The 57,671-nt window shown below is 72.2% G+C and carries 51 protein-coding genes, 1 tRNA gene and 1 riboswitch (2 of these 53 cut by a window edge); of the genes, 28 read left to right on the forward strand and 24 right to left on the reverse strand.

All coding sequences use genetic code 11. The features are described 5' to 3' along the window. The 4 genes from IC607_RS15040 to purU form a co-directional block, all read right to left on the reverse strand. On the reverse strand, positions 1-874 hold the 5' portion of the coding sequence (locus IC607_RS15040) for a PHB depolymerase family esterase (RefSeq protein WP_191788228.1). It extends 518 nt beyond the left edge of the window; only the first 874 of its 1,392 coding nucleotides appear in the window; the start codon lies at positions 872-874; its stop codon lies off the left edge, out of view. A gap of 261 nt (positions 875-1,135) precedes the next feature. Beyond that, entirely contained in the window at positions 1,136-1,606 is a 471-nt protein-coding gene (locus IC607_RS15045; protein ID WP_191788229.1) for an SRPBCC family protein, read from the reverse strand. Continuing rightward, complete coding sequence (locus IC607_RS15050) at positions 1,603-1,965, reverse strand: metalloregulator ArsR/SmtB family transcription factor (RefSeq protein WP_191788230.1); 363 nt, start codon at positions 1,963-1,965, stop codon at positions 1,603-1,605. The genes IC607_RS15045 and IC607_RS15050 overlap by 4 nt, the downstream gene beginning before the upstream one ends. A 104-nt stretch (positions 1,966-2,069) precedes the next feature. After that, positions 2,070-2,945 (reverse strand): formyltetrahydrofolate deformylase, encoded by an 876-nt coding sequence (gene purU, locus IC607_RS15055; protein WP_191788231.1) that lies wholly within the window; start codon positions 2,943-2,945, stop codon positions 2,070-2,072. Between the two features lie 48 nt (positions 2,946-2,993). Here purU and IC607_RS15060 point away from each other — a divergent pair, with 48 nt between their 5' ends. After that, entirely contained in the window at positions 2,994-3,485 is a 492-nt protein-coding gene (locus IC607_RS15060) for a GNAT family N-acetyltransferase (protein ID WP_191788232.1), read from the forward strand. Between the two features lie 110 nt (positions 3,486-3,595). Then, positions 3,596-4,315, forward strand: coding sequence for a phosphotransferase (locus tag IC607_RS15065; protein WP_370526297.1), 720 nt, complete (start codon positions 3,596-3,598; stop codon positions 4,313-4,315). 22 nt (positions 4,316-4,337) lie between these two features. Here the strand turns inward: IC607_RS15065 and IC607_RS15070 are convergent, their stop codons facing one another. Then, positions 4,338-5,267: a hypothetical protein gene (locus tag IC607_RS15070; RefSeq protein WP_191788233.1), complete on the reverse strand. Its 930-nt coding sequence runs from the start codon at positions 5,265-5,267 to the stop codon at positions 4,338-4,340. A gap of 83 nt (positions 5,268-5,350) precedes the next feature. Further along, positions 5,351-5,439: riboswitch (ZMP/ZTP riboswitch) on the forward strand. 74 nt (positions 5,440-5,513) lie between these two features. On the opposite strand from IC607_RS15070, the gene glyA reads away from it, so the two are divergent. The 4 genes from glyA to IC607_RS15090 all read left to right on the forward strand — a co-directional run bounded on the left by glyA (position 5,514) and on the right by IC607_RS15090 (position 9,130). Continuing rightward, positions 5,514-6,806 (forward strand): serine hydroxymethyltransferase, encoded by a 1,293-nt coding sequence (gene glyA / locus IC607_RS15075; RefSeq protein ID WP_370526298.1) that lies wholly within the window; start codon positions 5,514-5,516, stop codon positions 6,804-6,806. A 1-nt stretch (position 6,807) separates the two neighbouring features. Beyond that, complete coding sequence (locus tag IC607_RS15080; protein WP_191788234.1) at positions 6,808-7,695, forward strand: bifunctional methylenetetrahydrofolate dehydrogenase/methenyltetrahydrofolate cyclohydrolase; 888 nt, start codon at positions 6,808-6,810, stop codon at positions 7,693-7,695. 99 nt (positions 7,696-7,794) lie between these two features. Further along, a complete protein-coding gene (locus IC607_RS15085; protein ID WP_191788235.1) occupies positions 7,795-8,280 on the forward strand; it encodes a VOC family protein in 486 nt (161 codons plus the stop codon). A gap of 37 nt (positions 8,281-8,317) precedes the next feature. Further along, positions 8,318-9,130 carry an exodeoxyribonuclease III gene (locus tag IC607_RS15090; RefSeq protein ID WP_191788236.1) on the forward strand — a complete coding sequence of 271 codons (813 nt, stop codon included), beginning with the start codon at positions 8,318-8,320 and terminating at the stop codon, positions 9,128-9,130. Between the two features lie 54 nt (positions 9,131-9,184). On the opposite strand, the gene IC607_RS15095 is transcribed toward IC607_RS15090, so the two are convergent. From IC607_RS15095 to IC607_RS15105, 3 genes are all read right to left on the reverse strand, one after another. Continuing rightward, entirely contained in the window at positions 9,185-10,345 is a 1,161-nt protein-coding gene (locus IC607_RS15095; protein ID WP_191788237.1) for an Mrp/NBP35 family ATP-binding protein, read from the reverse strand. A gap of 72 nt (positions 10,346-10,417) precedes the next feature. Continuing rightward, the gene (locus IC607_RS15100; protein WP_191788238.1) at positions 10,418-10,927 is read right to left on the reverse strand and encodes a DUF1003 domain-containing protein; all 510 of its coding nucleotides are present in this window, start codon (positions 10,925-10,927) and stop codon (positions 10,418-10,420) included. Continuing rightward, positions 10,920-12,218 carry a magnesium transporter MgtE N-terminal domain-containing protein gene (locus tag IC607_RS15105; protein ID WP_191788239.1) on the reverse strand — a complete coding sequence of 433 codons (1,299 nt, stop codon included), beginning with the start codon at positions 12,216-12,218 and terminating at the stop codon, positions 10,920-10,922. Before IC607_RS15105 ends, IC607_RS15100 begins: the two co-directional genes overlap by 8 nt. A gap of 78 nt (positions 12,219-12,296) precedes the next feature. On the opposite strand from IC607_RS15105, the gene IC607_RS15110 reads away from it, so the two are divergent. Further along, positions 12,297-13,061, forward strand: coding sequence for a general stress protein (locus tag IC607_RS15110; RefSeq protein WP_191788240.1), 765 nt, complete (start codon positions 12,297-12,299; stop codon positions 13,059-13,061). A 283-nt stretch (positions 13,062-13,344) separates the two neighbouring features. On the opposite strand, the gene IC607_RS15115 is transcribed toward IC607_RS15110, so the two are convergent. Next, positions 13,345-14,898: an aminopeptidase P family protein gene (locus IC607_RS15115; RefSeq protein ID WP_191788241.1), complete on the reverse strand. Its 1,554-nt coding sequence runs from the start codon at positions 14,896-14,898 to the stop codon at positions 13,345-13,347. Between the two features lie 68 nt (positions 14,899-14,966). On the opposite strand from IC607_RS15115, the gene IC607_RS15120 reads away from it, so the two are divergent. Next, entirely contained in the window at positions 14,967-15,809 is an 843-nt protein-coding gene (locus IC607_RS15120) for a PHP domain-containing protein (protein WP_191788242.1), read from the forward strand. Beyond that, positions 15,806-16,429, forward strand: a complete 624-nt coding sequence (locus tag IC607_RS15125) for a MarC family protein (protein ID WP_191788243.1) — start codon at positions 15,806-15,808, stop codon at positions 16,427-16,429. The genes IC607_RS15120 and IC607_RS15125 overlap by 4 nt, the downstream gene beginning before the upstream one ends. 67 nt (positions 16,430-16,496) lie before the next feature. On the opposite strand, the gene IC607_RS15130 is transcribed toward IC607_RS15125, so the two are convergent. Next, positions 16,497-18,131, reverse strand: coding sequence for a DEAD/DEAH box helicase (locus IC607_RS15130; RefSeq protein WP_191788405.1), 1,635 nt, complete (start codon positions 18,129-18,131; stop codon positions 16,497-16,499). A gap of 396 nt (positions 18,132-18,527) precedes the next feature. Between IC607_RS15130 and IC607_RS15135 the strand changes: the two genes are divergently transcribed. Beyond that, positions 18,528-19,352, forward strand: coding sequence for a ferritin-like fold-containing protein (locus IC607_RS15135; RefSeq protein ID WP_191788244.1), 825 nt, complete (start codon positions 18,528-18,530; stop codon positions 19,350-19,352). Positions 19,353-19,458: 106 nt separating this feature from the next. On the opposite strand, the gene IC607_RS15140 is transcribed toward IC607_RS15135, so the two are convergent. After that, positions 19,459-19,683 carry a DUF3107 domain-containing protein gene (locus IC607_RS15140; RefSeq protein WP_191788245.1) on the reverse strand — a complete coding sequence of 75 codons (225 nt, stop codon included), beginning with the start codon at positions 19,681-19,683 and terminating at the stop codon, positions 19,459-19,461. A gap of 125 nt (positions 19,684-19,808) precedes the next feature. Beyond that, positions 19,809-20,486, reverse strand: a complete 678-nt coding sequence (locus IC607_RS15145) for a TetR/AcrR family transcriptional regulator (protein WP_191788246.1) — start codon at positions 20,484-20,486, stop codon at positions 19,809-19,811. A 143-nt stretch (positions 20,487-20,629) separates the two neighbouring features. Between IC607_RS15145 and IC607_RS15150 the strand changes: the two genes are divergently transcribed. The 3 genes from IC607_RS15150 to IC607_RS15160 all read left to right on the forward strand — a co-directional run bounded on the left by IC607_RS15150 (position 20,630) and on the right by IC607_RS15160 (position 28,170). Continuing rightward, positions 20,630-21,445, forward strand: a complete 816-nt coding sequence (locus IC607_RS15150; RefSeq protein WP_191788247.1) for a DUF3152 domain-containing protein — start codon at positions 20,630-20,632, stop codon at positions 21,443-21,445. A gap of 96 nt (positions 21,446-21,541) precedes the next feature. Next, complete coding sequence (locus tag IC607_RS15155; protein ID WP_191788248.1) at positions 21,542-24,766, forward strand: UrvD/REP family ATP-dependent DNA helicase; 3,225 nt, start codon at positions 21,542-21,544, stop codon at positions 24,764-24,766. Next, positions 24,763-28,170, forward strand: a complete 3,408-nt coding sequence (locus IC607_RS15160; RefSeq protein ID WP_191788249.1) for an ATP-dependent DNA helicase — start codon at positions 24,763-24,765, stop codon at positions 28,168-28,170. The genes IC607_RS15155 and IC607_RS15160 overlap by 4 nt, the downstream gene beginning before the upstream one ends. Before the next feature lie 10 nt (positions 28,171-28,180). On the opposite strand, the gene IC607_RS15165 is transcribed toward IC607_RS15160, so the two are convergent. Next, the gene (locus IC607_RS15165; RefSeq protein WP_191788250.1) at positions 28,181-28,588 is read right to left on the reverse strand and encodes a helix-turn-helix domain-containing protein; all 408 of its coding nucleotides are present in this window, start codon (positions 28,586-28,588) and stop codon (positions 28,181-28,183) included. 113 nt (positions 28,589-28,701) lie between these two features. Here IC607_RS15165 and IC607_RS15170 point away from each other — a divergent pair, with 113 nt between their 5' ends. After that, positions 28,702-29,067, forward strand: coding sequence for a DoxX family protein (locus IC607_RS15170; protein ID WP_191788251.1), 366 nt, complete (start codon positions 28,702-28,704; stop codon positions 29,065-29,067). A gap of 67 nt (positions 29,068-29,134) precedes the next feature. On the opposite strand, the gene IC607_RS15175 is transcribed toward IC607_RS15170, so the two are convergent. Both IC607_RS15175 and IC607_RS15180 read right to left on the reverse strand, forming a co-directional pair. Then, positions 29,135-29,791: a dihydrofolate reductase family protein gene (locus IC607_RS15175; protein WP_191788252.1), complete on the reverse strand. Its 657-nt coding sequence runs from the start codon at positions 29,789-29,791 to the stop codon at positions 29,135-29,137. Positions 29,792-29,836: 45 nt separating this feature from the next. Beyond that, positions 29,837-30,784, reverse strand: coding sequence for a phosphotransferase (locus tag IC607_RS15180; RefSeq protein WP_191788253.1), 948 nt, complete (start codon positions 30,782-30,784; stop codon positions 29,837-29,839). Positions 30,785-30,939: 155 nt separating this feature from the next. Between IC607_RS15180 and nudC the strand changes: the two genes are divergently transcribed. Then, entirely contained in the window at positions 30,940-31,890 is a 951-nt protein-coding gene (gene nudC, locus IC607_RS15185; RefSeq protein WP_370526299.1) for an NAD(+) diphosphatase, read from the forward strand. Between the two features lie 18 nt (positions 31,891-31,908). On the opposite strand, the gene IC607_RS15190 is transcribed toward nudC, so the two are convergent. Further along, a complete protein-coding gene (locus tag IC607_RS15190; protein WP_191788255.1) occupies positions 31,909-32,196 on the reverse strand; it encodes a mycoredoxin in 288 nt (95 codons plus the stop codon). Positions 32,197-32,359: 163 nt separating this feature from the next. Here IC607_RS15190 and IC607_RS15195 point away from each other — a divergent pair, with 163 nt between their 5' ends. From IC607_RS15195 to IC607_RS15205, 3 genes are all read left to right on the forward strand, one after another. Continuing rightward, the gene (locus tag IC607_RS15195) at positions 32,360-34,387 is read left to right on the forward strand and encodes an ATP-dependent helicase (RefSeq protein ID WP_191788256.1); all 2,028 of its coding nucleotides are present in this window, start codon (positions 32,360-32,362) and stop codon (positions 34,385-34,387) included. A 114-nt stretch (positions 34,388-34,501) separates the two neighbouring features. Beyond that, complete coding sequence (locus IC607_RS15200; RefSeq protein WP_191788257.1) at positions 34,502-34,795, forward strand: hypothetical protein; 294 nt, start codon at positions 34,502-34,504, stop codon at positions 34,793-34,795. A 127-nt stretch (positions 34,796-34,922) separates the two neighbouring features. Continuing rightward, entirely contained in the window at positions 34,923-35,270 is a 348-nt protein-coding gene (locus IC607_RS15205; protein ID WP_191788258.1) for a WhiB family transcriptional regulator, read from the forward strand. A 44-nt stretch (positions 35,271-35,314) separates the two neighbouring features. On the opposite strand, the gene IC607_RS15210 is transcribed toward IC607_RS15205, so the two are convergent. Together IC607_RS15210 and IC607_RS15215 are read right to left on the reverse strand one after the other, a co-directional pair. Next, entirely contained in the window at positions 35,315-36,283 is a 969-nt protein-coding gene (locus tag IC607_RS15210; protein ID WP_191788259.1) for a ThiF family adenylyltransferase, read from the reverse strand. Between the two features lie 176 nt (positions 36,284-36,459). Further along, on the reverse strand, positions 36,460-36,618 hold the full coding sequence (locus IC607_RS15215) for a DUF5679 domain-containing protein (protein WP_191788260.1): 159 nt from the start codon (positions 36,616-36,618) through the stop codon (positions 36,460-36,462). Positions 36,619-36,865: 247 nt separating this feature from the next. Here IC607_RS15215 and IC607_RS15220 point away from each other — a divergent pair, with 247 nt between their 5' ends. Then, positions 36,866-37,444 carry a YgjP-like metallopeptidase domain-containing protein gene (locus tag IC607_RS15220; protein ID WP_370526300.1) on the forward strand — a complete coding sequence of 193 codons (579 nt, stop codon included), beginning with the start codon at positions 36,866-36,868 and terminating at the stop codon, positions 37,442-37,444. Positions 37,445-37,622: 178 nt separating this feature from the next. On the opposite strand, the gene IC607_RS15225 is transcribed toward IC607_RS15220, so the two are convergent. Continuing rightward, entirely contained in the window at positions 37,623-38,981 is a 1,359-nt protein-coding gene (locus IC607_RS15225; protein ID WP_191788406.1) for a zinc-dependent metalloprotease, read from the reverse strand. A gap of 129 nt (positions 38,982-39,110) precedes the next feature. On the opposite strand from IC607_RS15225, the gene IC607_RS15230 reads away from it, so the two are divergent. Both IC607_RS15230 and IC607_RS15235 read left to right on the forward strand, forming a co-directional pair. After that, entirely contained in the window at positions 39,111-40,229 is a 1,119-nt protein-coding gene (locus tag IC607_RS15230) for an NAD-dependent epimerase/dehydratase family protein (protein ID WP_370526301.1), read from the forward strand. A gap of 20 nt (positions 40,230-40,249) precedes the next feature. Next, entirely contained in the window at positions 40,250-41,422 is a 1,173-nt protein-coding gene (locus tag IC607_RS15235; RefSeq protein WP_370526302.1) for a PDZ domain-containing protein, read from the forward strand. Positions 41,423-41,426: 4 nt separating this feature from the next. Here the strand turns inward: IC607_RS15235 and IC607_RS15240 are convergent, their stop codons facing one another. Then, positions 41,427-41,987 (reverse strand): PPA1309 family protein, encoded by a 561-nt coding sequence (locus IC607_RS15240; protein WP_191788263.1) that lies wholly within the window; start codon positions 41,985-41,987, stop codon positions 41,427-41,429. 222 nt (positions 41,988-42,209) lie between these two features. Between IC607_RS15240 and IC607_RS15245 the strand changes: the two genes are divergently transcribed. Continuing rightward, positions 42,210-45,212, forward strand: coding sequence for a UPF0182 family protein (locus tag IC607_RS15245; protein WP_370526303.1), 3,003 nt, complete (start codon positions 42,210-42,212; stop codon positions 45,210-45,212). A 62-nt stretch (positions 45,213-45,274) separates the two neighbouring features. Continuing rightward, positions 45,275-45,348: transfer RNA gene (locus IC607_RS15250), tRNA-Met, on the forward strand. A gap of 48 nt (positions 45,349-45,396) precedes the next feature. Here the strand turns inward: IC607_RS15250 and IC607_RS15255 are convergent. Further along, entirely contained in the window at positions 45,397-46,107 is a 711-nt protein-coding gene (locus IC607_RS15255; protein WP_370526304.1) for a DinB family protein, read from the reverse strand. Between the two features lie 318 nt (positions 46,108-46,425). Between IC607_RS15255 and IC607_RS15260 the strand changes: the two genes are divergently transcribed. The 5 genes from IC607_RS15260 (at position 46,426) to IC607_RS15280 (ending at position 54,702) form a co-directional block, all read left to right on the forward strand. Then, positions 46,426-47,553 carry a magnesium and cobalt transport protein CorA gene (locus tag IC607_RS15260; RefSeq protein WP_191788409.1) on the forward strand — a complete coding sequence of 376 codons (1,128 nt, stop codon included), beginning with the start codon at positions 46,426-46,428 and terminating at the stop codon, positions 47,551-47,553. Positions 47,554-47,695: 142 nt separating this feature from the next. Next, entirely contained in the window at positions 47,696-49,264 is a 1,569-nt protein-coding gene (locus IC607_RS15265) for a type I restriction-modification system subunit M (RefSeq protein ID WP_191788265.1), read from the forward strand. Next, on the forward strand, positions 49,261-50,448 hold the full coding sequence (locus tag IC607_RS15270; RefSeq protein ID WP_191788266.1) for a restriction endonuclease subunit S: 1,188 nt from the start codon (positions 49,261-49,263) through the stop codon (positions 50,446-50,448). Before IC607_RS15265 ends, IC607_RS15270 begins: the two co-directional genes overlap by 4 nt. Then, on the forward strand, positions 50,445-53,477 hold the full coding sequence (locus IC607_RS15275) for a type I restriction endonuclease subunit R (protein WP_191788267.1): 3,033 nt from the start codon (positions 50,445-50,447) through the stop codon (positions 53,475-53,477). Before IC607_RS15270 ends, IC607_RS15275 begins: the two co-directional genes overlap by 4 nt. A gap of 106 nt (positions 53,478-53,583) precedes the next feature. Continuing rightward, complete coding sequence (locus IC607_RS15280; protein WP_191788268.1) at positions 53,584-54,702, forward strand: aminotransferase class V-fold PLP-dependent enzyme; 1,119 nt, start codon at positions 53,584-53,586, stop codon at positions 54,700-54,702. Positions 54,703-54,705: 3 nt separating this feature from the next. Here the strand turns inward: IC607_RS15280 and IC607_RS15285 are convergent, their stop codons facing one another. The 3 genes from IC607_RS15285 to IC607_RS15295 form a co-directional block, all read right to left on the reverse strand. After that, on the reverse strand, positions 54,706-55,347 hold the full coding sequence (locus IC607_RS15285; RefSeq protein WP_191788269.1) for a helix-turn-helix domain-containing protein: 642 nt from the start codon (positions 55,345-55,347) through the stop codon (positions 54,706-54,708). 5 nt (positions 55,348-55,352) lie between these two features. Beyond that, complete coding sequence (locus IC607_RS15290; RefSeq protein ID WP_191788270.1) at positions 55,353-55,787, reverse strand: VOC family protein; 435 nt, start codon at positions 55,785-55,787, stop codon at positions 55,353-55,355. A 136-nt stretch (positions 55,788-55,923) separates the two neighbouring features. After that, a protein-coding gene (locus tag IC607_RS15295; RefSeq protein ID WP_370526305.1) for a carbohydrate-binding protein crosses the window boundary here: on the reverse strand, positions 55,924-57,671 show its 3' portion. It continues 328 nt past the right edge of the window; 1,748 of the gene's 2,076 nt are visible here — the last part of the coding sequence; the start codon falls outside the window, past its right edge; it ends in the stop codon at positions 55,924-55,926.

Here is a 57,671-nt window from a genome sequence, read left to right on the forward strand (position 1 = left end):
CCTCGACCGGTGCCTGGTCGCCGGTCGCGCCGTACCTGGTGCGGGTGATGCCGGTCGAGGGTGTGTCGGTCTTCGCGGGGGTCGCGCTGACGCCCAGCACGTCGGTCCACTGCTTGATGGCCTCGCCGAAGTTGACGTAGCTCAGCGTCGTGTCGGCCGTGCCGTGCCACAGCTGCACGCGCGGCCGCGGTCCGGTGTAGCCGGGGTAGGCGGCGCGGGCGAGGTCGCCCCACTCCTTGCCGGTGCGGACGAGCTGCCCCTGGGAGCACTGGCTGTTCCACGGTGCCTGCGACGTGGTCCCCGGCGGCGGTGAGGTCGTCGAGAAGCACGTGGCCGGGACGCCCGCGAAGGCCGAGCCGGCGGCGAAGACGTCGGGGTAGGTGGCCAGCAGGACCTCGGTCATCATGGCGCCCGACGAGACGCCGGTGACGAACACGCGACTCGTGTCGGTGGTGTAGTGCTGCTGCACGTACCGGACCATCGAGACGATGCTCGCGGGGTCGCTCGCGCCGCCGTGCGTGAGCGCCTGCGCCGAGCTGACGTCGAAGCAGCTGCCGGAGCGGTTGGCCTGCGGGTAGATGACGATGTAGCCGTACCTCGTCGCGAGCTCGTCGAACTGCGAGCCGTCGTACATGGCCTGCGCCGAGCCGGTGCAGTAGTGGACGGCCACCAGGACCGCAGGCTTGGCAGGCAGGGAGGCAGGGACGAACAGGCTCATGCCCAGACCGCCCGGGTTCGAGCCGAAGCTCGAGACGGGCACCAGCGACGCCGCTTGCGCCGGCGATGCCGCAACCAGCCCGGCCAGCCCACCTGCGGCTAGTGCGACCGTTGTCGCGAGCGTCGTCACACGACGCCAGGAACGGGAAGCCTTCATCGGAGCCCTCCTTCGGGACCTACCCGAACGCGACGGTGCGCCGGGCGCGAGTCGATATCGTTATCGACCCCTCAGGATGGCGCGCCTCGGCGCCGAGCATGACCGTCCCAATCGTTTCAGCCCTGCTTCTCCACGCCCCGACCGAGCCCTGTACCCATCTCCCGCTGCGCCGAGCGCGCCCCTTCCGTGCCGAGCGCACCCGCTGGATGGGGTGCGCTCGGCGCCGAAGGGGCGCGCTCGCGGTGCGGCGGGGTCCCGGTGTCAGGACAGGAGGGCATCCAGGCGCTGGTAGCCGACGTCCATGCCGCCCTCCATGCCGCTGGCCACCATGCCGTCGCGGGACTCGAGAGTGGGGTAGACGGAGTGGATGCGGATCCGCGTCCGGTCGTCGCCCAGGTCCTCGAAGGTGACCGACTCGATCGCCACCACGTCCGGGAAGCCGAGGTACTCGAAGGTCTGGATCGCGAACTCGTCGGCCCGCACGGTGTGGAACATGCCGCGGAACCCGTGCGTCGAACCGTCGGGCGCCGTGCTCACGTAGCTCCAGCGGCCACCGGAGACGAAGTCCCACTCGGAGATGTCCATCTCCAGCTCGCGCGGGCCCATCCACTGCGCCACCAGCTCGGGCTTGGCGTGGGCCTCGAAGACGCGCGAGACGGGTGCGTCGAACTCGCGGGTGATGTCGATGAAGGGGACGCCGGCGGGTGCGTCGACGTGCAGCTCGTTGCTCATGATCGGTCCTTCGGGTCGTCGTGCGGGGTGGTGGGCGCCTCGAGAAGTGCGTCGAGCGAGCGGAACCGCTGCTCGTGGATCAGCCGGTAGCGGTCGATCCAGGCGGTGAGCTCCTCGAGGGCGCCGGGGTTGAGGTGGACGGGACGGCGCTGGGCGTCACGCGTGCGCGTCACGAGCCCGGCGGCCTCCAGGACACCGATGTGCTTCGAGACCGCCTGGAGCGAGATCTCGAAGGGTGCGGCGAGCTCGTTGACCGTCGCCGGGCCGCGGCTGAGCCGCGCCACGATCGTGCGCCTGACCGGGTCGCCCAGGGCGAGGAACGCCCTGTCGAGCCGATCGGTCGACGGGTCACGGGTCACGTCGTCATCAACCTTCCAGTTAATCAACCAAACCATTGAATACGACGGTACGACGAGACCGGCGGTCCGTCAACAGCCCCGCACGTCGACCGCGGGGCCGGCGGTCAGCGGAAGACGATCGTGCGGTGCCCGTCCAGCAGGATGCGGTGCTCCGCGTGCCAGCGCACGGCCCGCGCCAGGGCGCGTCGCTCGACGTCCTGACCGAGCGCCACCAGGTCCTCGACCGAGCGGGAGTGGTCCACGCGCTCGACGTCCTGCTCGATGATCGGCCCCTCGTCCAGGTCGCCCGTGACGTAGTGGGCGGTCGCCCCGATGAGCTTGACGCCGCGGTCGTGCGCCTGCGCGTAGGGGCGGGCGCCCTTGAACGACGGGAGGAACGAGTGGTGGATGTTGATGACGCGCCCGGCCAGCGCGCGGCACAGGTCGTCGGACAGGATCTGCATGTAGCGGGCCAGCACGACGAGCTCGACGTCGAGCTCCTCGACGAGCTCGAGCAGCCGCGCCTCGGCGTCCGCCTTCGTCGCCGCGGTCACCGGGACGTGGTGGAAGCCGATGCCGTAGAAGCCCGCGAGCGGCTCGAGGACGGTGTGGTTGGAGACCACCGCGACGAGGTCGATCGGAAGGTCCTCCGACCGCTGCCGGAACGCCAGGTCGTTGAGGCAGTGCGCGGCCGTCGAGCCCATGACGAGGGTCCGCACCGGCCGCCCGGCGACGTCGAGCGACCACGTGAGGTCGAACTCGGCGGACAGCCGGCCCAGCGCCTGCTCGAGCTCGCCGCGCCCGGCCGGCGACGTCACCTGCACCCGCATGAAGAACAGCCCCGACAACGGGTTGCCGAACTGCTGGGACTCGGTGATGTTGCCGCCGTGGTCGGCAAGCAGCCCGGCCACGGCGTGCACGATGCCGGGGCGGTCGGGGCAGGACAGGGTCAGGACCCAGGGGGTGGGACCATCCGCACGGTGGGACGCAGCAGGGGACACGAGCACCGAGAGTAGTGCGCCCGCGCGCCTGGCTGACACGATGGGGGCATGACGCAGGCCGACCTCGACATCCGCCCCGTCTCTCTCGAGGAGGCGGGTGAGCTCCTGACGCTGCGCCGCGCGGCCTTCGTGACGGAGGCCCAGCAGTACGGCGACCCCCACATCCCGCCGCTCACGCAGACCATCGACGAGCTCGTCGAGGACCTGCAGACGGACGGCGTGATCACGCTCGCGGGCTGGGACGGACACCGCATGGTCGGCTCGATCCGCGTGCTGATCGAGGGCAGCAAAGCCACGCTCGGCCGGTTCGCGGTGGCCCCAGACCTGCAGGGACAGGGCTTCGGCACGCAACTCCTCCTGGCGATCCTGCCGTACCTGCCCGAGGGCATCGAGGAGGTCTGGGTGTTCACCGGGCGGGACTCGGTGCAGAACCTCGCGCTGTACGCCAAGCACGGCTACGAGCACCAGCACGACCAGACCGCCGGCGACCTGACCTACGCGTTCCTGCGCAAGACGCTGGGTGACGGGGTGGAGCAGTAGCCGCGACGAGCGGCGCCGGGCGCTCGGGCCGGAGCGGGACGCCGCCCGTCGACCCGGTCGTCGGCCTGCCGGAGACCGGCCTGTCGGGGCGCCCGACGGAGCCGATCGAGGTGCCCGCCGGCGTCGTCGCGGTGCTGGTCGGCCTGACCGACGGGCCTGTCGATGTGGGCGCGCTCGAGGCGGTGTGGGTCAACGGCGTGGGCGGGCAGACGTTCCGGGCCGACGACCTGTACGTGAAGTGGGCGCCTGCAGGTACCGACCAGGACCTCGAGGCCGAGGCGGTGCGCCTGGCGTGGGCGTCGCGATGGACGCCCGTGCCGGAGGTCGTCGGGCACGGCGCCGACGAGACGGGGCAGTGGCTCGTGACGCGCGCGATGCCGGGCCGCAACGCGGTCGACCCGGTGTGGGTGGCGCGTCCCGCGCAGGCCGCGCGCGAGCTCGGTGTCGCGCTGCGGGCCCTGCACGACGCGCTGCCCGTCGCCGAGTGTCCCTTCGACTGGGGCGTGCCGGCGCGGCTCGCCCGGGCGGGCGTCCCGGCGGAGGCCGGAGCGGCCCTCGTCGGGCCCGTGCCTCGCGTCGCACGTCTGGTCGTCTGCCACGGCGACGCGTGCGCGCCCAACACCCTGCTGGCCGACGACGGCACCTGGACCGGGCACCTGGACCTCGGCGCCCTGGGCGTCGCCGACCTGTGGGCGGACCTGGCGATCATCGCGTGGAGCACCGAGTGGAACTACGGCCCGGGCTTCGAGGACGACGTGTACGCGGGCTACGGGATCGAGCCCGATCCCGAGCGGATCGCCTTCTACCGGCGGCTGTGGAACGCCACCTGACTCCACCCGACTCCTCGGTGCCTCAGCGCCGGAAGGTGTAGACGGCCTTCTGGTACTTCTTGCCGTAGGCCTTCCAGAGCGCCTTGGCCGACGTCGCGCGCTTGCCGGTGCACGACTGCGTGTAGCTGCCGTACTGCTTCTTGTGCGTGATGACGATCGCCATGCAGTCGGCCTGGCGCTCGTTGCCGTCGCCGAACTCGCCCGACTTGCGCTTGAACACCTTCGCGGTCGTGGCATCGGCCTTGTCGCGCCACGCGGTGCCCTTGACCAGGCGGCGGAACTGCACGATGTGCGCGCACTCGTGCAGTGCGACGTGCCGGAGCTGGGAGCCGGTCATGCCGCTCTTCAGGTGGATCTCGTGGTTCCACGTGTAGGTCTTCTTGCTGCTCGCGGACGTCTGCGTCCACACGTAGGTCTCGGTCGCCTGGCCGACGACGTAGGAGTTCACGAGCGGCGTGTTCACGACGATCGGTGTCGTCGGGCAGTACGCCTTCATGTACTTGCGGGCCTTCGCGATGTAGGCCTTGTACTTCTTGCCGTCCGTGGCCCAGCTGGTCCACTTCTCGGTCACGCTCGTCGTGCTCTTCGTCTTGCCGACCAGCAGCCGGAACGACTTCTTGCCCGGCTTGACCTTGTAGGCGACCGTGAACGTCGACTTCGACACCTTCGCGGTGTCGACCGTGACCCACGTCGAGCCGTCCTTGCGCTGCACCGTGACCTTCTGCCCGACGCTGGGGTAGACGGTGCCGGAGAACTTCACCGTCGTCGTCGACAGCGGGTACTCCGGCGGGATCATGCTGAGGAACGGCTTGTACGCAGCGGTCGCGCCCGGCGCGGTCATCAGGCCGATCCCCGCGAGCAGCGCGACGACCAGCGTCGTGGCGAGCAACCGGACCCGACAGCCGGTGCGGCGGCCTGCGGCGCTGCGGGCGCTGTGCGCACTGTGGGCCACGAGAGTCCTCCTCGACGGACGGGCGATCCGGTCGAGGGTAGTCGCGAAACAAGGGTTCGGGTACCCCGGTCCGGTTGCTAGGCTGTCCGCGTCGCGACTGGCGCACAGGGTGGGTCACCACCGGGGAGCGACGAGCAGCAGGACCAACGGGTCGGACGCCTGGGCCCCCGGTCACCACCACACCGGTCCCCACCGAGTGCGCGGTGCCGGACCTCCGGCCACCCGCACGCTGCCGAAGGAGCTTTCGTGAGCGCCGAGAACACCCCGATCCTCGACCAGAACATCTCCGAGCTCGATCCGGAGATCGCCGCGGTCCTCGACGCGGAGCTGGCCCGCCAGCAGTCCACGCTCGAGATGATCGCGTCCGAGAACTTCGTGCCCCGCGCGGTCCTGCAGGCGCAGGGTTCCGTGCTGACCAACAAGTACGCCGAGGGGTACCCGGGCCGCCGCTACTACGGCGGCTGCGAGCAGGTCGACGTCGCGGAGAACATCGCGATCGAGCGGGCCAAGGCCCTGTTCGGCGCCGAGTTCGCCAACGTCCAGCCGCACTCCGGCGCCACGGCCAACGCTGCCGTGCTGCACGCCATCGCCCGCCCCGGCGACACCATCCTGGGCCTCGCGCTCGACCAGGGCGGCCACCTGACGCACGGCATGAAGATCAACTTCTCGGGCCGCCTCTACAACATCGTCGCGTACGGCGTGGATCCGACCACGTCGCTCGTCGACATGGCCGAGGTGCGCCGGCTCGCGGTCGAGCACAAGCCGAAGGTCATCATCGCCGGCTGGTCGGCGTACCCGCGCGAGCTCGACTTCGCGGAGTTCCGTGCCATCGCCGACGAGGTCGGCGCGCTGCTGTGGGTCGACATGGCGCACTTCGCGGGCCTCGTCGCGGCGGGCATCCACCCGTCGCCCGTCCCGCACGCGCACGTCGTCTCGTCGACCGTCCACAAGACGATCGGCGGCCCGCGCTCGGGCTTCATCCTCACCAACGACGCCGACCTGGCCAAGAAGATCAACTCCGCGGTCTTCCCCGGCCAGCAGGGCGGCCCGCTCATGCACGTGATCGCCGCCAAGGCCGTCGCGTTCAAGATCGCCGGCACGCCGGAGTTCCGCGACCGCCAGGAGCGCACCGTCCGTGGCGCGCGGATCGTCGCCGAGCGGCTGACCGCCGGTGACGTCGTGGGTGCGGGCATCTCGGTCCGCTCGGGCGGCACCGACGTGCACCTGGTGCTCGTCGACCTGCGCGACGCCGCGATCGACGGCAAGGAGGCCGAGGACCTCCTGCACGAGGTCGGCATCACCGTGAACCGCAACGCGGTCCCCAACGACCCGCGGCCGCCGATGGTCACGTCGGGCCTTCGCATCGGCACCCCCGCGCTGGCCACGCGCGGCTTCGGCGACGCGGAGTTCACGGAGGTCGCGGACATCATCGCGACGGCCCTCGTCGGCGGCGAGACGCTCGACGTCCCGGCGCTCCGCGCGCGCGTCGCCAAGCTGGCCGACGCGTTCCCGCTGTACCCCGGCCTGGAGCAGTACTGAGATGACGGCACGGGTCCTGGACGGCAAGGCGACCGCCGCGACGATCAAGACCGAGCTGACCGCGCGCGTCGCGGCGCTCGCCGAGCGCGGTGTCACGCCCGGGCTGGGCACGCTGCTGGTCGGCGACGACCCGGGTTCGCAGTGGTACGTGGCCGGCAAGCACAAGGACTGCGCGGAGGTGGGCATCGCCTCGATCCGTGAGGACCTGCCGGCCGACGCGACGCAGGAGGAGATCGAGGCCGCGGTGCGGCGCCTGAACGAGGACCCGGCGTGCACCGGGTTCATCGTGCAGCTGCCGCTGCCGAAGGGCATCGACACCAACGCGGTCCTGGAGCTCGTCGACCCGGACAAGGACGCCGACGGGTTGCACCCGACCAACCTGGGCCGCCTGGTGCTGCGCGTCAACGAGCCGGTCACGAGCCCGCTGCCGTGCACGCCGCGCGGGATCATCGAGCTCATCGAGCGGCACGGGATCGACCTGGCCGGTGCGGACGTGGTCGTCGTCGGCCGCGGCGTCACCGTCGGGCGGTCCATCGGGCTGCTGCTCACGCGGCGTGAGGTCAACGCGACCGTCACGCTCACGCACACGGGCACGGAGGACCTGACGGAGCACACGCGCAACGCCGACGTCATCGTCGCCGCTGCCGGCGTGCAGGGCGTCATCACGGCCGACATCGTCAAGCCGGGTGCCGTCGTCATCGACGTCGGCGTCTCCCGGGCCACCGACCCGGAGACCGGCAAGAGCCGCGTCGTCGGCGACGTCGACCCCGGCGTGCTCGAGGTCGCGTCGTGGGTCTCGCCGAACCCCGGTGGGGTGGGCCCGATGACGCGCGCGATGCTGCTCAGCAACGTCGTCGACTCCGCGGAGCGCGCGGCGGGGATCGCCTAGCTCCAGGACTGGCCTACCGGTCGCGCAACGACGAGGATCGCCCTCGGGACACGTTCCCGGGGGCGATCGTCGTCCCGGATCCGGCCGAGGAGGCAGCTCATGGGCATCATCCACCCCCACCTCTGGTACTCCGACAACGCCTACGAGGCCGCGGAGTTCTACGTCTCGATCTTCCCGAACTCGTCGATCACGAACGTGGTGCGCGCTCCCGCGGACATGCCCGACGTGAAGAAGGGCGATCCGTTCATCGTCCAGTACGTGCTGGACGGGCAGCAGGTGGAGGCCATCTCGGCCGGGCCGTCGCTGCAGCTCAACGCCGCGTTCTCGTTCGTCGTGGACTGCGAGGACCAGGCCGAGGTCGACCGCTACTGGGACGCACTCCTTGCCGGCGGCGGCCAGGAGGTGCAGTGCGGCTGGCTCACCGACCGGTTCGGGCTGTCGTGGCAGGTGGTGCCGCGCCGCGCGATGGAGCTGATGTTGGGACCGGACGCCGACCCGGAAGGCGCGGCACGCGCGACCGCGGTGATGATGACGCAGGTCAAGCTGGACGTCGCGGCCCTGGAGGCGGCGTACCGCGGCGACTGAGGCTCGCCGTGTCGGTGGCGTGGGGTTGGATGGGCACGTGCTCACGATCGCGACCGTCAACGTCAACGGCATCCGTGCCGCCTTCCGTCGGGGGATGGACACCTGGCTCGACCAGCGCAAGCCCGATGTGCTGCTGCTCCAGGAGGTGCGGGCGTCCGACGAGATCCTCGCCGACCACCTCGAGGCCGGCGGGTGGCACCTGGCGCACGAGGCCAGCGAGACGAAGGGCCGCGCCGGCGTGGCCATCGCCTCCCGGCTGCCCATGAGCGCCGTGCGGATCGGCCTCAGGACCGGTGTGACCGGGGACAGCGGGCGGTGGGTCGAGGCCGACCTCGAGCTGGCCGCTCACGAGGGCGCGCCGGCGCGCTCCGTGACTGTCGTGTCCACCTACCTGCACTCGGGCACCGAGGGCACGCCGTCGATGGACGAGAAGTACGCGTTCCTCGACCACGTCACGGCCCGGCTCGCGGACATCGCCGAGGGCGGCGGGTACGCGGTCGTCGCGGGCGACGTGAACATCGCGCACCGCGAGGTGGACATCAAGAACTGGAAGGGCAACCTCAAGAAGGCGGGCTTCCTGCCGCGCGAGCGCGCCTACCTGGACCGCTGGTTCGACGACCTGGGCTGGCGTGACCTGGGGCGCGAGCTCGGCGGCGAGGGACCCGGGCCCTTCACGTGGTGGTCGTGGCGCGGGCAGGCGTTCGACAACGACTCCGGCTGGCGGATCGACTACCAGCTCGCGACGCCCGAGCTCGCCGACGCCGCCGTCAGTGCGACCGTGGACCGGGCGGCGACCTACGCCGAGCGGTTCTCCGACCACGCGCCGCTGGTGGTCGAGTACGACCTGTGAGCCGACTCAGCTGACCGCGGTCGCGCTCGATCGACGACCGACGTCGGTGATCGGTCAGCGGCCGGCGGGCGTCAGGCCGAGCGACATCCCCGCGAGGCCGCGCTTGCGGGCCGTGAGGGCGGTCGCGACCTGACGCATCGCCTGGGCGGCGGGGGAGTCGGGCTCGGCCAGGACCACGGGCGTGCCCCCGTCGCCGGCTTCGCGCAGGCGGACGTCGAGCGGCACCTGGCCCAGCACCTCGACGTCCGTGCCCGTCAGGCGGGTCAGGCTGGCGGCGACGCTCGCGCCGCCACCCTCGCCGAACAGGTGCAGGCGCGAGCCGTCGGGCTGCTCCAGCCAGGACATGTTCTCGACGACGCCGACGACGCGCTGCCGCGTCTGCACGGCCACCGACCCGGCGCGCTCTGCGACCTCCGCGGCCGCGACCTGCGGCGTCGTGACGACGACGATCTGCGAACCCGGCAGCAGCTGCGCCACCGAGATCGCGATGTCGCCCGTGCCGGGGGGCAGGTCCAGGAGCAGGACGTCCAGGTCACCCCAGAACACGTCGGCCAGGAACTGCTGCAGGGCCCGGTGCAGCATCGGGCCGCGCCACACCACGGGCTGGCCCGGCGGGACGAACATGCCGATCGAGACGACCTTCACGCCGTGCGCCTCGGGCGGCAGCAGCATGTCGTCGACCCGCGTCGGCTGCCGGTCGACCCCCAGCATGCGGGGGATCGAGAAGCCGTAGATGTCCGCGTCGACGATGCCGACGCGCAGCCCGTCGGCCGCCATCGCGACAGCCAGGTTGGCGGTGACCGACGACTTGCCGACGCCGCCCTTGCCCGACGCGATCGCGAAGACCTTCGTCAGCGAACCGGGCTGCGCGAACGGGATCACCGGTTCGGCGTCGGTGCCACGCAGCATGGTCCGCAGGGCGGCGCGCTGCTCCGCGTTCATCGCGCCCATCACGACGCGGGCCTCGTCGACCCCGTCCACCGTCATCGCGGCCGCGGTGACCTCGCGGGTCAGCGTCTCCTTGAGCGGGCAGCCGGGCGTCGTGAGGTCGATGCCGACCGTCGCCACGCCGTCCGCGACATCGACCGACCGGACCATCCCGAGCTCCGTGATCGGGCGGTGGATCTCCGGGTCCTGGACGCCGTCGAGCGCCGCGCGGACGGCGGCGACGATCTCGGACTGGTCGGTGGCCAGGTCGGGCTGGTCGGCAGGCATGGTGCCCATCGTAGGTCGCACGACGAGCGGCTCCGTGGGCCGTCCGGCCCCGCCGGGTGCCAGGGGTACGGGTCAGCCGTCGCGTTCGGCGTCGTCGTCGGGCTCGTCGCGGCCCTCGCGCATCTCCTCCATGAGGTTGCGCAGCTCCGAGCGCACGAAGTCGCGGGTCGCGACCTCCGACAGCGCGATGCGCAGCGACGCCATCTCGCGCGCCAGGAACTCCGTGTCGGCGAGGTTGCGCTCGGCGCGCTGGCGATCCTGCTCGTACTGCACGCGGTCGCGGTCGGTCTGCCGGTTCTGCGCGAGCAGGATGAGGGGAGCGGCGTACGACGCCTGCAGGGAGAGCATGAGCGTGAGCGCCGTGAACCCCTGGCTCGCCTTGTCGAAGCGCAGGGCCTCCGGCCCCCAGGAGTTCCACGCGATCCACGCGACGCAGAAGATCGTCAGCCAGATGATGAACGTCGGCGTCCCCAGGAACCGCGCGATCGACTCCGAGAGCCGGCCGGCGGCGTCCTCCTCGCGGCGCGGGCGAGGGATGATCGTGCGCCGCGTCGAGCGCGGCTGGTCCAGGCGGTCAGCCACGCTCCACCCCCGGCACCACGGTCAGGGTGGCGGTGTCGACGCTCTCCTCGTCGGCCTCGCGCCAGTCCTCGGGCAGCAGGTGGTCGAGGACGTCGTCGACCGAGACGGCGCCGAGCAGGCGCTTCTCGGCGTCGACGACGGGAAGAGCCAGCAGGTTGTACGTCGCGAGGCGGCGTGTCACGGCCATCAGGGGGGCGTCGACGAAGATCGGCTCGATGTCCGTGTCGACGTAGGAGCCGATCGACTCGTGAGGGGGCTCGCGCAGCATGCGCTGCAGGTGCACGACGCCGATGAAGCGTCCCGTCGGCGTCTCCAGCGGGGGCCGGGCGACGAAGACCATCGAGGCCAGCGCGGGCGTCAGGTCCTGACGCCGGACGTGGGCGAGCGCGGCGGCGATGGAGGTCTCGGGTCCCAGGATCACGGGCTCGGTGGTCATCAGACCGCCGGCCGTGTTGTCCTCGTACGCGAGCAGACGACGCACGTCCTTGGCCTCGTCGGGCTCCATGAGCTCGAGCAGCTCCGCAGCCTGCTCGTCGGGCAGCTCGCCCAGCAGGTCGGCAGCGTCGTCGGGCTCCATCGCCTCCAGGACGTCGGCCGCGCGGCCCAGGGCGAGGCCCTGCAGGATCGCGACCTGGTCGTCCTCCGGCAGCTCCTCGAGGACGTCCGCCAGGCGGTCGTTGTCGAGCGCGCTCGCGACCTCCAGGCGGCGGGTGCTGCCCAGGTCGTGCAGCACGTCGGCCAGGTCCGCAGGCTTGAGGTCCTCGTACTGCGCGAGCAGCAGCTCGGCGCCCTGCGCGGCCGACGCCTTGGCCAGGCCGGTCACCTCGTTGACGCCCACGAGCGTGGTCTCGCCGCGGCGCCGCAGCAGGCCGCGGTGGCCGGCCGCGCCCTTGCGGACGAACATCTTGGTGACGAGCCAGTCGCCCGTGCGCTGCAGCTCGATCGCCACGTCCTCGACCGTCGCCGGTCCCGACCCGTCGACGAACTCGACCTGGCGGTCCAGCAGCTCGCCGACCACCAGCGTCTCGAACGCGCGCTGCTCGAACCGGCGCATGTTCACCAGGCCCGTCGAGATGACCTGGCCGGCGTCGACCGCCGTGACACGGGTCAGGGGCAGGAACACGCGTCGCTTGCCGGGGACCTCCACGACGAGGCCGACGGCTCGCGGCGCCCCCTTGGGCCGGATGAGCACGACGACGTCGCGCACCCGCCCGACCTGGTCACCCAACGGGTCGAACACGGTGGTCCCGGCGAGGCGCGCGACGAAAACCCTGGTCCCGACGCTGCTCACAGTGGCCAGAGTAGACGCTGCCGCGTGTTTCGGTCGGCCGACGTGGCGCGGCTGCCGACCGCCGGGGAGGATTGGCGCATGTCGTCCAACCGTCCCGCCCGCCCACCGCGCACACCGACGCTGCCGCAGGGGGAGACGGTGGCCGTCTACGGCACCTACCTGGACGCGCAGAAGGCGGTCGAGCTGCTCGCGGAGAAGCAGTTCCCCGTCACGGCGGTGACCATCGTCGGCAGCGACCTGCGGATGGTCGAACGGGTCACCGGCCGGCTCTCGTACCCCCGCGTCGCGTCGGGCGGGTTCCTCATGGGCGCGTGGTTCGGCATGTTCGTCGGGTTGCTGCTCACGCTGTTCGACTCCGGGAGCACGACGAGCCCGTTCGTGCCGTCGATCCTGCTGGGCGGGGCCTTCGGGCTGCTCATGTCCGTGCTGACCTACGCGTTCACGCGTGGCCGGCGTGACTTCACCACCGCGAGCCAGATCGTTGCCGCGTCGTACACCGTGCTGTGCGCGCCCGAGCACGCGCACAAGGCCCGCAACCTGCTGCAGGGCATGGGCGGCGTCCGGCCGGGCTGGCCTCAGTCCGCGCCGTCCGCACCGCAGCCCGTCGCGCCGGTGCAGCCGGTGGTGCCCGACCAGCCGGTGGTGCCCAGCCAGCCGGTCGTGCCGCCGCAGCGCACGGGTTCGAGCGGCGACCCCGACGGATCCCGCGACGCGGGCGTCAGTGCGTCGGACGGAGCACCGGGTCCGGCGGCAGAGCCCGGGCCCTCCACGCCGGGGGCAGACACGCCGGACCACCCGACGTCCGAGCCGCCGACGCAGCCACCGGCGCCGCCTCAGTCCTGACGCGAGCGCGCGCCCGGCGGCGGTCTCGGTGGGACGACGGACCGGTCGCGAAGCGGTCCGCCATGCGGCGGAACCGTCCGGGACCTTCGTCGATGATCGGCGCGCCCGGCCACGCGCTCGTCGAGACGATCGTCGTGGCGCGGACGGACTGCAGCAGTGCCAGAGGTGCGGGATCCATGGCGGACCTCCCGGTCGGGCGGGCCGTGGTGGCCCGTTCACCGGGATGACGCGCGACGACCGCCCGAGTCGACTCGGGCGGCCGTCGTGACGCGGTGCGGCGTGATCAGCGCAGCAGGTCGGCCATCCACGCCTCGACGGCGTCGGGGTCGCGGGGGAGCGCGGCGGACAGGTTCTCGTTGCCGTCGGCCGTCACCAGCACGTCGTCCTCGATCCGCACACCGATGCCGCGGTACTCGGCCGGCACCAGCAGGTCGTCGGACTTGAAGTACAGGCCCGGCTCGATGGTGAAGACCATGCCGGGCTCGAGCACGCCGTCCAGGTAGAGCTCGCCGCGGGCCTGGGCGCAGTCGTGCACGTCGATGCCCAGGTGGTGGCTGGTGCCGTGCACCATCCAGCGGCGGTGGTGCTGGTTCTCCGGGTCGAGCGCCTCCTGCGCGGAGACAGGCAGCAGGCCCCACTCGTCGAGCCGGTGCGCGATGACGTCCATCGCGGCGGCGTGGATGTCGCGGAACTTGGCGCCGGGCACCGCGACGGCGAAGGCCGCGTCGGCCGCGTCGAGCACGGCCTGGTAGACGCGCCGCTGCACCTCGGTGAACGTGCCGTCCACCGGGAGCGTGCGCGTGACGTCCGCGGTGTACAGGGAGTCGATCTCCACACCGGCGTCGATCAGCACCAGCTCGCCGGCACGCACGGCGCCGTCGTTGTCCGTCCAGTGCAGCGTCGTGGCGTGCTCGCCTGCGGCGGCGATCGTCTCGTAGCCCACCTGGTTGCCCTCCTGGCGGGCGTGCCCGACGAAGGTCCCCTCGATGACCCGCTCCCCGCGACGGTGCTCCACCGCCTGGGGAAGGGCGCGGACGACCTTGGCGAACCCGTCGATCGTGACGTCGACGGCCTCGCGCATCTGCTGGATCTCGTGAGCGTCCTTGACCAGCCGCAGCTCGGACAGCGCCTCGGCGAGCTTCTCGTCGCGCTCGCCGGCCTGCTCGGTGGCCCGGATCTCCTCGACGACGGCCTCGATGCTCTCGTCGGCGCCGGGGACCACCAGCACCTGCACGCCGTCCGCGCCGACGTCCTTGGCGAGCGCGTCGCGCAGGTCGTCGATGTGGGCCGTGCGGATGCCCGTCGTCGTCTCGATCTCCTCGAGCGTCGGGCGCGCCCCCACCCAGAACTCGCCGTACCGCGAGTCGGAGAAGAACTCGTCGGTGTCGCGGCCGGCCAGCGGGCGCAGGTACAGGATCGCGGTGTGGCCGCTGCCGTCGTCGCCCGCACCGTCGTCCACGGGGTGCAGCACCAGCACGGCGTCGGGCTCCTGCTCCATGCCCAGGCCCGTCAGGTGCGCGAACGCGGCGTGCGGCCGGAACCGGTAGTCGGTGTCGTTGGACCGCACCTTGTAGGTGCCGGCCGGGACGACGAGGCGCTCGCCGGGGAACCGGGCGGACAGCGCGCTGCGCCGGGCGGCCGTGTGGTCCGCGGCCGGGGCACGGGTGGCCGACGACGCGGGCCGCTCGCCCCAGCCGGAAGTGATGAAGCTGACGAACGTGGCCGATCCCGGACGCAGCGAGCGGTTGGAGCCGCGGTCCTCGAGCGGCTGCTCGGACGACTGCGGGGTGGCCTCGTCGTGGGTGGGGCTGGTCTCGGGCGTCACGTCCTGGCTCATCGGGCCATTGTCCCACCGGTACGGCCCTCGATCCCGCCCGGGCGGACAGGCCCCGATAGCGTGGGCTCGTGCGTATCGACCTCCACACCCACTCCACGGCCTCCGACGGGACGGGCTCGCCGGCCCAGGTCGTCGCCGAGGCCGCCGCCGCAGGGCTGGACGTCGTCGCGCTCACCGACCACGACACGACGGCCGGCTGGGACGAGGCGGCGAGGTCGGCGCGCGAGCACGGCATCGCCCTGGTCCGCGGGACCGAGGTGTCCGCGCGGGCCGGCGGCATCTCCATCCACCTGCTGTGCTACCTGCAGGACCCGACGCACCCGGCGCTGGTCGCCGAGCTGGACCGGACGCGCGACGACCGCGTGAACCGAGCGCGGCGGATGGTCGAGCGGCTGGCCGTCGACTTCCCGATCACCTGGCAGGACGTGCTCGACCAGTCGGCGGACGCCGTCGTCGTCGGGCGACCGCACATCGCCGACGCGCTCGTGGCGCGCGGCGTCGTGCCCGACCGCAGCGCGGCCTTCGTCGACCTGCTGCGCTCCGACGGCCGCTACCACGTGCCCCACTACGCACCCGACGCGGCGGTCGCGGTCGCGGCGATCCGCGCGTCCGGTGGTGTGCCGGTCTTCGCGCACCCCGGCGCGGACGCGCGCGGACGGATCGTGCCCGACGAGGTCTTCGACGAGCTCGTGGACGCGGGTCTGGCCGGCCTGGAGGTGCTCCACCGGGACCACTCGCCGGCCCAGCGCGAGCGCCTGGGTGCCATCGCGGACAGGTTGGGGATCTTCGTCACAGGCTCGTCGGACTACCACGGGACCGGGAAGCCCAACCGGCTGGGGGAGAATCTCACCGAGCCGTCCGTCCTGGCGGCCATCGAGGAGCAGGGAAGCAGTGAGGTGATCCGGGCGTGAGCGACGTCCTGGACCCCCGGTTGTTGGGGTCCGTCTTCATCACGTTGTTCGTGATCATGGACCCGCCGGGGACAGTGCCCATCTTCTTGGGCCTCACCTCGGCGATGACCCGCAAGCAGCGCAACCGGGCCGCCCGCCAGGCGATCCTGGTGGCGTTCGGCGTCATCGTGTCGTTCGCGATCTTCGGCCAGCAGCTGCTCAACTACCTGCACATCTCGCTGGCCGCCCTGCAGGGGTCCGGCGGCCTGCTGCTGCTCCTGATCGCGATGGAGCTGCTGACGGGCAAGGCGGAGGAGCCGCAGCCGTCGGGCAACGCGAAGGTCAACGTCGCGCTCGTCCCACTCGGGACCCCGCTGCTGGCCGGGCCCGGCGCCATCGTCGCCACCATGGTGTTCGTCCAGCAGTCGGACGGGACGTTCGCGGACTGGACGGCCATCACGCTGGGCGTCATCGCCGTGCACATCTGCCTCTACCTGTCGATGCGGTTCGCGAACGTCATCCACCGGATCCTCAAGGACTCCGGCACGTTGCTCGTCACCCGCATCGCCGGTCTGCTGCTGGCCGCGATCGCCGTCCAGCTCATCGCCGACGCGGTCACGGCCTTCGTCAAGGCCGCCTGACGCAGCACGAGCACGAAGGGACCGGCCACGTGGCCGGTCCCTTCGTCGTTGCTCGGTTAGGTGCGGGTCACTCCGCGACGGGCGCGCTGGTGCCGCCCTCGGTGGGGCGTCCGCCGCGCGTGCGACGACGGTTGCGGCTGCGGCGCGCGCGGGGAGCGCCCTCGGTGCCCTCGGTGCTCGGGCCCGACGTCGGCTGGCCGGAGCCCTGAGCGGCATGCTGGCCGCCGCCCTGTCCCGCCTGACCGCCCTGACCGTTGCCGCCGGGCCGACGCGAGTCGCCGCTGCGCCCACCCTGGCCGCCACGCGACCCGGCACCCTGACCGCGACCGCCGTCACGGCCGCCGTCGCGCCCGCCCGCCGGACGACCGCCACCGCGCTTGCCGGTCTCGCCCAGGTCCTCGATCTTCTCGGCGGACAAGCCCTCGCGAGTCTGCTGCGACTTGGGCAGGCGCCCCTTGGTCCCGGCCGGGATGTCCAGGTCCGTGTACAGGTTGGGCGAGCTCGAGTACGTCTCGACAGGCTCGGGGATGCCGAGGCCCAGCGCCTTGTCGATCAGGCCCCAGCGCGGCACGTCGTCCCAGTCGACGAACGTCACGGCGGTGCCCTTGTTGCCCGCGCGGCCGGTGCGGCCGGTGCGGTGCAGGTACGTCTTCTCGTCCTCGGGGCACTGGTAGTTGATGACGTGCGTGACGTCCTCGACGTCGATGCCGCGCGCGGCGACGTCGGTGGCGACGAGCACGTCGACCTTGCCGTGACGGAACGCGCGCAGCGCCTGCTCGCGGGCGCCCTGACCGAGGTCGCCGTGCAGCGCACCGGCGGCGAAGCCGCGCTCGACGAGGTCGTCGGCCACCTTGGCCGCGGTGCGCTTGGTGCGCGCGAAGACGATGGTCAGGCCCCGGCCGTTGGCCTGCAGGATGCGGGCCACCATCTCGACCTTGTCCAGCGCGTGCGCGCGGTAGACGACCTGTTTGATGTTCTTGACGGTCGCGCGGCCGTCGTCGTCGGGGTCCTGCGCCCGGATGTGCGTGGGCTGCGTCATGTAGCGACGCGCCATCGCGACGACCGCACCCGGCATGGTCGCCGAGAAGAGCATGGTGTGGCGTGAGGCCGGCGTCGCGGCCAGCAGCGTCTCCACGTCGGGCAGGAAACCCAGGTCGAGCATCTCGTCGGCCTCGTCGAGCACGACGGTCTTGGCGAACGACAGGTCCATGTGACGCTGCTTGAGCAGGTCGATCATGCGGCCGGGGGTCCCGACGACGACGTCGACGCCCTTGTTCAGGGCATCGATCTGCGGCTCGTAGGCGCGCCCGCCGTAGACCTGCACGACGCGCACGGAGCGCTTGGCCGACGCCGTCGCGAGGTCGCCGGCCACCTGGACCGCGAGCTCGCGGGTGGGGACCACGACGAGCGCCTGCGGCTTGCCGGGAGCGGGCAGCTGGTCGTAGCCGTCCTCGCCCGGGGCGACGACGCGGTTGAGCAGTGGGACGCCGAAGCCGAGCGTCTTGCCGGTACCGGTCTTGGCCTGGCCGATGATGTCGTGGCCGGCCAGCGCGACGGGCAGCGTCATCGCCTGGATGGGGAACGGGTGGGTGATGCCGGCGGCGGCGAGCGCCTCGACGATCTCCGGGCGGACGTCGAAGTCGGAGAACGACGCGTCGACGGCCTGGACGGAGGAGTAGGAGCTCTTCAGGGAGCGGGTCATGGGGGCGGCGAGGGCGGAGGTCTCGCCGGTCTCGATCTCGGGATCGATAGTGGTCACGGTCGACTCTTCACTGCGAGGGGTGGCGCCGGGCGCAGCGTTCGCGCGCGGTCCGGGGCCGACGACTGGCGTCGGGCATCCCGGGCGACAGGGGTCGTCGCCACTCAGGGTGGCCGGCAGCCGATCGTGAAAGTCGTCCCGCGAGCTCGTCCGCACCTGGTGCGCACCGTGCCCCGACCTTCGTCAGGACGCCGTCCGTGCCAGGACCGGGGCTGCGCGGGATGGTCGTCAGACCGGAAAACCGAGACGACCGGGCAACCGTTGTACGCGGGCAGTCTATCCGACGGCCCTGACGTGCGGGGCTGCCGGCTCACCGGAACGACGACTAGCATGCGCCGGATGACGACCACGCGGCCCGACGCCTCGCCCGAGCACGCTGCCGACCCGTCCGTGCCGACGACGGAGCAGGTCGCGGATCTCGACCGCGCCGCGGCTGAGGCCGTCCGGCGGGCAGACTCCGTCGAGCTGCTCGGTCTGGTTGCGCACCTCGAGCAGGTTGCGTTCGTCCGGCTCGCGGCGGACTCGGCGATCGCGCCGACGGTCGAGCAGCGGCTGGCTCTCAGCCGGTTCGCCGCGGCGGCCGTGGAACGGTGCGACCGCGTCCTGGGTCGCATCGTCGAGCTCGGAGGCGACCCGGAGGCCGCGCTGGCTCAGTTCGACGACGTGCTCGTCGACTTCGACGCCCGCACGCAGCCCAGCACCTGGTGGGAACGCCTGCTCAAGGCGTACGTGGGGTACGGCGTCGCCGACGACTTCTGCCGCCTGGCGGCCGACGGCCTCGACGAGGACTCGCGCACCCTGGTGCTGGACGTGCTCGACGACGCGTCCCACGCCGACCTCGCCGTCACGGCGCTCGACGCCGCCGGGTCGGACGACGGCGTCCTCAGCTCGCGGCTGGCGCTGTGGGGGCGCCGGCTGGTCGGCGAGGCGCTCGGCGTGGTGCAGGGCTTGTTGACGCAGCGCCCCGCGCTCGCGCGCCTCGTCGCGACGTCCGACGCGGGCGCCGGGAACCGCGGTTCCGCGACGGACGCGCCCGTCGCGGCCAACGATGCCGGATCGGGCGGCCGGTCCACGGGCTCGGGCGCGAACCCGCCTGCCAAGGTGTTCGGCGAGCTCACCGCGCAGCACACGCGTCGGATGTCCCGTCTGGGCCTGACGCCCTGACTCTCGCCGAGCGCCGAGCGCTGAACGGCCGCGAGCTCGACCTCTGCCGCGATACGCGGTGCGGAACCGCGGCGGAGGTCGAGCTCGGTGGCGTGTCAGGCGCGGGTCAGAGGGTGCCGAAGCCGACGCGCCCCTTGGTCTCGGCGCCGATCTCGACGTAGCCGAGCGTGGCCGTGGGCACGAAGACGCGCCGGCCGCGCGAGTCCGTGAGCTCCAGGACGGGCTTGCCGGCCAGTGCGGCGGCAACGGCGGCGGCGATCTCGTCCGCGCTCTGGTCCGACTCCAGCACGATCTCGCGTGGCAGGTTCTGGACCCCGATCGTGATCTCCACCGTCAGCTCCTTGTCCTGGGTACGTCTCGTCCCCGTGCGTGCGCGGCACTTGCCGCGACGAGTTGATCCTAGGTCGTCTGCGCGCCGCGACCTGCCGCGTCCGCGCTCGGCGAAACTCCGGCGCTTCAGCGCTCCTCGGGGGCCACGTACTCGAAGTCGTCGCGGATCAGGCCCTGGACGCCGGCCCACGCGAGGCGGGTCACCAGCTCGGCGGCGTGCTCGTTGCCGTCCTCGTCGGCCTGGCGGAACCGGTGCGTCGCCGCCCCCTGTGCCAGGGAGATCAGGGACACGGCCAGGATGTCGCAGTCCTGCTCGCCCAGGCCGGTCACCGGGCCCAGGACGCCCGCGATGCGGCCAGCCGTCTGGGACGACGCCCGCTCCACGCGTGAGCGCACGTCGGCGTCGTGCGTGACGTCGGACTCGAACAGCAGCGCCGACGACTCGCCGGCCGTCTGCACGAACGCCATGTACGCGCGCACGATCGCGGCGACCACGGCCCGTCCGTCGCCCGGGCTGACGGGGCCGTTCTCGATGGGCTCGACGGCCTCCTCGACGGCCGCCAGCAGGTCCTCGCCGCGCTGGTCGACGACCGCCAGGTACAGGTCGAGCTTGGACGGGAAGTGCCGGTAGAGGACGGGTTTGGACACCTCGGCGCGGTCGGCGATGTCGTCCATCGAGACGTGGTGGAAGCCCTCGGAGGAGAACAGGTCCTGCGCGATGCGGAGCACCTGGGCGCGCCGCTCGTCGCGCGCCATGCGCGGGCTGCGCGGACGCTGCCCCGACGAGCTCGCGACGACCATCATGGGCAGATGGTAGCCAGGTCATGTGACGGGGATGTCACGATGGCCGGGTGACAAGCCCCCGGTCCCACGCCTCGGACGATGCGCGAGCCCCGCGTTCGCAGCGTCGCCGGCACGGCCGACCCGGGGGTCGAGGGCGTGGTCCGGTGTTCGTCGCCGTGGGGGTCGTCGGGCTGCTGGTGGGTGCCCTGACGGCCGTCGTCGTGCGCCCGGCGGGCACGGACGCCACCGCCGGGCCGTCCGCCGCGGTCGCCGACGTGCCATCGTCGCCCGCCGCCGCGCCGACCGGGGCGTCGCCTGCGTCGTCGCCCGTCGTCACGACGCCCGCACCGACGGTGGCCCCGTCGTCGACGCCCGCGCCCACCCCGGACCCGACGCTGCCTCCCGGGCTCACGCAGGCCGACGTCGACGCGGGGCTGCGCTCGACGAAGATCGCGGCGTCGGCCGGCGGCAGGCTCGTCGTCGTGCCCGGCTCGACGAAGAGCCCCGGGATCGGGACGGTGCACACGGTGCGGGTGGAGGTGGAGAAGGGTCTGCCGGTGGACGGGGAGGCGTTCGCGGCGTTCGTCCTGAAGACGCTGAACGACCCGCGCGGGTGGGGCGCGGACGGTTCGATGTCGTTCCGGCGGACCGACGGCGACGCGGACCTGCGCGTCGTCCTGGCGTCACCGGACAAGGTCGACGAGATGTGCGCGCCGCTGAAGACCGCGGGAGAGGTCTCGTGCGGGCGCGGCGGGCACGCGACGATCAACTTCAAGCGGTGGGTGCGCGCGACACCGGAGTTCGACAGCCTCACGGTCTACCGGCAGTACGTCGTGAGCCACGAGGTCGGTCACCTGCTGGGCCACGCCCACGAGCACTGTCCGGGCGCGGGCAAGCTCGCGCCCGTGATGCAGCAGCAGAGCTACCAGGTGGCCCCGTGCCGGGCGAACGCCTGGCCGCATCCGTCGGCGAAGGACTGATCGCGGCGCGCACCGCGGGCGCGTGGTGGTCGGCGGCACGTCGGCCGTGAGCTGCACGGGTGGGTCGTGTCGGCGGTGTGTGATGGGATCTGGCCCGTGACCGAACCCCAGCCACGCCCCGCCGCGGGCCCGGCGCTGCGTCTGCTGCGGCCGGCGCTGGCCGGGACGGTCGAGCCGCCGACGCTCGATCCGGACCAGGCCGAGGCCGTGCGCCGGGTCGCGGCCGGCGAGCGCGCGCTGCTGGTGCTGGGCGCCCCCGGGACGGGCAAGTCGACGGTCGCGCTCGAGGCCGTCGTCGCCGCGGTCGACGCGGGCGTCGATCCCGACCGGGTCCTGGTCCTCGCGGCGAGCCGACGGTCCGCCGCCGACCTGCGGGACCAGCTCGCGGCGCGGCTGCGTCGCACCGCGGGTCGCGGGCTCGTCCAGACCCCGGCCGCCGCCGCGTTCGCGATCCTGCGTGCCCGCGCCGGCCTCCTCGGGGAACCGGCCCCGACGCTCGTCTCGGGCGCCGAGCAGGACCTGCTGCTCGGTGACCTGCTGGCCGGCCACGCCGCGGGCGAGGGCGTGCCGGTGCAGTGGCCGCCGCACGTCCCGTCGGACGCGCTGGGGGTGCGGGCGTTCCGCGACGAGCTGCGCGACCTACTGATGCGCGCGGCGGAGCGGGGCCTGGCACCGGTGGACCTGGCAGCCCTGGGCGTGCGCGAGCAGCGACCCGACTGGCAGGCGGCCGCGCAGGTCTACGAGGAGTACCTCGACGTCCTGCAGCTGCGCAGCTCCACGCCCGACGCGGGTGTGCGCTACGACCCGGCCGTCGTGGTGGACGAGGCCGCGCAGGCCCTGCTCGCGTGGGACGACGAGGTGCCGCGCGCGCCGCGTCCGCGGTGGGATCTCGTCGTGGTGGACGACCACCAGGAGAGCACGTCGGCGACCGCCCGACTGCTGCGTGTGCTGGCGGATGACGGCGCGCGGCTGCTGCTGCTCGCCGACCCCGACGTCGCCGTGCAGACCTTCCGGGGGGCCGTGCCGGCGCTCGTCGGGCGGGCGGGCGTCGACGGTCGGGGCGAGGGAGAGCTCGGGGCCGCCGAGCTGGTGCTGACGTCCGTGTGGCGGCACGGGCCGGCGATGCGGGACGTGGTGCGGCGGATCACCGAGCGCGTCGGCAGCGTCGGCGTCGTGCGGCACCGTCGGGCGGTACCCGTGGGTGGTGCGACAGCCGCCGCGCGGGCCGGGGACGCGCGGGCGTTCGTGCTGCCGACCGCCGCGCAGGAGGCGGCGTTCGTCGCCCGCCGGCTGCGGTCGGCGCACCTCGAGGACGGGCTCGACTGGGCCGACCTGGCCGTGATAGCGCGCTCGGGCACGCAGGTCACCGCGCTGCGGCGCGCGCTGGCGTCGGCCGGCGTCCCCGTGAGCGTCGTCGGCAGCGACGTCCCGCTGCGTGAGGAGCCGGCCGTTCGTCCGCTCCTGGAGGCCATGGCCGTCGTCGTCGGCCGCACCGAGCTCGACGCGTCGGTCGCCGCTCGGCTCGCGTGCTCGCCGCTGGGTGGCCTCGATGCGGTCGCCCTGCGGCGCGTGCGCCGCGCGCTGCGGGCCGAGGAGCTGGGAGCGGGCGGCGGCCGCAGCAGCGACGCGCTGCTCGTCGAGGCGCTGCCCGACCGCGATCGGGCGGCGACCCTGCCGCCGTCGGTGGCGCGCCCCGTGCACCGGCTCGCGCGCGTCCTCGCGGACGGTCGCGACGCCGTGCAGCGTCCCGGCGCCGACGCGCAGCGCGTCCTGTGGGCACTGTGGGACGCGGCCGGGCTGGCCGAGCCGTGGCGGCGCTCCGCGCTGACCGGCGGTGCCGCGGGCGAGCGCGCGGACCGTGACCTCGACGCGGTGCTCGCGCTGTTCCGGGCCGCCGAGACGTTCGTCGACCGGATGCCGCGCGCCGAGCCCGGCGCTTTCGTGGACTGGTTGCAGGCGCAGGACCTGCCCTCGGACAGCATCGCCGCCCGCGCTCGTCGGGCCGCCGTCCAGGTCCTCACGCCCGCCGGTGCCGCGGGTCGCGAGTGGGAGCTCGTCGTCGTCGCCGGGGTGCAGGAGGGCACGTGGCCGGACCTGCGCCTGCGCGACTCGCTGCTCGGTGCGCAGCAGCTGGCGGACGTCGTCTCGGGCCGTGCGGTCGCAGCCTCGGACGCGGTCGAGCGGGCGGCGCAGGCGCGCGCAGCCGTGCTCGCCGACGAGCTGCGTTCGTTCGCGCAGGCGTGCTCGCGGGCTCGCTCGACCCTGGTCGTCACGGCCGTCGCGGATGCCGACTCCCAGCCGTCGCCCTTCGTCGACCTGGTCGAGGCCGCCGACGACGAGGACAAGGACCCGCGCCGCGTGCAGGTCGACTCGCCACTCGACCTGCGTGGCCTGGTCGCGCGCCTGCGGTCCGCACTGGAGGCGGCCGCGCTCGCCGGTCGGGAGCCGGATCCCGACGTGACCACGACGTTGGCGCTGCTGGCGGACCGGGGGGTCGAGGGGGCGGACCCGGCCAGCTGGCAGGGGCTGGCCGAGCCGTCGAGCGACGAGCCGCTGTGGGCCGCCGGCGAGCTGGTCCCGGTGTCGCCGTCGAGAATCGAGACCGCGCAACGGTGCGCGCTGCGCTGGGCGCTGGAGGCCGCGGGCGGGACCGCCGCCGACAGCGGTCACCAGACGCTCGGGACGCTGGTGCACGCGATCGCGCAGGAGCACCCGCGCGGGACGCGCGACGAGCTGCTGGCCGCGCTCGACGAGAGGTGGCACGAGCTGGGCCTCGGTTCCGGCTGGCCGGCACGCGCGACGCGGGCGAAGGCGGAGGCGATGGTCGGTCGGCTCGCGACGTACCTGGCCGGTGCGGGCGAGGCGCTGCTGGTCGAGGGGGGGTTCCGGTTCGAGACCGAGCGGGCGGTCGTGCGCGGCACGGCGGACCGCGTCGAGGCGGCCGAGCCCGGACGCGTGAGCGTCGTCGACCTGAAGACGGGCAAGACCGTTCCGTCCCAGGACAAGGCCGAGGAGAACCCGCAGCTCGCCGCGTACCAGCTGGCGGTCGACGCGGGCGCGTTCGGGTCGCTGCCGGAGGGGACGACGAGCGCGGGGGCGACGCTCGTCTATCTGGGGACCGGCGCGAAGGCGGCCGTGCGCGCGCAGCCCGCGCTCGAGGTCGAGCCGGACGGGTCGAGCTGGGCACGCACGCTCGTCGACTCGGTCGCCGAGTCCATGGCGGCCTCGACGTTCGTCGCGACCGCGAACGACCAGTGCGACCGGTGCCCGGTGCGGCGCGCGTGCCCCGTGCGGGGCGAGGGCGGCCAGGTGGTCGCATGACGACCGAGGTACGCGACCCGCAGGATGACGTCCTGCCCAGCCCCGTGCGTCTCCTGAGCGCGGGCGACATCGCGACCCTGACCCGCAAGGACACGCCCACCGCCGAGCAGCAGCGGGTCATCGAGTCGCCGCTCGCGCCCGCCCTCGTGGTCGCGGGTGCGGGCTCGGGCAAGACGGAGACGATGGCCGCCCGCGTCGTCTGGCTGCTGGCGAACGGCCTGGTCAGGCCCGAGCAGGTGCTCGGCCTGACGTTCACGCGCAAGGCCGCCGGCGAGCTGGGGGACCGGGTGCGCAACCGGCTGCGGCTGCTCGTGCGCTCCGCCGCGGCGGCCGGGGTCGAGCTGCCCGGCCGCGACTCGCTCGGCGCGGGCGGCGTGCTCGACGGTCTGGCGCGGCCGACGATCTCCACGTACAACTCGTACGCCGCCTCGCTCGTCTCCGACCATGCGCTGCGGATCGGCCTCGACCCGTCGGCCCGGCTGCTCGGTGAGGCCGCGCAGTGGCAGCTCGCGAGCGAGGTGGTCGAGGGCTGGGACGACGACCTCGGGACGGACGCCGCGGTGTCGACCGTGGTCGAGGCCGTGCTGGCACTGTCGGGGGCGCTCGACGAGCACCTGCTCGACCCCGCGCAGGCGCGCGACGGCATCGACTCGATCCTCGCCGCGCTGCGGGCGACCCCGGCGGGCAGCCCGCCGCGCCGGCCGTACGCGGAGGTGCTGAAGCTCGTCGGCTCGTTGGACGAGCGCGTCCGGCTGCTCGACGTCGTCGCGCGGTACCGGGAGCGCAAGCGTGCCGCCGACTCGATCGACTTCGGCGACCAGGTGGCGCTGGCCGCGCGCCTCGCGCGGGACGTGCCCGAGGTGGGAGCCGCCGAGCGGCAGCGCTTCGCCGTCGTCCTACTCGACGAGTACCAGGACACGTCGTACGCCCAGCTCACGCTGTTGTCGGCGCTGTTCGGCGAGGGGCACGCGGTCACGGCCGTGGGCGACCCGAACCAGTCGATCTACGGCTGGCGTGGGGCGAGCGCGGGAGGCCTCGAGGGGTTCCCGACGTCGTTCCCCGTGGTCGGCCCGGGCGGCCGACGACCGGCGGACGTCCACCAGCTCTCGACGTCGTGGCGCAACGACGCCGCGATCCTGGCGGCGGCCAACCACGTCGCGACCCCGTTGCGCAGCGCGACCACCGCGGTGCACGTGCCCGAGCTCGCGGCGCGACCGGGGGCGGGCGACGGGCGCGTGCTCGCGCACGTGGCCGAGACGGTCGAGGACGAGGCGCGTGCGGTCGCCGAGTTCGTCGCCGAACGGTGGCGTCCCGCGACGAGCCCGGGCGGAGCCGTCAGTGCGGCCGTGCTGTGCCGCAAGCGCGCCCAGTTCGAACCGCTGCGGCGCGCGCTGCGCGAGCGGGGGCTTCCCGTGGAGGTCGTCGGACTCGGCGGTCTGCTGGCCGCACCCGAGGTGGTCGACCTGGTGGCGGCCCTGCAGGCGGCGCACGACCCGACGCGGGGCGACGCGCTGATGCGGCTGCTGACCGGTGCGCGCACGCGACTGGGCGCAGCCGACCTGCACGCGTTGGGTGCCTGGGCCGCGGAGCTCGCGGGCCGGGGCGGCCGCGACCGCGGCGCGGGTGTCGAGGCCGACGCGGTGGACGAGCGGAGCATCGTCGACGCGCTCGACGACCTGCCCCGCCCCGGCTGGCGCAGCGTCACCGGCCGCTCGCTGAGCGACGTGGCCCGGACCCGCCTGGCGGAGCTGGCCGGCCTGCTCCGCACGCTCCGCTCGCACGCCTACCTGGCGGTCCCGGAGCTCGTGGCGGAGGCGGAGCGGGTGCTCGGCCTCGACATCGAGGTCGCTTCCCGCGCCGGCAGCCACCCCGGCCGGTCGCGGGCCCAGCTCGACGCGTTCCGGGACGTCGCCGTCGAGTTCGCGCGCACCTCGGACCGGCCCGGGCTCGGGGGGTTCCTGGCCTGGCTGGAAGCGGCGGATGCCCGCGAGAACGGGCTCGAGATGCCCGTCGTCGAACCCGACCCGGACGCGGTGCAGATCATCACCATCCACGCCGCCAAGGGCCTCGAGTGGGACGTCGTCGCCGTCGCCGGCATGGTGGACGGCGGGCTGCCCGCGACCGCGACCCAGGGCAAGGACGGACCCAAGGACTCGGCGTGGCTGGTGGGCCGAGGGAACCTGCCGTACCCGCTGCGCGGCGACCGCGCCCACCTGCCGGCCTTCGCCTACGACGGTGCGGCCGACCCGAAGGAGCTCGAGGAGCGGCGCCGGCTGTTCCTCGAGGCCGCCGGTGAGCACCAGGTGGCCGAGGAGCGGCGCCTCGCCTACGTCGCGCTCACCCGCGCACGCAGGGACCTGCTGCTCACTGCGGCGTGGTGGGGTGATCCGAAGCGGCCGCGACCTGTGTCGGTCTTCCTCACCGAGCTTGCCGACGCCGGGCTCGTCGAGCCGTTGGTCTGGACGCCGCAGCCCGACGCGAGCACCACCAACCCGCGCGCGGGTGTGGTCGTGACGGCGACGTGGCCCGCGGACCCCTTCGCCGGCGAGGAGGGCGGCGCGGGGCGTCGGACCGCCGTCGAGCAGGCTGCTCGATGGGTGCGCGGTGCCCGTGCCGGCGAAGGTGCGGCGGCTCGCCCCGCGGCCGACGGTGCTGCGCCGACGGGTTGGGGGCGTCTCGCAGAGCGCTTGCTCGCCGAACGAGAGCGGGCGCGCGCGGCCACTCGTGACGTGGACCTGCCCGCGCACCTGTCCGCGTCCGCGCTGGTGCGGCTGGGCGCGGACACCGACGAGTTCGCGCGGGCGCTGCGCCGACCGGTGCCGGGGGAGCCGTCCGTCCAGGCGCGCGTGGGCACGCAGTTCCACGCGTGGGTGGAGGGCTACTTCGGGTCCGCGTCGCTGGTGGACGTCGACGCACTGCCGGGGGCGGACGACGTCTTCGACGAGCCCGACGCCTCGGGTCCGCTCGATGAGCAGGTCGCCGAGCTGCGCGACGCGTTCCTGGCGAGCGAGTGGGCGCACCGTGCACCCGTCGCGATCGAGGTCGACGTCGAGATCAGCGTCGCCGGGTACGTCCTGCGCTCCCGCATCGACGCCGTCTTTCCCGACCCCCGTCCCACTCCCGACGAGCCCTCGCTCGACGAGCCCGCGCCACGTAGACGCGTCGTCGTCGTCGACTGGAAGACCGGCGCGCCTCCCACGGACCCACAGACGCGCGCGGCGCGGGAGATCCAGCTCGCCGTCTACCGGCTCGCCTGGTCGCGCTGGTCGGGCCTGCCGCTCGAGTACGTCGGCGCCGCCTTCCACTACGTCGGTGCCAACCGGACCGTCCACCCGGAGCGCCTGCTCGGGGAGGCCGAGATCGTCGCGCTGCTCGGGTCCGCGACCGGCGAGGACGAGGGCTGAGAGCGCCGGGTCAGGGTGTGCGGGCGTCGTAGGCCGCCCGGCTCATCTCGATGTCGGTGTTGTTCTCGATGGCCCAGCTCGCGAGCGTGAGTGCGGGAGCGATGAGGCTGCGGCCCATCGGTGTGAGGTCGTACTCCACCCGTGGCGGCACCTCGGCGTAAGCCGTGCGCGTGGCGAGGCCGTCGCGCTCGAGGTTGCGCAGCGTGAGCGAGAGCATGCGCTGGGAGACCCCGGGGACATGGCGGTGGAGCTCGGTGAAGCGCATGCGTCCCGACGCCAGCGTGGCGACGACCAGCAGCGTCCACTTGTCGGCCACACGGTCCAGGACGGCCCGGATCGCACGACCGCCGTCGCCGCGGATCGTGCAGGTGCGCTCGTACGGCGTCCCTGCCTGGGAGCTCGTCGGCTCGGATTCCATCGGTTCCTCTCGCGGTGAGTCACGTACACGCGTGTGCCTTTTGTACGCGGGCTCGCGCCGGCGCACCATGGGCCGGTTACGGAGAGTAACCGACCTCGGAGATCGGAGACATCGTGCACGTCGCCTACTGGATCGTCGCCGCCTTGCTGGCGATCTTCTACGCGTACTCGGGCTGGCTCAAGGTGGCGCGCAGCCGCGAGCGGTTGGCGCCCATGATGGGGTGGGTGACGGCCACCCCCTCGTGGGCGGTGAGGACGATCGGGGGGCTGGAGCTCGCGGGCGCCGTCGGTCTCGTGCTGCCGCCGCTCACCGGCATCGCCGTCGGGCTCGCGCTGGCGGCGGCGGCAGGTCTGGTCCTCGTGCAGCTCGGCGGGATCACCGTGCACGTCGTGCGCGGCGAGGCCCGCATGATCGGGTTGAACCTGGCGCTGCTCGCGTTGGCCGGGGTCGAGGTGTGGCTCGCGACGACGTGGCTGTGACTCGCTGCCGCGGGGCGGCCGGGCTACTCGCGCGGGGCGGCCGGGCTACTCGCGCGCGGCGGCCGGGCTACGCGCGCGGGCGGCGGCTGAGGATCAGGTGGGTGACGCCCGACGGCGACGGCGTCGACTCGATGTCGAAGCGGTCCTCGAGCGCCTCGAGCCCGTCCCACAGGCGCTCGCCGCGTCCCAGGACGATCGGCACGACGACGACGTGCAGGTGGTCGATGAGGTCGGCCTCGAGGAACTGCCGCACGGTGCTGACACCGCCGCCGATCCGCACGTCCAGGTCACCGGCCAGCTCACGGGCCTTGGCGAGCGCGGTCGCCGGGTCGGCGTCGACGAAGTGGAACGTGGTGCCGCCCTCCATCTCCAGGACGGGCCGCGGGTGGTGTGTCAGCACGACGACGGGGGTGTGGAACACGGGGTCGTCGCCCCACCAGCCCGTCCACTCGTCGTCGTGCGGGCCGCGGTGGGGGCTGAACTTGTTGCGCCCCATGATCTCGGCGCCGATCCCGGGCGCCCACTGGCTCGCGAACGACTCGTCGACACCGAACGACGCCTCGGTGTCGCCGGGCAGGCCCATGGCGCGGAAGGTGCGCGTCCCGAACGCCCACGCCATCAGCCGGTGCCCGGCGTGACCGAACGGCGCCTCGAGGGTCTGGCCCTCGCCTGTGCCGAAGCCGTCGAGCGAGATCGAGAAGTTGTGCACCCGGACGAGGGACATGCGTGCTCCTGACGTGCTGCTGAGACGGGACGGGCGACGTGCGCGTCAGGCCAGCGACGGCTCGGCGTCGGCCAGCTCGAGCGATCGCGTGTGGGCGTCGAGGTCCTCGAGCATCCCGACGGCGTCCTCGACGATGTCCGCGCTCCCGGACCGCACGCCGTACAGGAGCCAGCGCGCCAGGGCGAGCTCGCCGACGAGGAGCGCCCGGTCGACCAGGTGGGGGTCGAGGAGCTCGGTGCGGCGCAGCTGGTAGGCCTCCAGGATCGAGTCGGTCGACTCGGGCGGCGCCGCGACGAGGATCGACGCGAGGTCGTCGGCGGGGTCGGCGACGCACGCGTCACCCCAGTGCAGGATGCCGCTGACCTCGCCGTCGCGGACCAGGATCCGCTCGTTGGTCAGGTCGCCGTGCACGACGACGGGCCGGAACCGCCACAGCGAGACGTCCTCGAGCCGCTGCTCCCACCGGCGCAGCAGCGTCGCGGGGACACGACCGGTGCGCGCCGCCTCGTCGACCTCGGCCTGGCGGCGGGCGCGGTAGGTCTCGGCGTCGTAGACGGGCAGGCCGGCGTCCTCGACGACGGACGGCGGCAGCTCGTGGACGGCGGCGATGGCGCGGCCGACCGACGCCGACAACCCCGGACCGGGTGTGAGCTGGGACAACGCGAGCGTGCGGCCCTGGATCTCGGAGTGCACGGTCGCCCGCCCGCCCTCGGGGAGGTGGGCGAAGCCGACGGGACGCGGGACCGAGAACGGGAGGTCGCCCGCCTCGGCAGCAGCGCCCAGCGCCTCGAGCAGGACGACCTCCGCCTCGAGGGCGGCGCCCGCGGCGGCGTGGACCGGGGCGCGGACCACCCAGCGACGACGGGTCGAGTCGATGACCACCGCGATGTCGAAGTCGGTCCCCGGGTGCGCGGGGCGGCGGACGTCGAACGCGTCCAGTCCGGGCACGGCGACCGTCGCCAGGGCGGCGAGGGCGAGAGGGGAGCGAGGCACGGGCCCAGCGTAGGCGTGCAGGCGTGCGAGCACGGTGCACCGCGCGGCGTGTCTGCCCGGTTCGTCCGGCAACGTCCGTGCGGCGCCCGATGCCGGCCGTGGACTCCGGCCGGCTCCCGCGGCGGTCCGTCGGCACGGAGCCGTACGGTTGCCGGGTGAGGTCTGACGAGCTGCCCCTGTCCCGTGCGCTGGCCGACCGGGCCGCCGAGCGGCGGGGCGACCCGCAGGCGCTCGCAGCGGCCCGCGACGACTCGTCGACCCGCGTGGTCCTGGTGGCGGACGGGCAGGTGCTGGGTGCGGACGGTGGGCTCGCCCTGATCCCGGCCGGCGAGGCCGCGCAGTGGGCGAGCGACGACGCGTCCTGGCTGCTGCTCGGCGAGCACGACGGCACGACGTACCTGGCCGTCCGCGTCCCCACCGACCGGACCCCGCCCGCCCGCGGCGCGGCCGCGGACGTCCTGGTCCACCGGTCGGGGTCCCGGGCGCACGGCCCCGACGACTTCGTCGCGCTGCGCCAGGTGGGCGCCGACCTCCCGGCGCTCGAGGCCGGCCTGGCGACGACGGCCGTCGCGCTCGACGCGTGGCACGCCCGCCACCCGCGCTGCCCCCGCTGCGGCGCGGAGACGGACGTGGTCCAGGCCGGCTGGGTGCGCCGGTGCGTCGTCGACTCCTCCGAGCACTACCCGCGCACGGACCCCGCGGTGATCATGGCGATCGTCGACGACGACGACCGGCTGCTGCTGGGCCGGGCAGCGGCCTGGGCGGAGAACCGCTGGTCCACGCTCGCCGGCTTCGTCGAGCCGGGGGAGTCGCTCGAGAACGCGGTGCGGCGTGAGGTCGCCGAGGAGGTCGGCGTCGTCGTCGGCGACGTCGAGTACCTCGGCAGCCAGCCGTGGCCGTTCCCGGCCTCACTCATGGTCGGCTTCGTCGGGCGCGCGACCACGACGTCCCTGCACCCGGACGGGGTCGAGCTGGTGGACGCGCGGTGGTTCACGCGCGACGAGCTGACCGCCGCCGTCCGCGCGGGCGACGTGATCCCGCCGGGGCGCTCGTCGATCGCGCGCGCCCTCGTCGAGACGTGGTTCGGCGGGCCGCTGCCCGTCTGACGTCGGGCTGAGGCGACGTCAGGCGCCGACGCGCTGGCGGACCTCGACGAGCGACGGGTTCGTGGCGGCGCTGCCGTCCGGGAAGATCACGGTCGGCACGGTCTGGTTGCCGCCGTTGAGCGACGCGACGAGCGCCGCGGCGTCGGGGTGGTCCTCGATGTCGATCTCCGTGTAGCCGATGCCCACCGAGTCGAGCTGCGTCTTGAGGCGGCGGCAGTACCCGCACCACGTCGTCGAGTACATGGTGATCGTGCCGGGGTCGGGCAGCTCGTTCGCGGGCAGCTCGGTCTGCGTCGTGTCGGACATCGGATCCTCTTCGTCGGTGCGGGGGATGCTGTGGTCCCGTCGTCGGGACCGTGCAGCACAACCACGACGACGGCGATCCTCATTCCCGCGCGATTCCCGCGCGCGGCGAGCGGCCTGTGGGCGGCGGGCGGGTGTGTCGGTCCCGGCTGCCAGACTGTGCGCGATGTCCGCCGACGATCTCCTGGCCGCGCTCGACCCCGAGCAGCGGGCCGTCGCCACCGCGTTGCGCGGTCCCGTCTGCGTGCTCGCGGGTGCGGGCACGGGCAAGACGCGCGCCATCACCCACCGGATCGCCTACGGCATCGCCGCGGGCGTCTACAAACCGAACAACGTCCTTGCCGTGACCTTCACCGCGCGTGCAGCCGGGGAGATGCGCACCCGCCTGCGCGCGCTCGGCGCCGGGGGCGTCCAGGCCCGGACCTTCCACGCGGCTGCCCTGCGCCAGCTGGGGTTCTTCTGGCCGAAGGTCGTGGGCGGTGCCCCGCCGCGGATCCTCGAGCAGAAGGCGCAGCTCGTCGCCGAGGCGGCGCGCCGCGTGGGCATCGCGGTGGACCGCACGGCCGTGCGCGACCTCGCGTCCGAGCTGGAGTGGGCCAAGGTCTCGCTCGTCGTGGCCGACGACTACGCCAAGGCGGTGGCTGCCGTGGACCGCGTCGTCCCGGGAGGCAACGACCCGCTCGCGATCGCCCGGCTGATGACGGCGTACGAGGCGGTCAAGGACGAGCGGTCGGTGATCGACTTCGAGGACGTGCTGCTGCTGCTCGCGGCCATGCTCGCCGAGCGCCGCGACCTGGCCGACGAGGTGCGGGGGCAGTACCGGCACTTCGTCGTCGACGAGTACCAGGACGTCAGCCCGCTGCAGCAGTACCTCCTGGACCAGTGGTTGGGCGACCGGCACGAGCTGTGCGTCGTGGGCGACCCGAGCCAGACGATCTACTCGTTCGCGGGCGCCACCCCGCACCACCTGACCACGTTCGCGGCGTCCCACAAGGGCGCCCAGGTGGTGCGGCTCGTGCGCGACTACCGCTCCACGCCGCAGGTGGTCGGCCTGGCGAACCGGGTGATCGACGCGACCCGGCGTGCGGGCGGTCCCGCACCGCTGGAGCTGCGCGCCCAGCGCCCGGACGGTCCCGAGGTGCGGTACGCGACGTACGCGGACGACGACGACGAGGCGGCCGCGCTCGCGGCGGCGGCGGGCCGGTTGATCGCAGCCGGCACACGGCCCAGCGAGATCGCGATCCTCTACCGCACCAACGCGCAGTCGGAGGCGTTCGAGGAGGCGCTGTCGAGCGCGGGCATCGGGTACCAGGTCCGCGGCGGCGAGCGGTTCTTCGCCCGGCGCGACGTGCGCGACGCGCTGGTGCTGCTCCGCGGTGGCGCCAGGTCCGCCGATCCCGACCTGCCGATGCCGCAGTCGGTGCGCGACATCCTCGTGGCCGCGCACTGGACGGCCGAGCCCCCCGCGACGCGCGGGGCCGCCCGGGAGCGGTGGGACGCGCTCAACGCGCTCGTGTCGCTCGCGGACGAGCTGGCGGCCGGCACCCCCACCGCGACCGTCGCCGACTTCGTCGCGGAGCTGGTGGAGCGTGCCGCCGCCCAGCACGCGCCCACCGTGGAGGGGGTCACGCTGGCGTCGTTGCATGCGGCGAAGGGCCTCGAGTGGGACGCCGTCTTCCTGGCGGGGATGAGCGAGGGGCTGATGCCGACGAGCCTCGCGGACTCGCCCGCGGCCGTCGCCGAGGAGCGGCGGCTGCTGTACGTCGGGATCACCCGGGCCCGAGAGCACCTGCAGCTGTCCTGGGCCCGTTCGCGCATGCCGGGCGGGCGTCCCAACCGGTCGCTGTCGAGGTTCCTCAAGCCCCTGTGGCCCGACGAGGGTCGGACCACCGCCCAGACCTCGCCGCGCCGCGAGGTCAGCGACGACCCGGCCGCGCGGCGGATCGCGGACCGGCTGGTGGACTGGCGGGTCGAGCAGGCCCGGCAGACGGGTGTGGTGCCGACCCGGGTACTGACCACGACGGCGCTCGAGGCCGTCGCCGCCCGTGGGCCGCGCACGCTCGAGGAGCTGGCCGAGGTACGGGGGATCGGGCAGCTGACGCTGGTGAGTGTGGGGGAGTCGATCCTGCAGGTCGTGGCCGACGCGCAGGCTTCCTGGAGCGGCGAGAAAAACTCGTCAGGAAAAACTTGTTAATTCGGTTGTCCGCACCTCGGGCGGTTGCCTAGGGTGTTCCTGTCCTTGCAGAGCGAGGTCGGTCGCGCCACGACGGTGGGCGGGGCCAGGGAGACGAAGGGAGGTGGAGCCGCGATGAAGAACACGACGACGTCGACGTATGCGTTCGAGCCGCGCCAGCGCTCTATCGCGCCCACGTCCATGACGTTCCAGGGGCGCAGTGTGCCCGTCGCCGGTGTGCAGGCCGGTTGGCAGCAGCCGCTGCTGCCGACGTCCGCCTTCGGCGGCGCCGCTCGCGGTGGTTTCACCCTCGGTGAGGTCTCCGTCAAGGCGATCTCCATCGATGGATTCGCCATCGATGAGCGCGGCAGCAAGCGCCACACGGCCCCCACGACCGATCCCCGATCTCGGATTCCCGTCCTGACCTGACAGCACGTCACCAGGCCGCGGAGTCCGTCACCGGATCCGCGGCCTTCTTCTTTCCCCTGATTCCGGGGGTCGAAGGCTCTGATCCCAGCAGACCTCGATCCACCAGCAAGGACATCAGGAGGACATCGTGCGGCTCACGACCCTGCTCGACACCGACCGGACCGGTTCCGGCGCGTGGCCGACCGCGGCCGCTGTCACGACCACCGACGAGAACAGTCGTTTCGACCAGCTCGTCGCCGACTTCATCCCGTGCCGTTCCAACGACCCCGAGCTCTGGTTCGCCGAGCAGACCTCCCAGGTGGAGCAGGCCAAGGCCCTGTGCCGTGAGTGCCCGCTCGTCGAGGGTTGCCTGGCCGGCGCGATCGAGCGTGCCGAGCCGTGGGGCGTCTGGGGCGGGCAGGTATTCATCGGCGGCGTCGTCGTCGCGACCAAGCGTGGCCGTGGTCGGCCGCGCAAGGACGCGGCCGTCGCGTGACGGCGACGCGCGCGCATCGCACCGCGCGCGCAGCTCGGCACCACTCAGGACGACTGGGCGGCGCACCCGCAGGAGGGGTGCGCCGCCCAGTCGCGTCTGCGGGGGACGGCGTCGGGCAGACCGATCTCGTAGCTCGCCGCCAGCCGGGCACCCGTGTCGAGGTGGTCGACGACCGCCGCGGACGCGACGGCCCCGGCCACCGACGCGAGGACGGTGCCCTCCGCGCCATCGCGGGCGGGCCGGGCGATCGCGTCGGCGACCCGCCCCCACGCCGGGTCCAGGTCGCTGTGGTGCAGCTCGACGCAGTGCAGGCACGGCGCGCCGGTCCGCGTGACGAGCGGCCCGACAACGACGTCCGCCTCCCTGACCAGCACCGACAGGTGCGGCACCCCCTCGGACAGCAGCAGCGCGGCCCGGACGGGGTCGGCGGCGCCGTGCTCGACGACGACCAGCACGTCGGGGGCGCGCGTGGACTCGAGGGCGACGTCGGGCGCGACGTCGCGCAGGATCCGGGCGGCCACGACCGTCCGCTCGACGCCGACGTCCTCCCAGCGGTAGCCCCACGGGCCGACGTCGAGCGAGCGGACCGGGCGGTCGTCGTCGACCAGCACCGTGCCGACGCCGACCGCGGCGAGGTGCAGGGCCGCGCTCAGCCCCGTCGGCCCCAGGCCGAGGACCCCCACGCCGGCCGCCGCACGCCGCGCCATCCGTTCGCGCCCGGTGCCGTCCACCAGGTCCCACGCCGCGACGTCGTACGCGCCGGGGCCGCGGCGGACGCGGGACGCGGTGCGGGACGTGGCGAGGTGCGCTTGGTCGAGCTGGTGGGCCACCTCGCGCAGCCGCTCGGTGCCGATCGGCAACGTGCGGTGGCCCGCTTCGGCGTCGACGGCGACGAGCGCGGCGACCTCGTCGGGCCGCAGGTCACCGACGCGTACCGCCCAGCGCGGGTCGGTGCCGACCTGGACCTCGTCGTCCGCCCGTCGCACCACCCGCAGTCCTTCTCGCAGCCGCATCGGCCCTCCCTCGACGACCGCGCCAGACTGCCACCGCCGGCTCGTCGACGGCCGCCGTCATCCACAGGCCGTGACCGGGTGACGTCGACCGGACGAAGGAGCGCAGACGCGACGAGGGGCGCCGTCCGGGTGGACGGCGCCCCTCGGGCGTGTCTGGGTGTCAGACGTCGGAGGCGTCAGGCCTTGCCGAGGATGCGGTTCAGCTTGGTGCCGCAGACCGGGCACGTGGCCTTCGCCATCCGGCGGCCCGACTCGGAGACGACGACGTCGCCCTCGGCCTCACGCTTCTCCTTGCACTTCACGCAGTAGAACTCGCCTGCATACGTCTCGGCCATCGCCGGTCCTCCCTCGGTGTCGTGCACCGGACCGGGATTCCGCCGGCCGGCGGCCGGGCGGCCTCATCGACCTGCCCGAGCGCCAACAACCCTAGCCGCGGCAGCACACCGCAGGTCCGATGTTCGAGCGTGACGCGCCGGTGGATCGCGCGTGTTTGCGCCCGTCGCAGGCCGATCGAGGCCCTCGCGCGGGATGTCGCGGGCTCAAATCGGGCGCGGCGTCGGTGCCGGGCGCTACCGTGCCGGTGTGCACGCTCCCGAGCTGGTCGAGGTCCGCAGGTCGCGCAAGCGCGTGCGGACCGTCAGCGCGTGGCGCGAGGGCGAGCGCACGGTGATCGCCATCCCCGCCCAGTTCTCCCGCGCGCAGGAGAAGGAATGGGTCAACCGGATGGTGACCCGGCTGGCCGCCCAGGAGCAGCGCCGGCGCCCGTCGGACCGTCAGCTGGCGGACCGGGCGGCCGAGCTCTCCGCGCGCTACCTGGCCGGGCGCGCCGTCCCGACGAGCGTGCGCTGGTCCAGCAACCAGGGCAAGCGCTGGGGCTCGTGCACACCGTCCGACGGCACCATCCGCATCTCCGACCGCGTCCGCGGCATGCCACGCTGGGTGCTCGACTACGTGCTGCTGCACGAGCTGACGCACCTGCTGCACGCCGGCCACACGCCGCAGTTCTGGGCGGCGCTCGACGCGTACCCGCGCACCGAGCGTGCCCGGGGCTTCCTGGAGGGCCACGCGTACCGCGGTGACGGCGCGGACGACGCCGACCCGGACGACGCAGCCGACGTCGACGGGGTTGGCGACGAATCAACCGACGCGCCCGACGCCTGACGCGCCCTCGACCCAGGTCGAGGGCCGCCGCTCCCGGTCGCGCCCCGGTCGGCGAACCTCTCCGCGCCGGTAGTCGATCTCCCGCGAGGTAGTCGACTGCAACCGACTACCTCGGAGGGAACCCGACTACTGGCGCTGCGAAACCGACGAGCGGGTCTCGGCGCGCGCGGCGCGGGCGTTAGTTCTGCGGCGGGGTGTCGTCGCCCGGGTCCTCGCCGAGGATCTCGGCGAGCGCGCGGTCCAGGTCCGCGGACTCGTCGACGGCCGCGGCGCGCCGCGTGGCGTAGCCGGCGGGGTCGTCGAGGTCCTCGGCCGTGGGCATGAGGTCCGGGTGGTCCCACACGGCGTCGCGCGCGGCGGTCCCGTTGTCGGCGGCGATCCGTGCCCACAGGGCGGCGGCGTCGCGCAGGCGGCGGGGCCGCAGCTCGAGCCCGACGAGCGTCGCGAACGTCTGCTCGGCGGGGCCGCCCGCGGCGCGGCGCCGGCGGATCATCTCGCGCAGCGCGACCGTGTGGGGCAGGTGCGGCATCGCGGCGGCGGAGGCGACCTCGTCGACCCATCCCTCCACCAGGGCGAGGGCCGTCTCCAGCCGCTCGAGCGCCGCCTGCTGCGCGGGGGTGGTGTGGGGGGCGAACACGCCACCGGACAGCGCCTGCTGCAGGGCTGCGGCGTCGGTCGGATCGATCGAGCGCACGGCCTCCTCGAGCTGGTCGGCGTCGATCGTGATGCCACGCGCGTACGACTCGACCGTCGCGAGCAGGTGGGCGCGCAGCCACGGGACGTGCGTGAACAGGCGCGTGGCCGCGGCCTCGCGCAGAGCGAGGAACAGTCGCACCTCGTCGACCGGGGCGTCCAGGCCCGCGGCGAACGCGTCGACGTTGCTCGCGACGAGCGCCGGGGTGGGGGAATCGAGCAGCGGCAGGCCGATGTCGGTGGTGCCGAAGACGTCCCGCGCGAGCGTGCCCGCCGCCTGGCCCACCTGCAGGCCGAAGACGGCGGAGCCGAGCCGCCGCAGCAGCTGGGTCGCGTCGATGCCGCCGGGCAGCTCGCCGCCGAGGCCGCCGAGGCCCCCCGCCATGTCGACGTCGTCGCCCATCGCGTCCCCGAGCGTGGCGACCAGCGCCTGCGACAGCGACGCCGCGACCGGCTCGGTGAGCGTGCGCCACGTCGGCAGCGTCGCCTCGACCCACTCGGCGCGGCTCCACGCGCGCGGCGTGCCGGAGGCGGGCGGCAGCTCGGTGGCCGCGTCGAGCCACAGCTCCGCGACGGCCAGCGCGTCACGCACCTGCTTGGTCTGCGCGGGGGACAGCGAAGGGTCGCCCTCGGCGGACGCCTGCTGGCGTGCCAGGTCGTGCGCCATCTGCCAGTTGACGGGTTCGTCGCCCGACGACGCGAGCATGCGCTGCATCTGGTCGAACGCCTGCTGCAGCGCGGCGGGGTCGCTCGGCAGGTTGTTCAGGGCCGAGGCGTCGATGCCGCGCTCGCGCAGCTCACGGATGGCCTCGTCGGCGCCGGGACCGAGCATGGCGCGGAGCATCTGCTCCCACGGCTCGCCCGATCCGTCGGGGCCGGGAACGGCGGGGTTGTCGGAACTCACGGGGACCTCCTGCGACGATGGGTCCGGCTGCTCCACACGGTAACCATGCAGCCGGGGGATCGGAGCACGGTGGACGAGCAGGTTCGCTCAGGGCGCAGCACGGCGGCGTCGTCGCGGCGTCCGTCGCGGCCTGCGGCGCGCGCGTCAGAGCGGACGACGAGCCCCGACCCGTCGTCACCGGCGTCGCGTGGTGACGTCGCCGTGCTGGGCACGGGCCCGCTGGCCGTCGCGCTCACCGCCGTCTGGGACGGTCCGGTGCGCACGTTCGACGAGCTGCCGGAGGCCGAGCCGCACCGCGCGCTCGAAGGGCTTCGCGTGCTCGTCGTCGTCGCCCACCCCGCGGACCTGACGGCGCCCGCGGCCCGGACGCGCGGCGACGAGGTCGCCGTCCTGGTCGCGCAGATGCAGCGGACCTTGTCCGCCGCGCGCGAGGCGAAGGTCGTGCACGTCGTCGTCGTGACGTCCGCGCTGGTCCACGGCGCGTGGCCCGAGCGACCGCTCATCCACGACGGCGACCCCCTGCACCAGCCCGAGGGGGAGCGCCGCGGGATGATCGCGGCGATGGCGAGCGCCGAGGCCGTCGTCGCGCGCGCCGCTCGTCGTCGGACCCCGAGGATCACGGTGCTGCGGCCCGCGGCGCTCGCGGGCGGCGGCGCGGACACGTTCGTGACCAGGCACTTCGAGGCCCCGCGGCTGCTGACGGTGCGGGGTGCCGAACGGGAGTGGCAGTTCGTCCACGTCGAGGACGTCGCGTCCGCGGCACGGTTCGCGGTGGATCACGGCCTGACCGGGCCGCTCACCGTCGGCGCGCCAGACCCGTTGTCGGCCGCGCAGGTCGCCGAGGCCTCGGGCATGCGGCCGATCGAGCTCGCGGCGGCGACCGCGTTCGGGACCGCGGAGCGGCTGCACCGCGTCGGGGTCCTGCCGGCGCCCGCGGGGGAGCTCGCGTTCGTCGTCTACCCGTGGACGGTGGCGACCGACGGCCTGACGGCGGCGGGCTGGCAGCCCCGGTACTCGAACGAGCAGTGCCTCGAGATCGTGCTGGAGGGCGTGCAGGGACGGCTGGGCGTCGCGGGTCGTCGGCTCGGCGCGCGCGACGCCGCCGCGCTCGGCGCCGCGGGGGCGGCCGTCGCGCTCATCGGGACCGCCGCCGTGTGGCGGCAGGCGCGCGGTCGTCGGCGCACATGAGCGTGGGGCATGATCGGCCCGTGCCCGACGAGCCTTCGCCCGAGAACCTGCCCCGCGACGCGGATCCTGCGTCGCAGCCGGTGAGCGGTGCGGACGCCGTCCCGGCCGACGGCCCCTTCGTCGTCCCCGGCGAACCGCGACCGCCCGTCTCGGCACGGTCCGTCACGACCACTGTCAGCCTGCTGCTCAGCTCGATCCTGTTCGCCGTGCTCCTCGTCGTCCCCACGGGCTACGCGGTCAGCTCGCCGGGACCCACGCGCGACGTGCTCGGCGAGGTGGACGGCAAGCCGCTCATCTCCATCTCGGGCGCCAAGACGTACGACTCGACCGGGCAGCTCCACCTGGTGACCGTCTCCGCGACGGGCGGCCCGGGGTACCCGTCGACCGTGATGCGCGTGCTCAGCGGTTGGGCGTCGCGGTGGTCGGTCGCGCAGCCGCGCGAGGTGCTGTTCCCGCCCGCGCAGACGCGCGAGCAGGTCGACACCGCGAACCAGCAGGAGATGGTCTCGTCGCAGGAGAACGCGAGCGTCGCGGCGCTGACCGAGCTGGGGTACGAGGTGCCTGCCACGCTGACGGTCGCGGGCACGGTGCCGAAGTCAGGGGCCGCCGGCGTAGTCGAGAAGGGCGACGTCATCGTCGCCATCGACGGCGTCAAGGTGCCGGACTACGAGACGCTGCTCGACGAGCTCGCGAAGATCACCGCGGGCGACACGATCACGCTGACGGTCAAGCGCGACGGCCAGACGAAGGACCTGTCCGTGGTCACCGGGAAGGCCGACGACGGCAGCGCGGTGATCGGCGTCTTCATCGACCCGACGTTCGACATGCCCGTGGACATCGACATCAGCATCGACGGCATCGGCGGCCCCAGCGCCGGGACCATGTTCGCGCTCGGGATCATCGACAAGATGACGCCGCAGGACGAGGCGAACGGGGTGGTCATCGCCGGCACCGGGACCATGGACATCACGGGTGACGTCGGCGCGATCGGCGGCATCCGGCAGAAGCTCGAGGGCGCCCGACGTGACGGCGCGACCTGGTTCCTGGCGCCGGCGAGCAACTGCAACGAGGTCGTCGGGCACGTTCCGGACGGGCTGCACGTCGCGAAGGTCTCGACGCTGCACGAGGCACGCGAGGCGATGACCGCGATCGGTGCCGGCAAGGGCGCGTCGTTGCCGACTTGCACGTCCTGACGCGCTACTCCAGCGTCGATCGCAGCGCCGTGACCAGGCCCGGGACCAGGTCCGGACCCTGCCCCACCTGGTCGTCGGCGTCGTTGGCGCGCGAGCGCACGGCGCACCACGACGGGCCGTCGCGCAGCACGCCGACGGCGAGGCGCACGTCCTGGCGGTCGGGGTGGGCGAGCAGGTAGTCCAGCGCCTCCTGCGTGCCGGCGGGCATCTGGGCCTCCGCATCGGGCGGCAGCACCACGCGCTCGACCGTCACGGCGACGCCGTCCACCGACGACGGCCACGACAGGCCGGCCAGCAGCTCCTCGAGGTCGTCGGCCGCCGGCAGACCCTCCTGCTCGATCGACGTGAGGTGCCAGGGTGCAGCCTGGGCGGCCGCCAGCACGGTCGGGTCGAGCTGGTCGGCCAGACCCGGCTCGGTGGCGAGCGCGGCCTGCGTGCGCACGAGCGCGAACACGCGGACGGGGGCGTCCCAGCCGGCGGCCGCGACGTGGTGCTCGACCTCCCGCACGGCGTCGGCGAGGTCGGCGGTCGCGGGGTGGGGGCTGTTCTCGGGCGCATCGGTCACCCGCCCATCGTCGCACCCCGGTCACCCCCACCTCCCGCTCCCTGGCGCCACCGCCCAGCCCTCCCGGGCGAGACAGACCTTTGCGGGTGAGGCAGACCCTTGCAGACGTCTGCCTCACCCGCAGACGTCTGTCTCGGCGCCCGGGGCTCTGGCCTGGAACATCGGGGCCGGATGTGGGTTCCATGTGGGAACCTGGGCGCAGACCGATCCGTTGGGAGTGCCGTGACCTTCGACCGCTCGAACCGTCCCCCTCGTCCCGCCGGCGTGCGCCGCCGCCGCGGACCCCTGATCCCGACGCTGATCGTGCTGGCCGCGATCGTCGTGATCGTGCTGATCCTGGCGCAGGTGTGGACCGAGTTCCTCTGGTACGACCAGCTGGGCTTCGGCAACGTGCTGCGCACCGAGTGGGGCACGCGCGCCGTGCTGTTCGTGCTCGGGTTCCTGGTGATGGCGGCGGCGGTGTGGGGGAGCCTGTCGTACGGCTACCGGTCGCGGCCCATCTACGCGCCCAGCACGCAGGAGCAGGCCAACCTCGACCAGTACCGCGAGGCCGTCGAGCCGCTGCGCAAGCTGGTGCTGATCGTCGCGCCCGTCGTCGTCGGGCTGTTCGCCGGCGCCGCCGCCTCGCAGCAGTGGTCCACCGTCCAGCTGTGGATGCACGGCGGGAAGGTCGGCAAGACGGACCCCCAGTTCGGCATCGACATCGGCTTCTACCTGTTCACGCTGCCGGGCCTGCGGTTCGTCGTGTCGTTCCTGCTGGCCGTGGTCATCCTGGCCGGCATCGCGGGGCTCGCGACGCAGTACCTGTACGGCGGCATCCGCATCGGCGGACCCCGCAGCGACATGCCGCGCACCACGCGCGCCGCCCGCGTGCACATGTCCGTCATCGGCGCGGTGCTCATGCTGCTCATCGCCGGCAACTACTGGCTGGACCGCTACTCGATCCTGACCAAGACCAGCAGCGGCAAGGTCGACGGCGGCGCCGCGTACACCGACGTGCACGCCGTGATCCCGTCCAAGGCGATCCTCGCGGGCATCGCGATCTTCGTCGCCGTCACCTTCATCCTGACCGCGATCCGCGGCAACTGGCGCCTGCCGCTCATCGGCGTGGGGCTCATGATCGTGGCCGCCATCGCCGTCGGCGGCATCTACCCGGCCGTCGTCCAGCGCTTCCAGGTCCAGCCCAACCAGCAGGACGCGGAGTCGGAGTACATCCAACGCAACATCGAGGCGACCAACGACGCGTACGGCCTGGGTGACGTGGAGACGACGCCCTACGACGCGACGGTCACCGCGGAGAAGGACGCGCTGCGCGCGGACGCGGACACGACGACGTCGATCCGCCTCCTGGACCCGCAGATCGTCAGCCCGTCGTTCAAGCAGCTGCAGGCCACCAAGAACTTCTACCTCTTCCCGGACTCGCTGGCCGTGGACCGGTACGAGATCAACGGCCAGAAGCGCGACACGGTGATCGCGGTGCGCGACCTGAACCTGGCCGGCCTGCTGCCGCAGCAGCGGAACTGGACCAACGAGACGACGGTCTACACGCACGGGTTCGGCGTGGCCGCCGCGTACGGCAACCAGGTGGCCTCCGACGGCTCGCCGGACTTCTGGGAGAAGAACATCCCGTCGGTCGGTGAGATGGGTGACTACGAGCCGCGGATCTACTTCGGTCCGACGTCTCCCACGTACTCGATCGTCGGCGCCCCCGAGGGGTCCGAGCCCTGGGAGCTCGACTACCCGGCCGACGACGCCGAGGACAACGGCGCGGCCAACACGACGTTCCCGACGCAGGACGTCTCGGCCGGACCGAGCATCGGCAGCTCGTGGAACAAGCTGCTGTACGCGATCAAGTTCGGCTCCGAGCAGATCCTGTTCTCCGACCGCGTCACCAGCGAGTCGCAGATCCTCTACGACCGCAGCCCACGCGAGCGCGTCGCCAAGGTGGCGCCCTACCTGACGCTCGACGGACGCGTGTACCCGGCGGTCGTCGACGGCCGGGTCGTCTGGATGGTCGACGGCTACACCACCAGCGACCAGTACCCCTACGCCGCGTCGCGCTCGCTCGAGGACGCGACCGTCGACTCGCTCACGCAGTCGACCAACACGATCAAGGCGCTGCAGCCCAAGACCGTGAACTACATCCGCAACTCGGTCAAGGCCACGGTCGACGCATACAGCGGCAAGGTCACGCTCTACGCGTGGGACGACACCGACCCGGTGCTCAAGGCGTGGTCGAAGGTGTTCCCGACGACGCTCGAGCCGGTCTCCAAGATCGACGGCGCCCTGATGAGCCACATCCGCTACCCGGAGGACCTGTTCAAGGTCCAGCGCACCCTGCTGGCCAAGTACCACGTCGCGAACGCGTCGCAGTTCTTCTCCGGCAACGACTTCTGGGCCACGCCCGACGACCCGAATCACGCCGGCATCCCGCAGCCGCCCTACTACATGACGCTGAAGATGCCGGACCAGGACGAGGCGAGCTTCTCGCTCATGTCCACCTTCATCCCGGCCGGTGACGGGGCGCGCAACGTGCTCACGGGGTATCTGGCGGTCGATGCCGAAGCCGGCGACACGGCCGGAAAACCCTCGGAGGACTACGGCAAGCTCAGGCTCCTGGAGCTGCCACGCAACTCCACCCTGCCCGGGCCGGGCCAGATGAACAACATCTTCAGCGCCGACCCCACGGTCTCCAACGAGCTGAACATCCTGTCCCGCGGTGGCTCGTCGGTGGTGCGCGGCAACCTGCTCACGCTCCCTGTCGGCGGCGGTCTGCTCTACGTGCAGCCCGTCTACGTGCAGGCCGCGAGCGGCACGTCCTACCCGCTGCTGCAGCGCGTCATCGTCGGCTTCGGCTCCAAGGTCGGCTTCGCGCCGACCCTCGGTGAGGCGTTGAACCAGGTGTTCGACGGCGACGCCGGTGTCGACCCGGGGGAGGGCGCCGGCCCGACGACGCCCATCAGCCCCACGCCGACGCCGACCGACGGTGCGACGCCGGCGCCGACGACGACGGCGTCTCCGGCTCCGTCGGCCACGGCCAGCGCGCCGACCACCGGCGATGCCCGTGCCGACCTCGACCAGGCCCTGCAGGACGCTGACGCGGCCATCGCGGACGCCAACGCGGCCCTCGCCAAGGGCGACTTCGCCGCCTACGGCCAGGCCCAGGACCGCATCGACGCCGCGGTCAAGGCCGCCATGGCCGCGGAGGCGCGACTGGGGCAGTAGCGCTCGTCACAGGGCCCCGATTTGGCCCTGGCTCCGTGGCTGACGTATGGTTACGGAGCCGACGCGGGGTGGAGCAGCTCGGTAGCTCGCTGGGCTCATAACCCAGAGGTCGCAGGTTCAAATCCTGCCCCCGCTACAAATGACGAAGGCCCGGACCATGAGGTCCGGGCCTTCGTCGTAGGCGTCAGACGTCGAGCGCGGCGAGGTCGCGGACGCAGAAGCCGTGGTGGGCCCACTCCTCCTTCAGCACCACGCGCAGGCACTCGACGACGGTCTTGCCGCGCGCGTACGGCGGCCAGCCCGGGCCGTCGGGGACGGGCGCGGTCGACGAGAGCTCGTCGGGTGTCACGTCGGCCAACCACCGCTCGAGCTCGTCGGCCTGTTCCGTGCGCACCGCGAGCACCTCGTCGAGATCCGGCTCGGCGGAGGGATCCAGGCCGAGCGCGTCGTCGTCGGGAACACCGTCGATGGCCAGACCGAACGGCGTGAACGTCGCGGGTGAGCCCAGGCAGCAGCGCCGGAACCACGAGTCGTGCACGAAGACGAGGTGGCGCAGGGTCTCCAGCGCCGACCACTCACCAGCGACCTGCCGGCGTTCCGATCCCGCGGGCATGGCGCGCAGGCGCGAGACGGTGGCGGCCCAGGTGTCCCACAGCTCGAGGTGGGCTGCGCGCAGGTCCGCGGGATCGTCGGACCGGATCAGCAGGCGGACCGGATGCCTGCGGTCCAGCTCGGCCTCGACGTACGAGCCCACCTCGACGCCGTTGACCACCAGGTTGGTGACCAGGCCGTCGACGACGACGTCCTGCATCACGACCCCGACGAACCGCGCCCGCGTCAGGTCGACCTCGCGGAACTCGGCGTCGGTCAGGTCGTCGTTCTCGAATCTCGCCACGGGCACAGTCTGCGCCGCCCCTCTGACACGCACCGCGGCGTGAGCGACGAGACAGGCGGCGGGTGCGTCGCTGCACGTCGCGGGGGAGTACCGTGACCTGCGGTCGCCGGGGTGGCGACGAACGCGCGGCGGGAGCCGCCGGACCGGGGAGGTGCGCCATGACTCGTAGCGAACCTCCCAGTAGTCCCGCGCTCCGACCCTGCACCGGCTGACCGACTCGTCCTGCGACGAGCGCGCACGCGCGCGCTCCGCGACGGCGGCGGCCGGGCGATCCACCCCGACCGCTGGGAGCCTCCCGTGAGCTCGACCCGTCACCTCATGCCCGCCACCCGTCTGCGCCGACCGCTGGCCGCGCTCGCTCGCCGACCGCACGTGCCCGGACCCGCAGTGCCGCCCGTGCCCGCACAGGCCGCGTCGCCGCAGCGCGCGTCGCTCGTCGCCGCCGCGATCTACGACGACGGCCGCCGCACGGCCACCTTTGACTCGCTCGCCGAGACGTTCCGCGCGCTGCGCTCGCGGCCCGGCGGCATGGCGTGGATCGGCATGGACCGGCCGGAGCCGTCGGACCTGGCCCGGCTGGCCGACGAGTTCGACCTGCACGAGCTCGCCGTCGAGGACGCGATCGTCGCCCACCAGCGCCCCAAGCTCGAGCGCTACGGCGACACGCTGTTCGTCGTGCTGCGCGCCGCGCGCTACCTCGACGACGTCGAGGAGGTCGAGTTCGGCGAGCTGCACGTCTTCGTCGGCCCGGACTTCGTCGCGACCGTCCGGCACAGCGACTCCCCGGACCTCGCGGCCGTGCGCCGCCGGCTCGAGTCGCAGCCCGACATCCTCGCGCTCGGCCCGGAGGCCGTCCTCTACGCAATCCTGGACGCCGTCGTCGACGCGTACGCGCCGGTCGTCGCTGGCCTGGAGAACGACATCGACGAGATCGAATTCGACGTCTTCGCCGGCGGCCTCGAGGTCTCGCGCCGCATCTACGAGCTGTCCCGCGAGGTCGTCGAGTTCCTGCGCAGCGCCCGGCCGCTGCAGCAGATCCTCGCCGCGCTGACCGGCGGCTTCGACAAGTACGGCGTCGACGTCGAGCTCCAGCGCCACCTGCGCGACGTCGCCGACCACGTGACCGAGGCCGTCGAGCGCGTCGAGGGCTTCCGCGCCGCGCTGCGCGACATCCTCACCGTCAACTCCACGCTCGTCGCGCAGCGGCAGAACGAGGAGATGAAGGCGCTGTCCGAAGCCAGCAACTCCCAGAACGAGGAGGTCAAGAAGATCTCCGCGTGGGCCGCCATCCTGTTCGCGCCCACGCTCGTCGGGACCGTGTACGGGATGAACTTCGACGTGATGCCCGAGCTGCACTGGCGCTACGGGTATTTGTTCGCCGTGGGGGCGATGGCGGTCGTGAGTGTGGTGCTCTACGGCGTGTTCAAGCTGCGGCGGTGGATCTGAGCATCGCGTCGGCGACCCTCGAGTGAGGTCTACGACTACCGGCGCCTAACCCGGCGTCGGTACCGCACAGCGTCGGTGGTCGCAGATACGGTGAGGTCGAGCCGCGCGGAGTGTGCGCGAGCAGCACGACGAGGAGACGACGTTGACCCCGACGACGAGCCAGGCGCAGCGCGCCGAGCTCCACAAGACCATCTGGCGCATTGCCAACGACCTGCGCGGAAGCGTGGACGGCTGGGACTTCAAGTCCTACGTGTTGGGGATACTGTTCTACCGGTACATCTCGGAGAACCTCGCCGCCTACATCGACGCCGGTGAGCGCGAGGCGGGTAACCCGGACTTCGACTACCGGCGGCTGCCCGACCGTGAGGCGGAGTTCGGTCGCAAGGAGACCGTCGCGGAGAAGGGCTTCTACATCGCTCCGTCCGACCTGTTCGCGAACGTACGCGAGCGTGCCCCGCGCGACGCCAACCTCAACGAGACCCTCGCTCGGGTGTTCGGCAACATCCAGGCCTCGGCGATGGGTGCCGACAGCGAGGACGACATCAAGGGACTGTTCGACGACCTCGACGTCAACAGCTCGAAGCTCGGGCCGACCGTCGCCAAGCGCAACGAGAAGCTCGTCAAGCTGCTCGACGCGATCGGCGACCTGCCGCTCGGGGGTTTCCAGGACAATTCGATCGACCTGTTCGGCGACGCCTACGAGTACCTGATGCAGATGTACGCCTCACAGGCCGGCAAGTCCGGCGGCGAGTACTACACCCCGCAGGAGGTGTCCGAGCTGCTGGCCAGAATCACGGTGGTCGGCAAGACGAGCGTGAACAAGGTGTACGACCCGGCGTGTGGGTCCGGTTCGCTGCTGCTGAAGTTCGCCAAGGTGCTCGGCAAGGACAACGTGCGCCAGGGCTTCTACGGCCAGGAGATTAACCTGACCACCTATAACCTCGCGCGGATAAACATGTTCCTGCACGACGTGAACTACGAGAAGTTCAACCTCGCCCACGGCGACACCCTGCTCGATCCGGCGCATTGGGACGACGAGCCGTTCGAGGCGATCGTGTCCAACCCGCCCTACTCCATCAAGTGGGACGGAGACGCGAATCCGCTTCTCATCAACGACCCCCGGTTCGCCCCCGCCGGCGTGCTGGCCCCGAAGTCGAAGGCCGACCTGGCGTTCACGATGCACATGCTGTCCTGGCTTGCCGTCGACGGCACCGCCGCGATCGTCGAGTTCCCCGGGGTGCTCTACCGCGGCGGTGCCGAGGCCAAGATCCGCAAGTACCTGATCGACAACAACTACGTCGATACCGTCATCCAGCTCCCGCCCGACCTGTTCTTCGGCACCACGATCGCTACCTGCATCATCGTGCTCAAGAAGTCCAGGGCCGACAACGCCGTCCAGTTCATCGATGCGTCCGCCCAGTTCATTCGTGTGGGCAACAAGAATCGGCTCGACGAGCCGCACCGCGACGTCATCCTGCAGGCGTTCACCGATCGGACCGACGTTGACCACTTCACCAAGTTGGTCCCAAACGACGAGATCGCCGCCAACGGCTACAACATCGCCGTGTCCTCCTACGTCGAGCAGGAAGACACTCGCGAGACCGTTGACATCACCGCACTCAACGCCGAGATCGCCCGCATCGTCACCCGCCAAGCCGAGCTCCGCACCCAGATCGACGCCATCGTCGCCGACCTCGAGGGTGCGAAGTGAGCCGAATCGACGACTTGCTTGCGGAACTGTGTCCGAACGGCGTGGCGTTCACCGCGATCGGAGCACTCGCGGAATGTATCGCTGGCGCCACCCCGGCCCGCGGCGTGAGCGCCTACTGGGAGGACGGAACGATCCCGTGGATGAACTCGGGAGAAGTCAACAAGGGCACGGTCAACCACACCGAAACGCTCATCACACAGGCTGGGTACGACTCGTGCAGTACGCGCATGGTCCCGGCAGGCGCCGTAGCGATCGCGCTTGCTGGCCAGGGAAAGACTCGCGGGACAGTCGCGCGCACTCGAATCGAACTGTGCACGAACCAATCACTTTGCGCGATCGTGTGTGGCCCACGGATCAATAGCGACTTCCTCTACTACTTCCTCACCACCCAATATAAGCAGCTGCGAGACGTATCGTTGGGCGACGGAACACGCGGTGGCCTGAACCTCAAGATGATCCGCGAGTACCGCGTTCCGGTGCCGCCGATGGAGGTGCAGCGGGAGATCGTGCGGAGCCTCGACACCTTCACGGAGCTGGAGGCGGAGCTGGAGGCGGAGCTGGAGGCGGAGCTGGAGGCCCGACGCCGTCAGTACGCGCACTACCTCCATCGAGCGATGGCCGCTGCTTCTTCGGCGTCCTGGATCACTCTCGGTGAGTGCGTAACCAACTTCGATCGCCTTCGTCGCCCGGTCACGCGCTCCGATCGAAAGTCGGGACGGTTTCCTTACTACGGCGCGAACGGCGTTCAGGACTACGTAGAGGAATTCATCTTTGACGGCACCTACCTCCTGGTCGGCGAAGACGGGAGTGTCAAGAATGCCCACGGCGCGCCGGTGCTCAACTGGGCAAGCGGCAAGATTTGGGTCAACAACCACGCGCACGTGCTGCAGGCCTCAGATGAGCGGCTCAATCTTCGGTGGTTGTTTCACTACCTCGCTACCGTGGACATTTCTTCGTACGTAACTGGCGGCACACAACCCAAGCTGAACCAGGCGAACTTGAACCGGATCCCAATCCCGATTCTTGGTCGCGTCGAGCAGGACCGGAGCGTCGAGATGCTCGACGCCTTCGATGTGCTGGTGTCGGACCTGTCCATCGGGCTCCCCACGGAGCTTGCGGCGCGGCGCACGCAGTACGAGTACTACCGGGATCGGTTGCTGACGTTCAAGGAGCTCGGGGCGTGAGTGAGGGTGAGGTGCGGCGGTTCGACCCGATCGCGGTGTCGAGCGAGTCGACGGTCGTCGCGGAGTGTACGCCGGATGCGTCGTCGGGGTCGTCGTACCAGTCGGAGGCTGACCTCGAGCGTGAGCTGATTCGGCTGCTGCGGTCGCAGGCGTACGAGTACCTGACCCTCTCCTCGGAGTCGGACCTCGTTGCGAACCTGCGCGCGCAGCTGGAGGCGCTGAACGGGATCACATTCTCGGACGCGGAGTGGTCGCGCTTCTTCACCGAGCGGATCGCGGGGGCGAACGACGGGATCGTGGAGAAGACGGCGCGGTTGCACGAGGACCACGTGCAGCTGCTGACCCGCGACGATGGGTCGGTGAAGAACGTGGTGCTGATCGACAAGCAGCACGTCCACAACAACCGCCTGCAGGTGCTCAACCAGTACGAGGTCGCGGCCGGCGGCGATGGTGGCGGCACCTTCGCGAACCGGTACGACGTAACAGTCCTAGTCAACGGCCTGCCGATGGTGCACGTCGAGCTCAAGCGGCGCGGGGTGGACATCCGGGAGGCGTTCAACCAGATCGACCGCTACCAGCGCGATTCTTTCTGGGCGGGGTCCGGACTCTTCGAGTACGTGCAGCTGTTCGTCATCTCGAACGGCACGCACACGAAGTACTACTCGAACACGACCCGCCGCCAGCACCTGGCGGACACGTCGGGATCGAAGCGGGTGCGCAAGATGTCGAACTCGTTCGAGTTCACTTCGTGGTGGGCGGACGCGACGAACAAGCCGATTCAGGACCTGACGGCATTCGCGCGCACGTTCTTCGCCAAGCACACGCTGCTCAACATTTTGACCAAGTACTGCGTGCTGACCGCGGACCGGTTGCTGCTCGTGATGCGGCCGTACCAGATCGTTGCGACTGAGCGGATTTTGTCGAAGGTCGAGATCTCGACCAACTACAAGACCCTCGGCACGGTCGCGGCCGGCGGGTACGTGTGGCACACGACCGGGTCCGGCAAGACACTTACATCGTTCAAGGCGGCGCAGCTCGCCTCGCGGTTGCCCTCGGTCGACAAGGTGCTGTTCGTCGTCGACCGCAAGGACCTCGACTACCAGACCATGCGCGAGTACGACCGGTTCGAGAAGGGCGCCGCGAACTCCAACACCTCGACGGCGGTGCTGAAGAAGCAGCTCGAGGACCCGGGCGCGCGGATCATCATCACGACGATCCAGAAGCTGGCCACGTTCATCGCGAAGAACAAGGGCCACGCGATCTACTCGGGGCGCGTGGTGCTGATCTTCGACGAGTGCCACCGCTCGCAGTTTGGGGACATGCACACCGCGATCACCAAGGCGTTCAAGCGGTACAACCTTTTCGGGTTCACCGGCACCCCGATCTTCGCCGAGAACTCGTCGTCCGGCGGGAACGTGCAACTCAAGACCACCGAGCAGGCGTTCGGCGACAAGTTGCACACTTACACGATCGTCGACGCGATCACCGACCGGAACGTACTGCCGTTCCGCATCGACTACGTGAACACCGTGCGGGTGGGTTCGGTGATCGACAAGCAGGTGTCCGCCATCGACACCGAGAAGGCGCTCCTCGCCACCGAGCGGGTGCGCAAGGTCGTCTCCTACACGCTGGCGCACTTCGACCAGAAGACCCGCCGCAACTCCTCCTACACGCTCGGGGACAGGCGCGTGCGGGGGTTCAACGCGCTGTTTGCCACGGCGTCGATCGAGGCGGCGCGGATCTACTACAACCAGTTCGCGGTCCAGCAGCAGGACGTGCCGTCGGACAAGCGGCTCAAGGTCGGGCTGATCTACTCCTACGGCGCCAACGACCCGGTCGAGGACGGCGCGCTGGAGGACGAGGGCTTCGACACCGGTGCCTTGTCGTCAGACGCCCGGCAGTTCCTCGAGGACGCGATCCAGGACTACAACGACACGTTCCACACGTCGTTCGACACGAGCGCCGAGAGATTCCAGAACTACTACAAGGACCTGTCGCTGCGGTTGAAGAACCGCGAGATCGACCTAGTCATCGTCGTGAACATGTTCCTCACCGGCTTCGACGCCACGACGCTGAACACGCTGTTCGTCGACAAGAACCTGCGCGCGCACGGCCTGATCCAGGCGTACTCGCGGACCAACCGGATCCTCAACTCGGTCAAGACGTACGGCAACATCGTCTCGTTCCGGGACCTGGAGGACGCGACCAACGACGCTATCGCACTGTTCAGCAATAAGGACGCGCGCGGGGTCGTGCTGCTCAAGCCCTACGCCGAGTACTACGGCGACTACGCGAACAGGGTCACCGAGCTGCTCGAGCGCTTCCCCCTCGGGCAGGTCATTGCCAGCGAAAGCGAGCAGAAGGCGTTCATCGAGCTGTTCGGTGCGATCCTGCGGCTGACGAACATCCTGAGCTCGTTCGACGACTTCGCCGGCCACGAGATCCTTACCCCGCGCCAGTCCCAGGACTACCGCAGCGTCTACCTCGACCTGTACGCCGAGTTTCGTAGGGGCAAGGACGCCGACAAGGAGTCGATCACCGACGACGTCGTCTTCGAGATCGAGCTCGTCAAGCAGGTCGAGATCAACGTCGACTACATCCTCATGCTCGTCCAGCGGTACCGCGACGCCCGCGGCGACGGGCAGGACAAGGAGATCCGCGCCGAGATCTCGCGCGCGGTCGACTCCTCGCCCTCGCTGCGCAACAAGAAGGACCTCATCGAGGACTTCGTCGACTCGGTGACCACCGACGGCGAGATCGACGCAGAGTGGCAGGCTTTCGTCGCGGCGCGGCGCAAGGCCGAGCTCGACGCGATCATCGCCGCGGAGAACCTCCGACCGGAGCCGACGCATAATTTCGTCGACGCCGCGTTCCGCGACGGGTCGATCCCGCGCGCAGGGAGCGCCGTGACTCGAATCTTGCCGCCCGTGTCGCGCTTCTCGCCGGGCGGCGACCACGGTGAGAAGAAGCAGCGGGTGCTCGACGCGCTCACGGCGTTCTTTGATCGGTACTTCGGATTGGGCGCGTAGTCGCTGATCAGTCGCTGGCCCATCCGCTACACGCTGCGCGCGCTCGCTTTCGCGTCTCCGGCGCACACCTTGATGTGGGCGCGCTGGGGCAGGAGAGAGTAGGCGGATGGATCGCGACGTCACGAGCAGGTTCCTCCTCGATCGTGCGGTCAGTCACCTGAACCACGCGTCGTACGGCGCGCCGACGCGCGCCCTGATGGCCTATGCCGACGAGCTGCGCGCTGACCTCGAGCTCGACACCGCAACCGCGTTGGGCGCGGGGCTGGCTCCGCGGCTCGCGCACGTGGCCGGTCGCGTCCGCGAAGAGCTGGGGCTCTCCGGTGGCGAGATTGCGATGACGAGTAACGCGACCGAGTCGTCGAACGCGTTGGCCGCATCGTGGCCGTTGCGGGCGGGGGAGCGCGTGGTGCTCGCGTCGACCGAGTACTCGTCGGTCGTCGAGGCTTGGCGTGTGGCCTGCGCACGGGCCGGGGCGCGGGTCGACGTCGTAGACGTGCCCGTACCGACCTCGCAGGCGGCGTTGCTCGAGGTGCTAGGTGCGGCGATGCCCGGCGCCCGGGTGCTCGTCGTCTCCGCGATCTCCTCGCCGACAGCCATGCGCGCGCCGGTCGCCGACATCGTCGACCTCGCCCGCGCGCATGGCGTGGATGTGGTGGTCGACGCCGCGCACGTGGTCGGGCACGACAGGTTCGACGGGCTCGAGGGTGCGGCGGCCGTGTTCGGCACGCTGCACAAGTGGTTGTCGGGGCCGCGCCCGTCAGGGTTCGTGTGGGTGTCCGACGAGGCGCGCGTCGATGCGTACCCCGCGCTCGTCGCGCTGCGCCGCGAGTCACCGGATCTGGTCGAGCGGTTCTCGTGGCGCGGGACGTGGGACCCGGCGCCCATGCTGGCGGTACCGGCGGCGCTCGACGAGCTAGAGCGTTGGCGGCGGTCGGGCGTGATCGCACGAGCCGAGGCGTTGGCCGAGAGGCTCGGAGACCACGCCGCTCACGTCGGACTGCAACCCGCCGTCGAGCCGGATCTGCTGGCGCCTCGGCTGCGCGCGTTCGTCGTTCCCGGCGCGACACGGGAGCGCGTGGACGCGGCGCTGGAGGCGGCTGGCGTGCGGGCTTGGGTCGGGGAGCACGACGGCATCACGTTGGTGCGGGCCGCCGTTCACGTCTACTCCGACGAGGACGACCTCGTGCGGTTCGTCACCGCGCTCGCGCCCTTCGTCAAGCCCTGACCCTCACGCCGCCAGGTGGAACGTGCGCGCGAAACGGCCGAGCAGGTCGTCGGGCCCGCGCAGCACCTCGACGACGCCCGACGCGATCGCGTGCTCGGGTGCCAGCTCGCCGGAGATCACGCGCCGGATGTCCGGTCCGGCGGCGAAGGCCAGGTCGGCCGGCCCGTCGCCCGGCGTGACGCGCAGGTCCGGCCCGTCGACGCGCACCAGCAGGTCCGCCGGCCCGAGCCGCGCGAAGTACGCCGTCGGCGGCAGCTCAAGCGCAACGGAGGGTCGAAAGGCGGTCCGCAGCGCCATCGTCATCGAGTCGGGCGTGATGACCTGCTCGTCGCGCGGGTCGCCCATCGCCTTGAACCCCCAGGCGCCGAGCGCGAGCACCACCGGCTCGAGCTCGCGGCCGTACGGCGTGAGCTCGTAGATGATGATGCGCGAGCGGGGCGCGCGCCGGATGATGCCAGCGCCCTGCAGCTCTTTGAGCCGCGCCGCCAGGATGTTGCTCGGGATGCGGGGCAGGCCCGCGGCGAGCTCTCCGTAGCGGCGCGGCCCGACGAGCAGGTCGCGCACGATGAGCAGCGCCCAGCGCTCGCCCACGAGCTCGAGGGCTCGCGTGACGCCGCAGTACTGCCCGTACTCGCGCGCGGCCACGGGACTCAGGCCTGCTGTGCGGCGTACGCCTCGGGGCCCTGGGCTGCGGCGACCGGGTCCATCCAGCCGAACTCGAGGATGTTGCCGTCGGGGTCGGTGAGCTGGCGCTGGTACATGAAGCCGTAGTCGGACGCGGGTCGGGCCTCCGAGCCGCCGGCGGCGAGGCCGTCGGCGACCTTCGTGTCGACGGCCTCGCGGCTCTCGACGAAGATCGCCGTGGCCGTCGTCGGGTTGACCGCGGGGTCGCCGAGGGGGAGGTCCGTGAACGTCTGCAGGTAGTCGCGGACCAGGATCATGAAGTAGCTGTGGTCCTCCTCCACGATGACGCAGGCGGCGTTGTGGTCGGTGAACTGCGGGTTGATGCGGAAGCCGAGCGCCTCGTAGAACGCCTTCGCGCGCTCCAGGTCGTTCACCGGCAGGTTGACGAACATCTGGCTCATGACGGTCTCGCTCTCGATGTGGTTCGTGGGTGACGAGGACCACACTTGCAAAAAACAAGTGCAGTCGTCAAGGCCCCCGAACGCAGCAGCGTCCGGTCACCGCGGGTGACCGGACGCTGCTGGATCGACGGGTTCGTCAGCCGACGAGCGTCCACGGGCCGTAGGGGGTACCCGGGGTCTGGTTGCGGGTCCACCACTGGGCGCGGTAGTCGTGGCCGTCGTAGCGGACCACGTCGCCGGCGACGAAGACGCGCGACGCGGTCCACACCGCGGTGCCGTCGGTCGCGGAGACGATCTGCTCCCACGAGCCGTACGCGCTGGAGCCGGGCGTGTCGCCCGACGTCCACCACTGCGCGCGGAACACGGAGCCGCCGTAGCTCACGACCTCGCCGGCCGTGTAGACCGCGGTGCGGTTCCAGGCGGCCGGCGCGGGCACGCCCTGCGAGCCGAGGCCCAGGTCGCAGCGGATGCGACCGGCGTACAGCGCGTGGCCCTCGGTCGCGCTCTCGGTGCCGGCTCCGTAGATGCCGTCGTCGGACCAGAGCACGGCCTTGGTGCCGTCCACGCAGGTGGACGACGGCGCGATGGCGAAGCCCTCGAGGTTGTTCGTCGGCAGGTCCGCGGGCTTGGCGTAGGCGACCTCGGGGACGAACGCGCCCGACGACGACACCTTCAGGACCGTCGACGTCACGCCGCAGGTGTTGTCGCACAGGGCCCAGATGCGCTGCGCGTCGGCGTCGTAGGTCACGTCCATGACGTGACCCATGCCGGTGTCGACCACGGCGACGCGGTGCTGCGTGCCGTCGCTGTTCAGTGCGTAGGCGTAGAGCTTGCCGTCGTTCTCCAGGGCGGCGAAGTACAGGCCGGTGCCGTGCTTCGGGTAGTCGCGCGGCGCGTAGGTGCGGCCGGTGGACGCGTCGACGAAGCCGTTCTGCACCAGGTAGCTGTCCGGGACGAACGTGACGCCCTCGAAGCCGAGGTTGGCCTCGGTCTTGTTGCCGGCGTGCAGCTCCGGGAAGTCCGCGGTCAGGTCCCACTGCGTGGTCGCGACGAGCGTGCTGCCCGACTGGGTCGGGTCGATGCGCAGGATCGAGTTGAGCGGGATCGTGTTGGCCGCGTTGTTGCGCTCGGTCGTCACGTACAGCGCGCCGTCGGGGCCGACGGTCAGGCCCTCGGAGTCGGGCTGGTTCGTCTTCGCGTCGGTGCTGCCGGGGAAGAAGATCTCCTTGCCCGCGCCCCAGCCGTTGGTCGTGTCGGGGACCCACAGGCCGTCCTTCTGGACCAGGCGGAACACCCAGCTCTTGTTCTTCACCGCGTACAGGACGTGGGAGTCGCTGGGGTCGAAGACGAGGCCGCTGATGTCGCGACCCTCCGGGCCGGTGGCGGTCTTCCACGCGCACTGGGTGTCGGCGACCGTGACGCTCGACGCGCCAGGCCATGCGACGGGGGTCAGCGCCTTCGCCGGGAGAGCGCCCGTGCCCTCGGGGGCCTCGGGCTGACAGGTGAGCGTGGGCGTGGGGGTCGGGGTGGGAGTCGGGGTCGGTGTGGGCGTCGGGTCCGTGCCGGGCGTGCCGCCGGTGGTCGCGAAGCGGCTCGACCCGGGCGAGCCGAGGTCTCCGGTCGACGACGTCCACGACTTCTCGGCGTCCCCGACGACGGAGAGCTGCCACTGAGACGCGTCGTTCGCGCCCAGCGCCGCGGCGGTCGTCGGGACGCCCGCGACACCCTGCGTGCGCGGGCCCTTGACGGCACCCGTGCCCTGGTCGTTGTAGGCGAGCCGGTCGACGAGGTCGGCGGCCGCGTCGGGGCCGTCGAAGATGTTGATCTCGTCGGCGCGGCCCAGGTTGGTGGTGTTGCCGCCGAGGACCGGGACGTCGGCGCCCA

The sequence above is a fragment of the Cellulomonas sp. JH27-2 genome (assembly GCF_014837175.1).
Taxonomy (GTDB): domain Bacteria; phylum Actinomycetota; class Actinomycetes; order Actinomycetales; family Cellulomonadaceae; genus Cellulomonas.

Bases quoted from the DNA above. Each gene is read 5' to 3' on its own strand.
- IC607_RS15045 (WP_191788229.1), bottom strand. From the start codon at position 1,606: ATGAGCAACGAGCTGCACGTCGACGCACCCGCCGGCGTCCCCTTCATC.
- IC607_RS15060 (WP_191788232.1), top strand. From the start codon at position 2,994: ATGACGCAGGCCGACCTCGACATCCGCCCCGTCTCTCTCGAGGAGGCG.
- IC607_RS15080 (WP_191788234.1), top strand. From the start codon at position 6,808: ATGACGGCACGGGTCCTGGACGGCAAGGCGACCGCCGCGACGATCAAG.
- IC607_RS15085 (WP_191788235.1), top strand. From the start codon at position 7,795: ATGGGCATCATCCACCCCCACCTCTGGTACTCCGACAACGCCTACGAG.
- IC607_RS15095 (WP_191788237.1), bottom strand. From the start codon at position 10,345: ATGCCTGCCGACCAGCCCGACCTGGCCACCGACCAGTCCGAGATCGTC.
- IC607_RS15110 (WP_191788240.1), top strand. From the start codon at position 12,297: ATGTCGTCCAACCGTCCCGCCCGCCCACCGCGCACACCGACGCTGCCG.
- IC607_RS15115 (WP_191788241.1), bottom strand. From the start codon at position 14,898: ATGAGCCAGGACGTGACGCCCGAGACCAGCCCCACCCACGACGAGGCC.
- IC607_RS15130 (WP_191788405.1), bottom strand. From the start codon at position 18,131: ATGACCCGCTCCCTGAAGAGCTCCTACTCCTCCGTCCAGGCCGTCGAC.
- IC607_RS15135 (WP_191788244.1), top strand. From the start codon at position 18,528: ATGACGACCACGCGGCCCGACGCCTCGCCCGAGCACGCTGCCGACCCG.
- IC607_RS15145 (WP_191788246.1), bottom strand. From the start codon at position 20,486: ATGATGGTCGTCGCGAGCTCGTCGGGGCAGCGTCCGCGCAGCCCGCGC.
- IC607_RS15160 (WP_191788249.1), top strand. From the start codon at position 24,763: ATGACGACCGAGGTACGCGACCCGCAGGATGACGTCCTGCCCAGCCCC.
- IC607_RS15165 (WP_191788250.1), bottom strand. From the start codon at position 28,588: ATGGAATCCGAGCCGACGAGCTCCCAGGCAGGGACGCCGTACGAGCGC.
- IC607_RS15175 (WP_191788252.1), bottom strand. From the start codon at position 29,791: ATGTCCCTCGTCCGGGTGCACAACTTCTCGATCTCGCTCGACGGCTTC.
- IC607_RS15190 (WP_191788255.1), bottom strand. From the start codon at position 32,196: ATGTCCGACACGACGCAGACCGAGCTGCCCGCGAACGAGCTGCCCGAC.
- IC607_RS15195 (WP_191788256.1), top strand. From the start codon at position 32,360: ATGTCCGCCGACGATCTCCTGGCCGCGCTCGACCCCGAGCAGCGGGCC.
- IC607_RS15200 (WP_191788257.1), top strand. From the start codon at position 34,502: ATGAAGAACACGACGACGTCGACGTATGCGTTCGAGCCGCGCCAGCGC.
- IC607_RS15210 (WP_191788259.1), bottom strand. From the start codon at position 36,283: ATGCGGCTGCGAGAAGGACTGCGGGTGGTGCGACGGGCGGACGACGAG.
- IC607_RS15215 (WP_191788260.1), bottom strand. From the start codon at position 36,618: ATGGCCGAGACGTATGCAGGCGAGTTCTACTGCGTGAAGTGCAAGGAG.
- IC607_RS15225 (WP_191788406.1), bottom strand. From the start codon at position 38,981: ATGCTCCGCGCCATGCTCGGTCCCGGCGCCGACGAGGCCATCCGTGAG.
- IC607_RS15260 (WP_191788409.1), top strand. From the start codon at position 46,426: ATGCCCGCCACCCGTCTGCGCCGACCGCTGGCCGCGCTCGCTCGCCGA.
- IC607_RS15280 (WP_191788268.1), top strand. From the start codon at position 53,584: ATGGATCGCGACGTCACGAGCAGGTTCCTCCTCGATCGTGCGGTCAGT.
- IC607_RS15290 (WP_191788270.1), bottom strand. From the start codon at position 55,787: ATGAGCCAGATGTTCGTCAACCTGCCGGTGAACGACCTGGAGCGCGCG.